The sequence below is a fragment of the Streptomyces sp. NBC_00328 genome, assembly GCF_036139655.1.
Lineage (GTDB): Bacteria > Actinomycetota > Actinomycetes > Streptomycetales > Streptomycetaceae > Streptomyces.
This window is the reverse complement of record NZ_CP108013.1, coordinates 4,367,612-4,425,282: the sequence shown is the minus strand read 5'-3', so window position 1 is coordinate 4,425,282 and position 57,671 is coordinate 4,367,612. Positions and strand designations below refer to the sequence as shown.

Below are 57,671 nucleotides of genomic sequence, written 5' to 3'. Positions count from 1 at the left end.
CTGGTCACCGCGCCATCGTAGGGAACAGGTCTGTGGGAGTCCCGTGCATGGGCCCCTTCCGGTCGGATGAGCTTGTCGGGCCGCGCCCCTGCGAGGATGGGACCGTGACAGGAATCCTTGTGTTGGCAGGCACTCCCATCGGCGACATCTCCGACGCGCCGCCACGGCTCGCCACGGAACTGACCGGGGCCGATGTCGTCGCCGCCGAGGACACGCGCAGGCTGCGCCGCCTCACCCAGTCCCTCGGTGTCCAGCCGACGGGGCGGATCGTGTCGTACTTCGAGGGGAACGAGGCCGCCCGGACCCCGGAACTCGTCGAGGCGCTCGTCGGCGGGGCGCGGGTCCTGCTCGTGACCGACGCCGGGATGCCCTCCGTGTCGGATCCCGGTTACCGCCTGGTCGCGGCCGCGGTCGAGAAGGACATCAAGGTCACCGCCGTCCCCGGCCCCTCCGCCGTGCTCACCGCACTCGCGCTGTCCGGCCTGCCCGTCGACCGCTTCTGCTTCGAGGGCTTCCTGCCCAGGAAGGCCGGCGAGCGCCTGTCCCGGCTGCGGGAGGTCGCCGAGGAACGCCGCACGCTCGTCTACTTCGAGGCGCCCCACCGGCTCGACGACACCCTCGCCGCCATGGCGGAGGTCTTCGGCACCCAGCGGCGCGCCGCCGTCTGCCGCGAACTGACCAAGACGTACGAGGAGGTCAAGCGCGGCCCGGTCGGCGAGCTGGCCGCCTGGGCCGCCGAGGGCGTCCGCGGCGAGATCACCGTCGTCGTCGAGGGCGCCCCCGAGAAGGCCGAGGAACTGGACGCCGCCGAGCTGGTGCGCAGGGTGCGGGTGCGCGAGGAGGCGGGGGAGCGGCGCAAGGAGGCCATCGCCGCCGTCGCCGCCGAAGCGGGAATTCCCAAGCGGGACGTCTTCGATGCCGTCGTGGCGGCAAAGAACGCCGAACGAACCGGCCCATAGAAGGGCAAAGGACTATCGTGAAAAGCAAAGATCAGGCCGGGTGACAGGAGCCTTCCGACAAGGAAGGGCCAAATCGACTCCAACACTCGACAGGCCGGATGCGTTCGCGCCGGGAGAAGCGTCCACTGGACGAAGGGACGCACCCGTCCCTCGCCTCCGGCGACTCGACGGAATCCAGGGGGAAATCCGTCGACGGAGGTGCTTGTCCAGCGGACAAGAGGAGCTGGCATGAGTGAGACCACAGGACGCACCGGCAGTACCGCCGCCGGTCAGGTCACCGAACAGAACAGGCATCGCGGCACGGCGACGGCCGTCGTCCACGAATCGTATTCCTTCGCCTGCATGCGCTGCGGGCACGGCTGGGAACAGTCGTACGAGATCGAGCACCACCGCGACGCGGAAGGCAGCGAGTTCGTGGTGTACGTGGCGAACGGCGAGGTCGTGCCGTCGCCGCTCAGCCGGCCCACCTGCCTGAACTGCGACAGCCACGTGGTGCGCATCATGCGCGCCGGCCAGGTGTCCTTCGTCCACGACTCCATGCACTCCATGACGCACCGCCACCGCCGGCCGGTACCGCACCAGCCCGAGGACGGCCCGGAGGGAGCAGCGCAGGCCGGGGCCTCCGACGCCCCGAAGGAGCCGCACCACTGGCATCTGTCGGACCTGCTGCACCCCTTCCAGCACCGCCGGTCGGGCTGACCTCCCCGGGCGGGACCCGCGCACGGACCGCCCGCCGGCTCCCCGCGAGGTGAGGCCGGGCATGCCCCCTTCGTAGGATCGGGGCATGCCTTCCTCCGCCTCCGCCGCCGACAAGAACGCCGCACCGCCGCTCCCCGAGCCCCTGCGCGTTCCCGTGGCCGACTCGCACACCCATCTCGACATGCAGTCCGGCACGGTCGAGGACGCTCTCGCCAAGGCCGCCTCGGTCGGAGTGACGACGGTCGTACAGGTCGGCTGCGACGTGAAGAGCTCGCGCTGGGCGGCCGAGACGGCGGCCACGCACGACGCCGTCCACGCCACCGTCGCCCTGCACCCCAACGAGGCGCCCCGTATCGTGCTCGGCGATCCCGACGGCTGGTCCCGGCAGGGCGCCCGCAGGCCGGGTGGCGAGGCCGCACTGGACGAGGCGCTCGCGGAGATCGACCGGCTCGCCGCACTCCCGCACGTCAAGGGCGTCGGCGAGACCGGCCTCGACCACTTCCGCACCGGGCCCGAGGGCAAGGAGGCGCAGGAGCGCTCCTTCCGCGCCCACATCGAGATCGCCAAGCGGCACGGCAAGGCCCTGGTCATCCATGACCGCGACGCCCACGCGGACGTCCTGCGCGTCCTGGCGGAAGAGGGCGCCCCGGAGCGGACCGTCTTCCACTGCTACTCGGGCGACGCCGACATGGCCGCGGTCTGCGCCCGCGCCGGCTACTTCATGTCCTTCGCCGGGAACATGACCTTCAAGAACGCCCAGCCGCTGCGCGACGCGCTCGCCGTGGCCCCGCTCGAACTCGTCCTCGTCGAGACCGACGCGCCCTTCCTGACCCCCGCGCCGTACCGCGGACGGCCCAACGCGCCGTATCTCATTCCGGTCACGGTGCGCGCCATGGCCGCGGTGCGGGGGATCGACGAGGACACGCTGGCGACCTCGATCTCCGCCAACACGGCGCGAGCGTTCGATTACTGACCCGTAACGGCCCCGGGGGCTCTTCCCGGTTCGGCCGGGGTCTTCGGCGGGGAAAGTGCCGCGACACAGCGTAGCCGCGTTGCTTGGGAGAGTGACGACTGCTCAGCTAGGTTCTGGTCGCCCGATCCGGACCCTGGAGCGTGTCGTCGTGAGCAGCTCGCGGTACGAGCCGTACGAGCCGTACGAGACGTACGGCCCGACCGGTGGCCCCGAGGCCACCACCGTCGTCATCGGCGTCACCGGCGCCGCAGCCGGCCCGCCCCCCGCGGCGGACCCGCTCGGCACGGCCGGGCCGCCCGGCGCGTTCGGCGCGCCCGCCGGGCCCGGCCTCGCCGGTGCGACGCGGGCCGACCACGAGGGGTACCGCGGTCACGGGGAGTACCGGGGCGAGGAGACGTGGGCGGACTCCGGTCACCAGCCTCACCCCGGTCATCAGGCGTACGCAGGTCACGAGGCCTACCGCGGGCACGAGCCGCCGACGGACCCCGGTCACCAGGCGCAGTCAGGTCACCAGGCGTACGCCGGGCACGAGGTGCCGACGGACTCCGGGCACGAGGCGTACGCCGGGTACGAGGCGTACAACGGGCACGACGCGTACGCCGGGCACGAGAGCGACCCCCGGCGCGAGCCCTTCTCCGGGCAGGAGGCGTACTCCGGTCTCGCGGGGTACGGGCCGTACGGCGGAGTCTCCCCGGTTTCCTGGACCCCGGTTTCCTGGACCCCGGCCTACGGGACCCGTGCCGCCGGGCCCGCGGCACCGGAAGCGCCGCGAGCCCCCCTGTACGGCGTGCAGGGCGCGTCCGGCACACGGGGTGGGCGCACGGTGCCGGTGGCGCCCGACGCGCCGACCGAGCCCCGCCTGCCGCGTCTGCAGCGGGGCAACCCGGCCGCCACCACGAGCCCCGTGGACGGCGTGGACGGCGTGGACGGCGTACGGGGCCGGGACGGCGCGAGGGGAACGGGCGGCCGGGCCGAGGCGCGTCGCGCGGCCCGGCGCAAGCGGATCCCCGAGCGCCCCGATTCCCTGCGGCGGCTGCTCCCGCAAGCCCTGGTCGTGGCCTTCCTGGCCGGCGGCACCTCCGCGTTCGTCGCCAACGACAAGGCGATCGAGCTCAGTGTCGACGGCAGACCGCGCACCCTGCACACCTTCGCGGACGACGTGTCGGAACTGCTGGCCGACGAAGGCGTGAAGGTGGGCGCGCACGACATGGTCGCACCGCCCCCCGGCACCGCCCTCGCCAGCGGGGACGAGGTCGCGGTGCGCTACGGGCGCCCGATGCACCTCACCATCGACGGGGAGCGGCGCAGGGTGTGGACGACGGCGCACACCGTGGACGGGGCGCTCGGCCAGATGGGGGTGCGCGCCGAGGGTGCCCACCTGTCGGCCTCGCGCTCCCGGCGCATCGGGCCCGAAGGACTGGCGCTCGACGTACGGACCGAACGCGCCGTCACGATCATGGCCGACGGCCGGGCCCGGACGATCCGCACCAACGCGGCGAGCGTCGCGGAGGCCGTGCGGGAGGCCGGGATCACCCTGCACGGACAGGACATGACCTCCGTACCGGGCGGGAACTTCCCGCGGGACGGACAGACGGTCACCGTGCTGCGCGTCACCGGGACCAGGGAGGTCCGCGAGGAACGGATTCCGTTCGAGGTGCGGCGGGCCGACGACGACTCGCTGTTCGAGGGCGTCGAGGTCGTCGAGAACCCGGGCCGGTACGGGGCTTGGCGCCTCACCTACAGCCTGCGCACCGTCAACGGCGTCAAGCAGCGGCCCCGGCTCGAACGGTCCGAGGTGGTGCGGCACCCGCAGGACCGGCTGGTCAGGGTCGGCACGAAGCCGCATCCACCGTTCCGCGGCGGCGCCGACCACCTGAACTGGAAGAGCCTCGCCGCCTGCGAGTCCGGTGGCCGGCCCGGCGCCGTCGATCCGTCCGGGACGTACGGCGGCCTCTATCAGTTCGACACCCGCACCTGGCACACCCTCGGTGGCACCGGGCGCCCTCAGGACGCCTCCGCCGCGGAACAGACGCGCAGGGCCAAGAAGCTGTACATGCGCCGCGGGACGACTCCCTGGCCGCACTGCGGGCCGCGGCTGCACAGCTGACATGGCCCCACCGGGCCTGGGCCGCACGGCCGGCATCGCCCCAGCGGGCCGGGGCCGCACGGCTGACAGCGGCCCCACCGGGCCGCGGCTGCACGGCCGGGGCCCGGCCCCCCGTACCCTTGGCTCGTGACCAGCCCCACCTCCGACGCCCTCCTGGGCCCCGCCGAGATCCGCGAACTCGCGGCAGTCCTCGGCGTACGGCCCACCAAGCAGCGCGGCCAGAACTTTGTGATCGACGCCAACACGGTGCGCCGCATCGTGCGGACCGCGGAGGTGCGGCCCGACGACGTGGTCGTGGAGGTGGGCCCCGGCCTCGGCTCGCTGACGCTCGGTCTGCTGGAGACGGCGGACCGGGTCGTCGCCGTGGAGATCGACGACGTCCTCGCGAGCGCGCTCCCCGCGACGGTCGCGGCCCGCATGCCGCAGCGGGCCGACCGGTTCTCGCTGGTGCACTCGGACGCCATGCAGGTCCGGGAACTGCCGGGCCCGCCCCCGACCGCGCTGGTCGCGAACCTCCCGTACAACGTGGCCGTGCCCGTCCTGCTGCACATGCTCGACACCTTCCCGACGATCGAGCGCACCCTCGTGATGGTCCAGGCGGAGGTCGCCGACCGGCTCGCCGCCCCGCCCGGCTCGAAGGTGTACGGCGTGCCGTCCGTGAAGGCGAACTGGTACGCCGACGTGAAGCGGGCCGGTTCCATCGGGCGCAACGTGTTCTGGCCGGCGCCCAACGTCGACAGCGGTCTCGTGTCGCTCACCCGGCGTGCCGAGCCGATCTCCACGACCGTCCGGAAGAGCGACGTGTTCGCGGCCGTGGACGCGGCCTTCGCGCAGCGCCGCAAGACCCTGCGCGCCGCCCTCGCCGGATGGGCCGGTTCGGCCGCCGCCGCCGAGGCCGCGCTCGTCGCCGCCGGTGTCTCTCCGCAGGCCCGCGGCGAGTCCCTGACGGTCGAGGAGTTCGTCCGGATCGCGGAGAACCGCGGCGAGGCGAGCGGCGCGGACACCAGGAACGCACGCCGCTACCGCCCCGAGACCGCCGAGAACACCGAGAGCGCCGCCGAGAACGAGGAGTCGACCCAGCCGTGACGGAGACGGTGACGGTACGCGTCCCTGCCAAGGTCAACGTCCAGCTCGCGGTCGGCGGCGCACGCCCCGACGGCTTCCACGACCTGGCCAACGTCTTCCTCGCGGTCGGCCTGTACGACGAGGTGACGGTCACCCCGGCGGACGAACTGCGCGTCACCTGCGCGGGCCCGGACGCCGCCCAGGTGCCCCTCGACCGCACGAACCTCGCGGCCCGCGCCGCCCTGGAACTCGCCCGCCGGTACGGCATCGACCCCGCCGTCCATCTCCACATCGCCAAGGACATCCCCGTCGCCGGCGGCATGGCCGGAGGCAGCGCGGACGGGGCGGGCGCGCTGCTCGCCTGCGACACCCTGTGGGGAACGAACGCCTCGCGCGACGAACTCCTCGACATCTGTGCCGAATTGGGCAGCGATGTGCCGTTCTCCCTGGTGGGCGGGGCGGCGCTCGGTACCGGTCGGGGCGAGCGACTGCGACTGCTGGAGGTCGGCGGGACCTTCCACTGGGTGTTCGCGATGGCCGAGCGCGGACTGTCGACCCCGGCGGTCTTCCGGGAGTTCGACCGGATGAACGAGGGCGTACGCGTCCCGGAGCCGGTCGCCTCGCAGGAACTGCTGGACGCGCTGGCGAAGGGGGACGCCGGAGCCCTCGCCCGCACCGTCTCCAACGACCTCCAGCCCGCGGCCCTCTCCCTCTTCCCCGCCCTCGCCGACACCCTCGCGGCGGGCCGCGCGGCCGGCGCCCTCGCCGCGCTCGTCTCCGGGTCGGGCCCGACCACGGCGTTCCTCGCGCCGGACGCGGAGTCCGCGCGGTCCATCGGCCAGGTGCTTCTCGCCTCGGGCACCTGCCGGACGGTCCGCGTCACGCGGTCCCCGGCGCCCGGAGCGACCGTGCTCGACTGACCGGAGCGACCGTGCTCGACCGAGGGGACGGGGAACGCGCGGCGGGGGACGTCCGCCGCGCGGACTACCCTTGAGGGTCGATCGTCCCCCTTGTTCAGGAGAGAAATGGCCGTCAACCTGGTCAATGTCGAGTCCGTCAGCAAGGTGTACGGCACCCGTGCCCTGCTCGACGGAGTCTCCCTCGGCGTCAGCGAGGGCGACCGGATCGGCGTGGTCGGCCGGAACGGGGACGGCAAGACGACCCTGATCCGCATGCTGGCCCGGCTGGAGGAGCCCGACACCGGCCGCGTCACGCACTCCGGCGGCCTGAACGTCGGCGTGCTCACCCAGCACGACTCGCTCGACCCCGCGGCCACCGTGCGTCACGAGGTCATCCGGGACATGGCCGACCACGAGTGGGCGGGCAACGCCAAGATCAGGGACGTACTGACGGGCCTCTTCGGCGGTCTCGACCTGCCCGGCTTCCCGCAGGGTCTCGACACCGTGATCGGCCCGCTCTCCGGTGGCGAGCGCCGCCGTATCGCCCTCGCGAAGCTGCTCATCGACGAGCAGGACCTGATCGTCCTCGACGAGCCCACCAACCACCTGGACGTCGAGGGCATCGCCTGGCTCGCCGGGCACCTGCGCGAGCGCCGCTCCGCCCTGGTCTGCGTGACGCACGACCGGTGGTTCCTCGACCAGGTCTGCACCCGGATGTGGGACGTACAGAAGGGCGCGGTCTACGAGTACGAGGGCGGCTACTCCGACTACGTGTTCGCCCGCGCCGAGCGTGAGCGCATCGCCGCGACCGAGGAGGTCAAGCGGCAGAACCTGGTCCGCAAGGAGCTGGCCTGGCTGCGCCGCGGTGCCCCGGCCCGTACCTCCAAGCCGCGCTTCCGCGTCGAGGCCGCCAACGAACTGATCGCCGACGTGCCGCCGCCCCGCGACAAGAGCGAGCTGATGCGGTTCGCCAACTCCCGGCTCGGCAAGACCGTCTTCGAGCTGGAGGACGTCACCGTGCAGGCCGGGCCCAAGGTGCTGCTCAAGCACCTGACCTGGCAGCTCGGACCGGGTGACCGCGTCGGCCTCGTCGGCGTGAACGGCGCGGGCAAGACCTCGCTGCTGCGCGCCCTGGCCGAGGCCGCCCGCAGCGACGGCGAGAAGCAGCCCGCCGCCGGCCGGATCGTCACCGGCAAGACCGTCAAGCTCGCCTACCTCTCCCAGGAGGTCGCCGAGCTCGACCCCACCTGGCGGGTCCTCCAGGCCGTCCAGGCCGTCCGCGACCGCGTCGACCTCGGCAAGGGCCGCGAGATGACCGCGGGGCAGCTCTGCGAGACGTTCGGCTTCAACAAGGAGAAGCAGTGGACGCCGGTCGGGGACCTCAGCGGTGGTGAGCGCCGCCGGCTGCAGATCCTGCGCCTGCTGATGGACGAGCCCAACGTCCTCTTCCTCGACGAGCCGACGAACGACCTCGACATCGAGACCCTCACCCAGCTCGAGGACCTCCTCGACGGCTGGCCCGGCTCCATGATCGTGATCTCCCACGACCGCTTCTTCATCGAGCGCACCACGGACAACGTGTTCGCGCTCCTCGGCGACAGCACCCTGCGGATGCTTCCGCGCGGGATCGACGAGTACCTGGAGCGGCGCCAGAAGATGGAGGAGGTGGCCGCGGCGGCCGTGCTCGCCGCCGCTCCCGCCCCCGTCAAGGCCGCTTCCGCCGCCGACGCCCGCGCCGCCAAGAAGGAACTCCAGAAGATCGAGCGCCAGCTGGACAAGATCTCCGAGAAGGAGACCAAGCTGCACGCCCAGATCGCCGACAACGCCACCGACTTCGGGAAGGTCGCCCGGCTCGACTCCGAGCTGCGCGAGCTGGCGGGCGAGCGGGAGGAGCTGGAGATGCGCTGGCTGGAGCTGGCGGAAGACGCCTGACACAGAGGGCAACCGCCCCCTGCCCGATCCGCGGTGCCTCCTGACGTGCGGTGTCTCCTGAGCCGGAGGCGCCGCGCGCCCGGCTCGCCCGCCCCGCGCGACCGGCCCGGCGCGCACGGCTTGCCCGAAGGGCGCGCAAGTGCCGTCGGGCGCCCCCGAGTTGCCGATGACGCCCCCCGTCACGGCGGTCCGGGGGCGGTGAACCCACCTTGGGTGCCCGGCGTGAAGAGCACGTGAGGCGCGTAACGGCGGCATCACAGCCCGGTCCTCCCTTGGGAACAGGGCGCGCACCGGCCCCCTGCCCGCGCCCCCCGGAGTGATAGAAAGAGCGGTCTGAGAACAGTCTGAGATCCACCGGGCGAGGCGCGAACCCGGCGCCGCCGGTGAGGGGTCACATCAGTGAAGAGGGGGACGCGCTGATGAGTCAGCCGCCGAGTCAGCCGCCGCAGGGCGGTTTCGGAGCACCGCAGGACCAGTCGCCGACAGGTGGTGCCGACGCCTCGCCGGACCCGCGGTCGCAGGGTGGTTTCGGAGCACCGCAGGGCACGCCGCAGGGCACGCCGCAGGACCCGCGTTCGCAGGGCACGTCCCCGAACACGCCCCCGGCGCCCCACGGCACGCCCCCTCCTCCCGCGCAGCCGCCCCAGGCGCCCGCGCCCCAGAACACCCCGCCCGCCGGGCCCCCGCAGCCCGGCTACGGATACCCGCAGCAGCCCGTCCCCTACGCCCAGCCGGGCCCGTACGGACAGCCGCAGCAGCCGGGCCCCTACGGCGGGCCCGGACCCTACGGATACGGGCAGCAGCCGGGGTACGGGTATCCGCCCCAGGCGCCGTACCCGGGCGCGCCCCAGCAGCCCGGCGGTCCCGGCGGTGGCTCGAAGAACCCGTTCAAGGGGAAGCCCGCGCTCGTCATAGCCGCCGCGGTGGCGGGTCTGCTCGTCGTCGGCGGCACCGTATGGGCCGTCGCCGGCGGTGGTGACGACAAGAAGCCCGTCGCGGAGCACAGCCCGAGCGGCAGCCCGTCCGCATCGGCGTCCGCGTCGGACGATCCGGTCAACCCCGGCGACGGCAGCGGTGACGGCGGCGAGGAGGACGGCGACCTGAACGCCGGCCGCAAGGCGGGCGAGGCGAAGGTCCTCTGGTACAAGTCGGCACCCGACGCGCCCGGTTCGGGCGCCGACGCCTCCGGGATGTGGATCACCGGCAAGGCGGCGGTGAAGACGGCGTACAAGCAGCTCTTCGCGTTCAACGTCGCGGACGGCAAGCCCACTTGGCCCGCGCTGACCTTCCCGCAGAAGATCTGCGCGGTCACCCCGCAGAAGACCGCCGACGACAAGGTCGTCATCGCCTACATGAGCAGCGCCGCCAGCAGCGCCAAGTGCAACCAGCTCCAGCAGGTCGACCTGAACACCGGCGCCAAGGGCTGGAGCGGGAAGGTCGCGGACGGCACCCTGTTCGACAGCACGCTCTCGGTCGAACTGTCCGTCACGGGGAACACGCTGGTGGTCGGCCGCTCGATGTCGGGCACGGCCTACGACGTCACCAGCGGCAAGAAGCTGTGGGACAAGCAGAAGTACGGCTCCGGCTGCTACCCGGCGGGATTCGCGGGCGGCCCCAAGCTGCTGGCCGTCTCGTCCTGCGGGGCCGGCAGCAGCACCGAGCACGACGAGGTGCAGGAACTGGACCCGGCCACCGGCAAGGTCCGATGGACGAAGAAGTTCCCCAAGGGCTGGCGGGTCGGGCGCGCCTACTCCGTGGACCCGGTCGTGCTCTACCTGACCAACGACGCGAAGAAGACGGTGAACATCACCGTGCTGACGGGCAGCGGTGACGAGCGCTCGCAGCTCAAGAGCGACGACGGCCTCGCGCCCGAGTGCGGCTTCGCGATCCTCGACCGCGACCTGACGGGCTGCTTCGGTGCCGTCGCCGACGCCGACACGCTCTATCTGCCGACCGAGGCGAAGAGCGGCCCCAACGAGATCGTCGCGTTCAGCCTCGCGACCGGCAAGGAGAAGTGGCGCGTCAAGTCCCCGACGGACGCGACGATGATGCCGATGAAGACAGACGGCACCGGGCTCATCGCCTATGTCGAGGCGTCCTACGACGGCGGCGGCCGCGTCGTGTCGATCCCGACGGGCGGCACCGTCCACACGCCCGCGACGCTGCTCCAGAACCCGCGGGGCACCGCGGACATCGAGTCCGGCTTCTACTCGAAGGCCGTCGACTACGCGGACGGACGCTTCTACATCTCCACGACCCGGCTGACGGGCAATGACGAGGCGAAGGAGAAGCTGATGCTGGCCTTCGGCAAGTGATCACGCCCCTGCCCGTTCCGTCGCGCCCGTACGCGCGCACAGGCCCGCCGTCCCGACGCATTCCGAGGTAATCACGTCATGAGCCAGCCGCCCCCGCCGCCGAACGAACCCCCGAAGGGTTTCGGGGCACCGCAGGAACCCGCTCCGGGCACTCCGCAGAGTCCGAGCGCCGGAGACCCCGAGCCCACCGGTCCCGGCGCTCCCCAGGACGCGCCGCCCCCGCAGGGTTTCGGTGCTCCGCAGGACCCGCCCGCGGGCGGATTCGGCCCGCCGACCCCGCCGCCGGCCGCCGCCGGCCCGGGCTACGGCTATCCCCAGACGCCCCCGCCCGCGGCCCCGCAGCAGCCGTACGGCTATCCGCAGACGCCGCCCCCGGGCCAGCCGGGCTACGGCTACCCGGGCCAGCCGCAGGCCCCGTACGGCGCCCCCGGCCAGCCGCAGGCTCCGTACGGCTACGGCTACCCGCAGCCGCCGACCATGCCGATGCAGCCGCAGGCTCAGCAGGCAGGCGGCGGGCGCAAGGTCAACAGCCAGCTGCTCATCATCGTGGCGGCCGTGGTGGCCGTCGCGCTGATCGTCGGCGGCGGCTTCCTGTACTCGCAGCGCTCCGGCAAGGACGACACGCACAACACCGGGGCGACGAGCGGCGCCACCGGCGGCAAGGGCGGTGACGACAAGGGCGGCAACGGCGGGGAGAAGGTGCCGGCGAACACCAACTCCACGCTGCTGTTCCAGCTCCCCGCGCCGGCCGTGCCCAAGGGCATCACGAGCGTGCAGACGGTCGGCTCCTGGCTCACCGACAAGGTGTACGCCAAGACCGGCAACGCCGAGATCAACGGTTACGACCCGGACACCGGCGCCAAGACCTGGACGCTCAAGCTCCCCGGCCCGGTGTGCCAGGCCAGCCGGCACACCTCGGAGCGCAACCGCTCGGCGATCATCTACGAGCCGGCCATGCCCACCAAGACGCAGCCCTCGCACGGATGCACCCAGCTCGCCGCCGTCGACCTCGACGCGGGCGCGAAACTCTGGACCCGGACGATCAAGTCCGGTGACCAGTCGATCAACCTCGACAACGTGACGATCAGCGGGAACACGGTCGCCGCGGGCAGCACGGGCGGCGGCGGAGCGTTCGACATCTCCACCGGCAAGCCGCTGTGGGCGCCGAAGACGGGTGACACCTGCTACGACTCCGGCTACGGCGGCGGCGAGAAGCTGGTCGCGGTCCGCAAGTGCGGCGAGTACGGCAGTACGCGCCAGCTGCACATCCAGACCCTCGACCCGAAGTCCGGGACGGTGGTCTCCGAGTACAAGATGTCGCCCGGCATCGAGTACGCCAGCGTCGTCTCCACCGACCCGCTGGTCGTGGCGGCCGACGTCGGCGACACCGCCGGTGACGGCAGCGGTATCTCGGACTTCTTCTCCATCGACAACAAGACCGGCAAGCTGCGGGCGAAGATCTCGGCACCCGGCGAGACGTACGCGGCCAAGTGCGACGGCATCACCCGGATCGAGTTCTGCAAGTCGCTCGCCGTCGGCAACGACAAGCTGTACGTCCCGACGGAGGAGCACGAGGGCTCCGGCGACTACAGCCGGACCAACGAGATCGTCGCGTTCGACCTGGCCACCGGGAAGCAGACGGGTCAGCGCGCCGACGCGGGCGACGGCTACAGCATCACCCCGCTGCGCATGGACGGCACCAGCCTCATCGCGTACAAGCGGCCGCCGTACGACAAGGGCGGGCAGATCGTCTCCATCGACGGAACCTCCTTCAAGGAGACGAAGCTGATGGAGAACCCGGCCACCCAGTCGACGCGTGACGCGGAGTCGAGCATGCTCCCGGACTACGCCGAGATCCTCTACGGCGACGGCCGGCTGTACATGTCCCAGACCTACGCGTCCAAGCCGACCTCCGCGACGGACAAGGCGTACCTGACGATCGCCTTCGGAACGAAGTAACCGTCACCTTTCGGGTGAAGCAAAGTGATCATCTTCGAAAGAATGCGGTGATCGTTTCTCCGGATTGATTTGTCCGGGCCGAAACACCGTGTGCGGCCCCGTCCCTGTTCAGGGGCGGGGCCGCACACGTACTCCGCATCACTTGCTATTGGGTGGGATTTCGATATTCCGGGGCACTTCTCTCCAGTAGGGGAAGCGCAACGTCGAACAAGCGTGTAGCTTCCGGGGGATGGAGAGCCGGGGGGCTCCAAATCCACGGGGAACCAGTGGGGATGCTAGGGGGGACTGGGGGGTTGCCTGATGGGAGTCCGGCTCATGGTGGTCGATGACCACCGACTGCTCGCCGAGGCGTTGGCCTCGGCACTGAAGCTGCGCGGGCACCGGGTGCTCGCCGCGGCGGCGCCCGCCGCAGGGGCGGCGGAGCTGGTGATCACACGGGCACCCGAGGTGTGCCTGATGGGCACGGCGACACCCGCCGAGCCGGGGATCTTCGACCCGGTGGTGCGGATCAAACGGGAGCGCCCGCAGGTGGCGGTCCTGGTGCTCGGACCGGTGCCGAACCCGCGGGGGATCGCCGCGGCGTTCGCCGCCGGCGCCTCCGGCTACGTACGCCATGACGAGCGCATCGAGGGTGTCGAGCGCGCGATCATGAAGGCCAGGGCGGGCGAGGCGGCCGTGGCCCCGCAACTGCTCCAGGGCGCTTTCAGCGAACTGCTCAACCCCGCCGCCCAGCCCGACGACGAGGGCCAGCGGCTGCTCCAGATGCTCACACCCCGCGAGGTGGAGGTCCTGGTGCGGGTCGCCGACGGCGAGGACACCCGGCTCATCGCGGCCGGTATGGGCATCGCCCCGTCCACGGCCCGCACCCATGTCCAGCGGGTCCTGATGAAACTGGGCGTGGGCTCGCGCCTCGAAGCGGCGGCGCTCGCGGCCCGCACGGGCCTGCTGGACCGGGCGGGCCCGATCCCGGCCCAGACACAGCACGGGAACATGGACGACGCCCGCTGAGGCGGACGGGTCCACGGGCCGAAGGGTTCACGACCCGACGGGTCTACGGGTCTACGGGTCTACGGGTCTACGGGTCTACGAGGAGGGGGGCTTCCCCTCCTCGAAGCTCGCGAAGTACGCGGCGGCCATGTCCTCGTCCCCGTGGCCGAGCGCGCCGGCACGGCCGAACCGTTCGGCCACGGCCTCGGCCACGTCCAGCCGCACGCCGTGCCGCTGCCCCGCCCGCACGATCAGGCGGGCGTCCTTCTCGGCGGTCGTGACCGCGAAGCTGGCCGGGGACAGCCGGTCCTCCAGGACGAGGGCGGCCTTGGCGCGCAGATAGCCCATGTCGAGCGGGCCGTCCGCGATGAGGCCGAAGAAGTCCTCCGGGTCCACGCCGAGGCCCTTGGCCAGGGCGAGCACCTCCCCGGTCGCGGCCGTGGCGGCGAGGACCCAGCTGTTGGCGACGAGCTTGAGCCGGGTGGCGCTGCCCGCCGCGCCGTCCTCGCCGGTCCACACCGTACGGGCGCCGACGGCGTCGAACACGGGCGTCACGGTGTCGCGGGCGGCGCTCGGACCGGCGGCGAGCACGGTGAGCTGACCGGCCTCGGCGGGCGCGCGGGTTCCGAGGACGGGCGCGTCGAAGAAGACGAGCCCGTGCGCGCCGGCGAACTCGGCGAGCTCGCCGAGTGCCTCTGTCCCGGCGGTCGTGGACTGCACCCACACGGCCCCCGCCTGCAGCCCGGGTGCCGCCCGGCGCATGACGTCGAGGGCGGCCGGGCCGTCGTGGAGCATGGTCAGGACGACATCGGCGCCCCGTACGGCCTCCTCCGGGGTGTCCGCGACGTGCGCGCCGTCGGCGGCCAGCGGCTCGGCCTTGGCACGGCTGCGGTTCCAGACACGGACGCCGTGCCTGGCCCGGGCGAGGTTACGGGCCATGGCGGCCCCCATGATCCCGGTGCCGAGGACACTGACGGTGAGTTTGTCGGTCATACAGCTCAGCCTTCCCCGTCGCCCGCACTTCTCTCGCGCGCTTCTCTCGCGCGAGGTGAAGGCCCGACAGAAGGCGTCCCGCCGCATGCCAAACGGCAGGCCCTAGGGGCGGAGCATCTCCGTCATGGGCGACTCCGGCGGGATCAGACCCGGCAGCAGCCAGGGCTGGAAGAGGCTCAGCACCGCGAGTACGAGGAAGGCGGCCCCGACGACCTGCGCGAAGACGGGGCCCAGCCGCCAGAGCTTCTCCACGAAGATCACCACGGCCACCGCGGCCATCGCCAGGACGTTCATGACGCCCAGCGGGACGAGCACGACCATCAGCCCCCAGCAGCAGCCCACGCAGTACGCCCCGTGGTGCGCCCCGACCCGCAGATCGCGAGCCCGGGGCCGGAAGCCCGCGTAGCGCACGAGCTGGCCCATCGGGCTCCGGCAGTGCCGCAGGCAGAGATCCTTCCACGGGCCGAACTGGTACAGCCCCGCGACCAGAAAGGCCCCGGCGCCGATCCAGCGCCCGGCGCCCGGGTGCTCGTCCACCAGGGCCCCGGTCCAGGCGAGGAGCCCGTAGGCGAACAGGCCGAAGGCCGTCCAGGCCAGCAGGTACCCGCCGACGAACTGGGCGGTACGAGCCACCCGCACGACTCTCGTGGGCGACTGGCGCCCGATGGCCCGCGCCCAGGTGAGGGCCACCGGGGCCACCGACGGGAACATCATGGCGATCATCATGACCAGCCACAGCAACAGGAACAGCGGGACGCCCATACCCATGCTTCCCGGCTCGACCCCCATGTCACGGGCCTGGTCGACCACCAGCAGCCAGGCGAGGAGGGCGAGTGCCGCCATCACGGACCAGGCGAACGCGAGCTGCCGGGCCGACGTCAGATTCGCCGGACGCAGAGGGGGTGACAGGGCCTTCCGGTCGAGGCGCACACCTCCAGCACATCACGGCGGACCTGCGCGTGCGCGAGGGAACGCGTGTACGCGGAAACGTCTCCTCCGGGTGACCCCTGCGGTGGGACAATGGGATGGATACCCGTACGACCCGGGCGTGGGCCGGCGATGGCTCCCAGGGGCTCTGCCGTCCTCCCGAGACCGACGCCCCGGCACGGTCACGAGGAGGCAGGGAGATGTCCGAGACGACGGCGACCGTTCCCCGGTGGCACGCGGCGGGTGACTGGTTCGACACCTGCAAGTGCAACGTGCCCTGCCCCTGCTCGTTCGCACAGCTGCCCACCCACGGTGACTGCGACGGCATCCTGGCCTGGCACATCCGCGAGGGCCGTTACGGTGACGTACGGCTGGACGGCCTGAACGTGCTGATGCTCGCCTCGTTCGTCGGCAACATCTGGGCCGAGCACACGGACACGTACGCCGCGGTCTTCGTCGACGAGCGCGCCGACGACTCCCAGCGCGAGGCGCTTCAGATGATCTTCGGTGGGCAGGCGGGCAGTTGGCCCGCGGGAATGGTGAGCATGATGGGCGCCGAGATGCGCGGCATGGAGTTCGCCCCCATCGAGATCGAGGTCGCCGACGACCTCGCGAGCTGGCGGGCCGTGGTACCGGGCCGGGTCGAGGCGAGCGCGGTCGCGCTCACGGGACCCACGACCCCGGAGGGTGCGCGCGTCCAGTCGACCAACCTGCCGGGTGCGGAGACCGGACCGGGCCAGGTCGCGACCTGGGGCCGCTCGACGGCGGACCGCGCCGATGCCCACGGCTTCCTCTGGAGCCGCGAAGGCCGGTCCAGCAAGCACATCACCTTCGACTGGACCGGGCCCGACTAGCCGGCGCGAAGTCGATCACGCGGGTGTGCCCTCGTGGAACCCGGTCTTTATCCGGCGCAGCAAGTGGGCGACGGCACCGGCGGTGGTCGAGAGACGGAGGGCGGGGCTGTCGCTCTCACGAAGGTGCACGGAGCCGGGGGTGGTGGCGATTTCGACGCAGTCGTTGCCTTCACCGCCGCCGGAGAAGGAGGACTTCTGCCAGTCGGCGGGGATGGTGGCAAGTTCGAGGCAGTTGTTGCCGTCGCCGCTTCCGGAGAAGGACGACTTCTGCCAGTTGAGGGGGGTGTTCATAGAGCGTCTCATAGCTCCTTGGCCAGCCTGTGGATGAAGTCGCGCGAACGAATGGGTTCGAGCGATACAGCCTCCACCATATGGAAGAGCGTTCGAAAGGTGCCCAGTTGGGGCGCGGAGTCGATGAAACCCACTCCGTGAGGTGCGTCGCGTACCGCGGTGTCCAGCTTGGGCACGGCACCGCCCACATACATCATCGCGTTCGTGGCTCCGGCGAAGCTGTCGAGGTCGAAGGGGATGACGCGCACCGTGACGTGGTCCGCTTCGGAGAGCTCCAGAATGCGTGTGAGCTGAGTCCGGGCGGCAGCCCGATCGCCGACTCTGATGCGCAGGGCCGCCTCGTGGATCACGGCCTTGAAGGCGACAGCGGATTCAGCGACGACCGCCTTGCGTTCCATCCGATGGCGGACCCGCAACTCCAGCTCGTTGTCCGGCAGTCGGGGTACTCGGTGCGAGAAGACGGCGCGCGCGTAGTCCTCCGTCTGGAAGAGGCCGGGGACGTGCAGGAACTCCACATCGAGCCGGTAGGTGGCGTGGTGCTCCAGCTCGGCCAGGTCCAGGAACGGCGCGGGCAGCAGCCCTCGGTACTCCTCCCACCAGCCACGCGTCCGGTCGGTCGCCATCGCGACCAGGGCCTCGACCAACTCCTCGTCCGTACAGGAGTAGTGAGCGGCGAGACTGCGCACCCGCTCTTCGCTCACGCCCGCGATGCCGGACTCCATCTGGCTGATCTGGGCGGAGTCGGATCCGACCAGCGCGGCAGCCTCACGTGCCTTGAGTCCTGCGGTCTCACGCAGTTTCCGCAGCTCGATGCCCAGGCGCTCCTGGCGTGCGGTTGGCTGCCGTCTGCGCGGCATGACTTCCTCCCTCGCCCCAACTGCCTGGGGGCCGTGACTCCTTCGAGGGGAAGATTACGGCAGCGGCTTGCGCAGGCCCAAATTTTACCCATACCGTCGGTGACGCGACGCACACGCTGCGGAACCCCGGGGACCCGGAAGCGCACCACTCCGTCCTGCCACGGCGGCTGTGACACTGCCACCGCCCGCGCCCTCAGCGAACTCTCGACTCCCCACACCTGAACCGGAGTTCACGCATGCCCGCATCCGAGTCCTGGAACTACACCCTGCGCATCCCGCAGGACGACCGGGCGGTGACCGTCTGCCGCCGCACCGTCCGCCTGATCCTTACCCTGCACGGGCTGATCCGCCTCGTGGACGTCGCCGAGCTGATGGCGGCGGAGCTGGTCTCCAACGCCGTACGGCATACGCAGGGTCCGGCTGCCCTGCGGCTGCACTGGCGGGACGGGGTGCTGCGGATCGGCGCCTGGGACGCGAGCCCGGTGCCGCCGCCGTACGACCTGCCGGTCGCGGCCGAAGCGGAGGAGGCGGGCCGGGGTCTGTTCCTCGTCCGGGCCTGCGCCGACGACTGGGGCTGGCATCCGCTGCGCCAGGGCGGCGGCATCGGCAAGTACGTGTGGTGCGACCTCGCTGCCGCCTAGCTCGTTGATCACGTCGGCGTCTGGCGGATTCCCAGGCGAAGGAGATTTGGAGGGACCTGATGGCTCCGGTGAACTACTTCTTCCAGAATCCGGTCGCTGATCAGCTGAGGGACGAAGGGCGCATCGAGGATCGCATCGAGATGATCCTGAGGATCCTGGAGTTGCGTGGCATCGAGGTGTCCGGCTCCGTCCGGCTTCGCGTACGGGCGTGCTCCGATCTGGAGCAGCTCAAGACCTGGTCGGAGCGGGCCGTCCACGTGAACGACCCGGCCGACCTGTTCACCCCCGAGCAGCCCGAGCCCGAGTAGCCCCAGTAGCCGCCAAGGGCCGGAGTCCCATGAGGAACCCCGGCCCCGGGTACGGGTGTTACTCCGCCGTCGGCGGAGACTGTTCCTCGGCCGGTGGCTCCGTCACCGGCAGCGGCCGTAGCCACAGCCAGGCCAGGAAGAACAGGCCCAGGGCGAGCATGCCCAGGCCGGTCCAGAGGTTGATGTTGATGCCGTCGGCCTTGTCGAGGTCGGCGTCGGAGGCCGTGATGCCGGCGATGGTGACGATGACGCCGTAGACCACGAACAGGCCGCCGATGATGCGACGGATGTCGAACAGGCGAGCCGCGGTCGCGGACTTCTTCTCGAGGTCCGAGACCTCGCGCTGCGCGTCGCTTTCCGAATAGTCGGACATGGTTTCTCTATTCTCCCTCGTCGGAGTGGGCCAGGACTCGTCGGAACGGGATCAGAACGAGAACGGGATGTAGCAGGCGGCCGCCAGGATCAGCGCGCCCCAGCCCAGCAGGGCGGGCCTGCGGTACCAGGCGTCGTCGCCGGGGGCCGGCGGCTCTGCCATGCCGGGGGACACCGTGCCGTAGACCAGGCCCTGCAGTTCCTCCGCCGGCTTCGGGGCGGTGAAGAGCGAGACCCCCACCATCACCACGCCACCGGCCACGAAGGCGACGATCGCGGAGACGAAGTTGGCGCCCTGGTCGGAGGGGAAGCCGATGACGTCCTGCTTGTAGAGGACGAAGTAGTTCACCATCGCTGCCGTCGTGCCGGCCAGCAGGCCCCAGAAGCCCGACTTCACCGACGCCCGCTTCCAGAACATGCCGACGATGAACACCGCGAACATCGGCACGTTGAAGAAGGAGAACAGCGTCTGGAGGTAGCTCATGATGTTGGAGAAGGACGAGGCCAGGAAGGCCGTTCCGATCGACGCCAGGACACCGATCACCGTGATGAGACGGCCGAAGCGGACGTAGTAGGAGTCCTCACGGTCCTTCACCACGTACCTTGCCCAGATGTCCGCGGTGAACACCGTGTTGAAGGACGAGACGTTGGCCGCCATGCCCGCCATGAACGCGGCCAGCAGACCGGTCACCGCGATGCCGAGGACACCGTTGGGCAGCAGCTCCTGCATCAGATACGGGATCGCGTCGTTGTACTGGAGATCCGAACCGCTCGTGCCGATCTTCGGGACGAGGACGGCCGCCACCAGACCCGGGATCATCACCAGGAAGACGATGAAGATCTTCGGGTAGGCGGCGATCAGCGGGGTGCGCTGGGCCGCGGAGAGGTTCTTCGCCGACAGAGCGCGCTGCACCTCGGCGAAGTTCGTCGTCCAGTAGCCGAAGGACAGCACGAAGCCGAGACCGAGCACGATCGTCAGCCAGTTGGCGCCGAGCGGGTTGGCGCTGCCGATGCCCGTGCCGCCCCAGGCCGTCGTGAAGTCGGCGCCGTGGGTCTTGTCGAGGGAGTCCGTCAGACCGCCCCAGCCGCCCACCCGGTTCAGGCCGAGCACGGTGATCGGGATCAGTGCCGCGAGGATCACGAAGAACTGGAGCACCTCGTTGTAGATCGCGGAGGAGAGACCGCCCAGGGTGATGTAGGCGAGGACGAAGAACCCGGCGACCACGATCGCCACCCACTGCGGCCAGCCGAGCAGTGCCTCGACCACGATCGCGAGCGAGTAGAGGTTGACGCCCGCGATCAGGACCGCGGCGAAGGCGAACAGGACCGAACTCAGCAGATGCGCCCATTTGTCGAAGCGCAGCAGCAGGAACTCGGGCACCGAGCGGACCTTGGAGCCGTAGTAGAACGGCATCATCACCAGGCCCAGGAAGACCATCGCCGGGATGGCGCCGATCCAGTACCAGTGCACGGTGTAGACGCCGTACTGGGCGCTGTTGGCGGCCATGCCGAGGATCTCGGTGGCGCCCAGGTTGGCCGAGATGAAGGCCAGGCCGGTGATCCACGCGGGCAGCGAGCGCCCGGACAGGAAGAAGTCGAGGCTCGTCCTCACCGAGCGGCGGGCCGCGAACCCGATGCCGAGGACGACCACGAAGTAGATGCCGAGGATTGTGTAGTCGAGTGCGTTCGTGGGGAGACGCAGCTCGGCGGCGAGCAGGATGCCCGGTTGGGGCGGATGTGTGGGGGACTGCATCAGAACTCGCTTCGTCGCATGAACCTATCGGACCGGAACTTATGCCTCCGCATTCAACGGATGCGCCCTTCGGGTGGTGTCCTTTGTTTGATTGTGACGTTGACTGTGGTGGTGGCTTGTGGTTTGTTGTGTTCGGTTATGTTTGAAGGTTTGATCGGGTGCTGATGGGGAGTCCGACTGTGAAGAAGACCTCGACCCGGCTCGCCGACGGTCGTGAGCTCATCTACTACGACGCGGGCGACGACCAGGTGCGCGACGCGGTGGACCGGCGCCCGCTCGACCCGACCGTCACCACCTCGGAGGTGCGCCGCGACCCGCTGCTCGGCGACTCGGTGGCGATCGCCTCGCACCGCCAGGGGCGCATCTACCACCCCCCGGCGAACGAGTGCCCGCTGTGCCCGTCCTCGGGCGACCGGCTGAGCGAGATCCCCGACTCCTCGTACGACGTCGTGGTGTTCGAGAACCGCTTCCCCTCGCTGGCGGGGGACTCCGGCCGCTGCGAGGTCGTCTGCTTCACCTCCGACCACGACGCCTCCTTCGCGGATCTGACGGAGGCGCAGGCGGCCCTCGTCCTGGAGGCCTGGACGGACCGCACCGCCGAACTGTCCCATCTGCCCTCCGTCCAACAGGTCTTCTGCTTCGAGAACCGCGGCGCCGAGATCGGCGTGACACTCGGTCACCCGCACGGGCAGATCTACGGCTACCCCTTCACCACCCCTCGTACCGCGCTGATGCTGCGCTCGCTCGCCGCGCACAAGGAGGCGACCGGCGGGGAGAATCTGTTCGACGAGGTCGTCGCGCGCGAGCTGGCGGACGGTTCACGGGTCGTCCTGTCGAGTGACCACTGGGTCGCCTTCGTCCCGTACGCCGCCCACTGGCCGTACGAGGTCCACCTCTACCCGCGCCGCCGCGTGCCCGACCTGCTCGGCCTCGACGAGGACGCGCGCACAGAATTCCCCCAGGTCTATCTGGAACTCTTGAGGCGCTTCGACCGGATCTTCGACGGACCGGACGGTGGGAAGGAAGGGGCGAAAGGGGCGGGCGAGGCGCAGACGCCGTACATCTCGGCGTGGCACCAGGCTCCCTTCGGCCCGCTGGAGGAGTTCGAAGGCGTCAACCGGGACGACTTCGCGCTCCACCTCGAGCTTTTCACCATTCGCCGCACTTCCGGCAAGCTGAAGTTTCTCGCGGGTTCCGAGTCCGGCATGAACGTGTTCATCAACGACGTGCCGCCGGAGACCGCGGCTCAGCGACTGCGAGAGGTAGCGAGTACATGAGTGGGAAGTATCTGGTCACGGGTGGAGCGGGCTATGTGGGCAGCGTGGTCGCGCGCCACCTGCTCGAGGCGGGCCACGAGGTCACCGTCCTCGACAACCTCTCGACGGGCTTCCGCGAAGGCGTGCCCGCCGGTGCCGCGTTCATCGAGGGCGACATCCGCGATGCCGCCAAGTGGCTGGACTCCTCGTACGGCGCCGTCCTGCACTTCGCCGCGTTCTCGCAGGTCGGCGAGTCCGTGGTGAAGCCCGAGAAGTACTGGGACAACAACGTCGGCGGCACCATGGCGCTGCTCGCCGCGATGCGCGAAGCCGGCGTGCGCACGCTGGTCTTCTCCTCCACCGCCGCGACGTACGGCGAGCCCGAGACCACCCCGATCGTGGAGTCCGCGCCGACCCGGCCCACCAACCCCTACGGCGCCTCCAAGCTCGCCGTCGACCACATGATCACCGGCGAGGCGGCGGCCCACGGACTCGGCGCCGTCTCCCTGCGCTACTTCAACGTGGCCGGTGCCTACGGCGAGAGCGGCGAGCGGCACGACCCCGAGTCGCACCTCATCCCGCTGGTCCTCCAGGTCGCGCAGGGCCGCCGCGACGCGATCTCCGTCTTCGGCGACGACTACCCGACGCCGGACGGCACCTGCATCCGCGACTACATCCATGTCGCCGACCTCGCCGAGGCGCACCTGCTGGCCCTCAAGGCCGCGGCCCCCGGCGAGCACCTGATCTGCAACCTCGGCAACGGCAACGGCTTCTCCGTCCGCGAGGTCATCGAAACCGTGCGTCAGGTGACCGGGCACCCGATCCCCGAGGCCGTGGCCCCGCGCCGCGGCGGTGACCCGGCGGTCCTGGTCGCCTCGGCCGAGACCGCCCGGGAGCGGCTCGGCTGGAACCCGTCCCGCGCGGATCTCGCGGGCATCGTCGCGGACGCGTGGGAGTTCGCACAGAACACAGCGAAGGGATAGCGGGTGGAGCAGGTGGGGGTACGTGAGGGCTTCGAGGAGCTGTACGGCGCCGCGCCCGAGGGCGTCTGGGCGGCGCCCGGCCGGGTCAACCTGATCGGCGAGTACACGGACTTCAACGAGGGGTTCGTGATGCCGCTCGCGCTGCCGCACACGGCGGTCGCGGCGGTGTCCCGCCGGTCCGACGGGGTGCTGCGGCTGCACTCGGCGGACATCGACGGCCCGGTCGTCGAACTGCGCGTCGACGAACTGACGCCCCGGTCGGACAGCGGCTGGGCCGCCTATCCGGCGGGTGTGGTGTGGGCGCTGCGCGAGGCGGGCCACGCCGTCGGCGGCGCGGACATCCATCTGGCCTCCACGGTCCCCACCGGCGCCGGGCTGTCCTCCTCGGCGGCCCTGGAGGTCGTCACCGCCCTCGCCCTCGACGAGCTGTACCGGCTCGGGCTCACCCGGCCCGAGCTGGCACGGCTCGCCCAGCGCGCCGAGAACGACTTCGTCGGCGTGCCCTGCGGTGTCATGGACCAGACGGCGTCGGCGTGCTGCACCGAGGGCCACGCCCTGCACCTCGACTGCCGCGACCTGTCCATCCGCCAGGTCCCCTTCGACCTCGCCTCCCAGGGCCTCGAACTCCTCGTCGTCGACACCCGGGTGAAGCACGCGCTCGGCGACGGGGCGTACGCGGAGCGGCGCGCGGGCTGTGAGGAGGGGGCACGCCTGCTGGGCGTGTCCCATCTGCGCGATGTCGCGTACGAGGACCTCGACACGGCCCTCGCCCGGCTCTCCGACGAGCGCGTGCGCCGCTACGTCCGGCACGTCGTCTCCGACGACCACCGGGTGGACCGGGTCATCTCCCTGCTGGACGCGGGTGACGTCCGCGCGATCGGGCCGGTCCTGACGGACGGTCACGCCTCGCTCCGCGACGATCTGCGGATCTCGTGTCCCGAGCTGGACCTCGCGGTTTCGGCGGCCAACGCCGCGGGGGCGCTTGGTGCGCGGATGACGGGGGGCGGGTTCGGGGGGTCCGCTGTCGTGCTGGTGGAGTCTGCCGACGTGGACAGTGTCACCAAGGCGGTGACGGAGGCGTTCGCCGCGGCGGGCTTCACCGCGCCCCGGGTGTTCCCGGCGGTCCCTTCGGCGGGGGCCCGCCGTATCGGCTGACCCGGGCTTGTTTCGCCCCCTCCGCCCCTGCCCGTCCCGTGCTCAGGGGGCTCCGCCCCCCCGAACCCCCCGCTCCTCAAACGCCGGAGGGGCTGGAAGGTGCGCCGCAGGGGCTGAATTTCCAGACGCCGGATGGGCTGGGACTTGCGCCGGAGGGGCTGAAATTTTCCCGGGCGCCGCAGGGGCTGGGGGCTCAGTCGGATTTCCAGCGCTTCGTCAGGGTGTACTCCGTGATCCCCGGCGGGTAGTCGGGGATCACGCACACCACCTCGTACCCCTGTTTCCGGTAGAAGTCCGGGGCCTGGAAGTCCCAGGTCTCCAGGCGGGCGGCGTGGCAGCCCCGTTCCTCGCGTGCGACGCGCTCGGCCTCCGCCAGGAGCCGGCTGCCCAGGCCCGTGCCCCGGGTGCGGTCGTCGACCCACAGGTACGTCACGTGCAGCCAGGTCGTCCAGGTGTGGCCCGCCAGACCGCCGGCCAGGGCGCCGTCCTCGTCCAAGGCCCAGACGTGAAGCGGAGATTCACGTTCGCCTGGGGTTCCGCGCAGCGCGCGCAGCACCGGGGAGGCCGCCGTGTTCGTGTCCAGCAGCCGTCTGCGGAGCAGATCCCGACGCTCCTTGTCGTCTCCTGTCTCGATACGAAACATACGGCTCACCATAAACGCGCTGGCCAACCAGTTCTGCAAATCACCTTCCGCTCCTCGCCCCCGGCCGTACTCTGATGAACAGTGCCGGTGGGGGCCGGTGCTGATCAGGGGGCGAGACAGTCGGGTACGACGCCCGAAGTGGGGGTAGCACTTCCAGCACGGCGGCGGCCGTGCGGCGGAGGCACCTCGTTTTCCGGGTCGCAAGCGGGCCCGGGATCACCTCGGGCGCCGTACCCGTACGGATCGTCCCCCGACAGTGGGGGTTTCTGTGGTTCGCATCCGAGTACTGGTCGTCGACGACCATCGCATCTTCGCCGAGTCGCTCGCCGCCGCGCTCGCGGCCGAGCCCGATGTCGACGTGTCCGCGGCCGGCAGCGGTCCGGCCGCGCTGCGCTGCCTCGAGCGCGCGGCGGCCGAGGGCCGCCGCTTCGACGTGCTGCTCGTCGACGCCGACCTGGGCGGCAATCTGCCCGGCATGCGTCCGGCGGTGCCCGTCCAGGAGAGCAACGAGGACGGCCTGGTCGACGGCATATCGCTGGTCGCCGGCGTGCGCTCCGGGCAGCCGGGCGTACGGACCGTCGTGCTGGCCGAGAAGGACGACCCGCGCCGGGCCGCGCTCGCCCTCCAGGCCGGGGCCTCGGGATGGGTCGCCAAGGACTGCTCGCTGTCGCGGCTGCTCACGGTCATACGGGGTGTGCTGCGCGACGAGACCCATCTGCCGCCCGCCCTGCTCACCGGGGTGCTGCGGGAGCTGACCGCCGCGCGCAAGCACCGCACCGAGAGCGAGCGGCTCGTCGAGTCGCTGACGCCCCGTGAGCGCGAGGTGCTGCGGTGCATGGTCGCCGGGCTCGGGCGCAAGGCGGTGGCGGAGCGGCTGTTCCTGTCGCCGCACACCGTCCGCACCCATATGCAGAACGTCCTCGGGAAGCTCGGTGTGCACTCCACCCTCGCCGCCGTGGCCCTGGCCCGGCGCGCGGGAGTCGGACCCGTCGACCTAACCGGGGATGTTGTCGAACGGGGCGGTCAACTGGCGTAGCAGCCCGGCCAGTTCACCGCGCTGTGCCCGGCTCAGCTCGGCGAGGATCGCCCGCTCCTGGTCGAGCAGACCGGCCAGCGCCTGGTCGGCGCGGTCGCATCCCTCGTCCGTGAGGCGTACGAGCACGCCCCTGCGGTCGCTCGGGTCCGGGAGGCGTTCGACCAGACCCTTCTTGGTCAGACGGTCGATGCGGTTCGTCATCGTGCCGGAGGTGACGAGTGTCTGCGTCAGCAGCTGGCCGGGGGAGAGCTGATACGGGGATCCCGCGCGCCGCAGCGCCGTCAGGACGTCGAACTCCCAGGGCTCCAGGCTGTGCTCGGCGAAAGCGAGCCGGCGCGCACGGTCCAGATGCCGGGCCAGCCTGCTCACGCGGCTGAGCACCTCGAGCGGTTCCACGTCGAGGTCAGGGCGCTCACGGCGCCACGCAGCGACCAGCCGATCGACCTCGTCCTCCATGACGATCAGTGTAGTGGTTGTGTCGACATGAAGTCTCTTGATATGGAGTTTCTCGATGACGAGTCTCTTGACGTCGAGATAGTTTTCCTGTGAGGCTGGAGACCCGAACGGTCCGGTCACCGCCGCTCCTTCAGCGGTCCACGACCTCAGCGCGACTTCGAGGAGGCCACCCATGGCTGTCACCCCCACCTGGGACCCGGGTCAGTACCTGCGCCACTCCCGGCACCGGGCCCGCCCCTTCGCCGACCTCCTCGCCCAGGTTCCCGAGCTTCCGGCCGATCCCGCCCGCATCGCCGACCTCGGCTGCGGCCCCGGCAACGTCACCGTCCAGCTCGCCGCCCGCTGGCCCACCGCCCGCATCACCGGCTACGACAACTCCGCCGACATGCTGGCCCGGTCCGAGGAGTACGCGGGCCCCACGGCCGGCGGCGGGCGGCTCGACTTCGCCCACGCCGACCTCACCGACTGGACGCCCGCCGGGACGTACGACCTGATCACCTCGAACGCCGCGCTCCACTGGGTGCCGGGACACCTGGAGTCGCTCCCCGGCTGGCTCGACGCGCTCGCGCCCGGCGGCACCTTCGCCTTCCAGGTCCCCAACAACACCGACGCCCCGCTGCACGTCCTCCTGCGCGAACTGGCCGCCTCCCCGCGCTGGAAAGGCCTGCTCGGCGACTCCCCGCGCCCCGCGGACTCGGTCCACGACCCGCTCGTCTACCTGGACCGGCTGGAGAGCGCGGGCTGCCGGACGGACGTCTGGGAGACCACGTACATGCAACTGCTGACCGGTCCCGACCCCGTGCTCGACTGGGCGAAGGGGACCGCGCTGCGGCCCGTGCTGACCGCCCTCGCGGACGACCCCGAGGCCACGGACGGCTTCCTCGCCGCCTACCGGGACCTGCTGCGCGAGGCCTACCCCGCCCGGCCCTACGGCACGGTCCTGCCGTTTCGCCGGCTCTTCGCCGTGGCCCGGAAGGAGGCCTGATGCTCACCGCGCCCGGCCATGTCCAGCTCGCCGCCCCACAGGGCTCCGAGGACCCCGTCGGCGACCGCCCCGAATTCCTGGAGCCGCTCCCGGCCCGCGACTGAACCGGGAGCGCACTCGGCCCGGCCCCGTCTCAGGCCTTGCGATGCCCTATCAGCCGCGGCTTCGGCTCCAGCCCGTCCAGGCCGTGCCACGCCAGATTCACCAGATGCGCGGCCACCTCCGCCTTGCGCGGCTTGCGGACGTCCAGCCACCACTGGCCCGTCAGCGCGACCATGCCGACCAGGGCCTGGGCGTACAGCGGCGCCAGCTTCGAGTCGAAGCCGCGGCTCTTGAACTCACGGCCCAGGATGTCCTCCACCTGGGTGGCGATGTCCGAGATCAACGACGCGAACGAACCCGTCGACTGCGGGATGGGGGAGTCACGGACCAGGATGCGGAAACCGTCCGTGTACTCCTCGATGTAGTCCAGAAGGGCGAACGCCGCCTGCTCGCACAGCTCGCGCGGATGGCCCGCAGTCAGCGAACCGGTCACCATGTCCAGCAGCCGCCGCATCTCACGGTCCACCACCACCGCGTACAGGCCCTCCTTGCCGCCGAAGTGCTCGTAGACCACCGGCTTGGAGACACCGGCCTTGGCCGCGATCTCCTCCACCGACGTGCCCTCGAACCCCTTGGCCGCGAACAGGGTGCGGCCGATCTCCAGCAGCTGCTGACGGCGCTCGGCGCCGGTCATACGAGTGCGACGCGCGCGCCGCGGCTTGTCGTTGCTGCTCGGGGTGCTGCTGGAGTCGGTCGCCACGCCGTCAATCATGCCGCTTCAGCGGTTTCCGTCTTGCGTCGGGAGCTGTTCCCGTCGTCGCTGCGGCGGGAATCGATACGCGAGCGTGACGGCCAGCGCACGTCATGGGCCCATCCGAGCTGCTCGCACCAGCGGATGATCCGCGCCGACGAGTCGAGCTGGCCGCGGTCCACGCCGTGGCGGGCGGACGTCGGGTCCGAGTGGTGGAGGTTGTGCCAGGACTCGCCGCACGAGAGCACCGCCAGCCACCACACGTTGCCCGAACGGTCACGCGACTTGAACGGGCGCTTGCCGACCGCGTGACAGATCGAGTTGATCGACCAGGTCACATGGTGCAGCAGGGCCACCCGGACGAGAGACCCCCAGAAGAACCCGGTGAACGCGCCCCACCAGGACATCGTCACCAGACCGCCGATCAGGGCCGGCAGGGCCAGCGAGAGCAGCGTCCAGAGGAGGAACTGACGCGAGATCGCCCGGATCACCGGGTCCTTGACCAGATCCGGCGCGTACTTCTCCTGCGAGGTCCGCTCCTCGTCGAACATCCATCCGATGTGCGCCCACCATAGGCCCTTCATCAGCGCAGGGACCGTTTCCCCGAAACGCCACGGCGAGTGCGGGTCACCCTCGGCGTCGGAGAACTTGTGGTGCTTGCGGTGGTCGGCGACCCACCGCACGAGCGGGCCCTCGACCGCCATGGATCCCGCGATGGCGATCGCGATCCGCAGGGGTTGCTTCGCCTTGAAGGAGCCATGCGTGAAGTAGCGGTGGTAACCGATCGTGACGCCGTGGCAGCCCAGGTAGTAGAAGAAGACCAGCAGGCCCGCGTCCAGCCAGCTCAGCCCCCATCCCCAGGCCAGCGGCACCGCGGCAAGCAGCGCCAGGAACGGAACGGCGATGAAGAAGAGAAGGGTGATCTGTTCGAGTGACCCCTTCTTCTCACCGCCGAGGGTCGCGGCGGGGAGCGAGGTGTCGTCGTTGTCCGCCCGCGGGGCGTCGTCGATCACATCGGAACTCGTGGTCATGGGCGTCCCCTGTGGGGTTCGAGGGTGAGGAGCGGCGGGGAAGGGTGTCCGGGTGCGAACCCAGGGTCCTCCCGTCGTCCTACGGGAATACCTACGGGTCCGTAACCTACGGCGTCGTAAGTATGTCAGCGCGTAGCCCGGCGGCAAGAGCCCGTGAGCCTGCGCGTCCGAGGGGACACCTATCCTTGGTATCGGTCGGACAGCGCGGTCCGTTCTGATTTCTTCCCGGATGCCACCTCCTTAAGCGGCACCCGCCGCGCGCGGTCGTCACCCGGGTTCCCTCCCAGACGAGCTTCAGACGAGATTCCCCACTCTTCAGACGAGCTTCACCACTGCAAGGAGCCGCACCTGTGAGCAGTGCCGACGACCAGACCACGACCACCAGCAGCGAACTGCGCGCCGACATCCGCCGCCTGGGCGACCTGCTCGGCGAGACCCTCGTACGGCAGGAGGGCCCCGAGCTCCTGGAACTGGTCGAGAAGGTCCGCCGCCTGACCCGTGAGGACGGCGAGGCCGCCGCCGACCTGCTGCGCGGCACCGAGCTGGAGACCGCCGCCAAGCTGGTCCGCGCCTTCTCGACCTACTTCCACCTCGCCAACGTCACCGAGCAGGTGCACCGCGGACGCGAGCTGCGCGCCAAGCGCGCCGCCGAGGGCGGCCTCCTCGCCCGGACGGCCGACCGGCTCAAGGACGCCGACCCCGAGCACCTGCGCCAGACGGTCAAGAACCTCAACGTCCGCCCGGTGTTCACCGCCCACCCCACGGAGGCGGCCCGGCGCTCGGTCCTCAACAAGCTGCGGCGCATCGCCGCGCTCCTGGAGACCCCGGTCATCGAGGCCGACCGCCGCCGCCACGACACCCGCCTCGCCGAGAACATCGACCTGGTGTGGCAGACGGACGAGCTCCGCGTCGTGCGCCCCGAGCCCGCCGACGAGGCCCGCAACGCCATCTACTACCTGGACGAGCTGCACGCCGGCGCCGTCGGTGACGTCCTGGAGGACCTCACCGCCGAACTCGAGCGCGTCGGCGTCGCCCTCCCGGACGACACGCGCCCCCTCACCTTCGGCACCTGGATCGGCGGCGACCGCGACGGCAACCCGAACGTCACCCCCGACGTCACCTGGGACGTCCTGATCCTCCAGCACGAGCACGGCATCAACGACGCCCTGGTGCTCATCGACGAACTCCGCGGCTTCCTGTCGAACTCCATCCGCTACACCGGCGCGACCGAGGACCTCCTGGAGTCCCTCCAGAGCGACCTGGAGCGCCTGCCGGAGATCAGCCCCCGCTACAAGCGCCTCAACGCCGAGGAGCCCTACCGCCTCAAGGCCACCTGCATCCGGCAGAAGCTGGAGAACACCAAGCAGCGCCTGGCCAAGGGCACCGCACACGAGGACGGCCGCGACTACCTCGGCACCGCCGAACTCCTGCGCGACCTCATCCTCGTCCAGACCTCGCTGCGCGAGCACCGCGGCGGCCTGATCGCCGACGGCCGGATGAACCGCACCATCCGCACGCTCGCCGCGTTCGGCCTCCAGCTCGCCACCATGGACGTACGCGAGCACGCGGACGCCCACCACCACGCCCTCGGCCAGCTCTTCGACCGGCTCGGCGAGGAGTCCTGGCGCTACGTGGACATGCCGCGCGAATACCGCGCCAAGCTCCTCGCCAAGGAACTGCGCTCCCGGCGCCCGCTCGCCCCGACCCCCGCGCCGCTCGACGCCGCCGGCCAGAAGACCCTCGGCGTCTTCGAGACCGTCAAGAAGGCCCTGAAGATCTTCGGGCCCGAGGTCATCGAGTCGTACATCATCTCGATGTGCCAGGGCGCCGACGACGTCTTCGCCGCCGCCGTCCTGGCCCGCGAGGCCGGACTGCTCGACCTGCACGCCGGCTGGGCGAAGATCGGCATCGTGCCGCTCCTGGAGACCACCGACGAGCTCAAGGCCGCGGACACCATCCTGGAGGACATGCTCTCCGACCCCTCGTACCGCCGTCTGGTGGCACTGCGCGGGGACGTCCAGGAGGTCATGCTCGGCTACTCCGACTCCTCCAAGTTCGGCGGCATCACCACCTCGCAGTGGGAGATCCACCGCGCCCAGCGCCGACTGCGCGACGTCGCCCACCGCTACGGCGTACGCCTGCGCCTCTTCCACGGCCGCGGCGGCACCGTCGGCCGCGGCGGCGGCCCCTCGCACGACGCGATCCTCGCGCAGCCCTGGGGCACCCTGGAGGGCGAGATCAAGGTGACCGAGCAGGGCGAGGTCATCTCCGACAAGTACCTGGTCCCCTCGCTCGCCCGCGAGAACCTCGAACTGACGGTCGCCGCGACGCTCCAGGCGTCCGCCCTGCACACCGCGCCCCGCCAGTCCGACGAGGCGCTGGCCCGCTGGGACGCGGCGATGGACGTCGTCTCCGACGCCGCCCACTCCGCCTACCGCAGGCTCGTCGAGGACCCCGACCTGCCGACGTACTTCCTCGCCTCCACGCCGGTCGACCAGCTCGCCGACCTGCACCTGGGCTCGCGGCCCTCCCGCCGCCCCGGCTCGGGCGTCTCGCTCGACGGACTGCGCGCCATCCCGTGGGTCTTCGGCTGGACCCAGTCCCGGCAGATCGTGCCCGGCTGGTTCGGCGTCGGCTCCGGCCTCAAGGCACTGCGCGAGGCCGGCCTGGACACCGTGCTCGACGAGATGCACGAGCAGTGGCACTTCTTCCGGAACTTCCTCTCGAACGTCGAGATGACCCTCGCGAAGACCGACCTGCGGATCGCCCGTCACTACGTCGACACCCTCGTACCCGACGAGCTCAAGCACGTGTTCGACGTCATCGAGGCCGAACACGAGCTGACCGTGCGCGAGGTGCTGCGCATCACCGGCGGGGAGACCCTGCTCGACACCCACCCGGTGCTCCAGCAGACCTTCGCCATCCGCGACGCCTACCTGGACCCGATCTCCTACCTCCAGGTCGCCCTCCTCAAGCGCCAGCGCGACGAGGCCGCGGCCGGCCAGGCGCCCGACCCGCTGCTCTCGCGGGCCCTGCTCCTGACGGTCAACGGTGTGGCTGCGGGCCTGCGCAACACCGGCTGAGCGAACGGACCCGCCGGGCCGGTGACACCCCGGACACCGGCGGGGCCGACGCGAAGGCGCCCTCCGCGCTCGTACCCGTACGAGCGCGGAGGGCGCCTTTCATGTGTCAGGCGGAGGGCGCCTTCATGTTCCGTGCGGCCGCCTGCCCCCTGCCTGCGCGCGTGGTGCCCGCGTGCGTCCGCGGGCCCCTGCACGATCCCTACACGACCAGGAACGTGGCCGTCAGCAGGGCGATCCCCGTGCCCGCCATCACCCAGGCCAGGCGGGTCAGCCGCAGACCGCCCGCGACCACCACCGAGGCGAGCAGCAGGGCCCCCGCGAGCGGGATCCAGGCGTAGAGCAGTCCGGCCGGCCCGCTGCGGACGACCTCGTCGCTGCCGGGCTTCACCGTGACCGTGTACGTCCGGCCCTTCTCCACGGCCACCGACTGGTCGATGACGACGCGGGACCGCGCCCGTGAACCGGGCGACACCGGCGTGTACGACCCCGTGCAGACGTCGCCCGAGCACGACCGCACGGCGATCGTGCCCTGCTCCCGGCCCTTGCTCAGCATCACGTGCTGCGCGGTGCCCCAGGAGGCCCAGACGCCTGCGATCAGGATGAGCCCGGTGACCACGCCCATCGCCGTGAGCTGTCCGATTCGCAGCGCCGTGTACGCGCTCTGACGTGAGGTGACGGCACGCATGGCGGGGATCATTGGCCATGGCCGCGCGCTCGGTCAACTCCCGAGGGGGACAAGTCGGCAGTTGTGCGCGTACGTCGGCCACCCTGCCGCCGGCCGTGCGGCCGTCCCGCGGTTCCCGGGGCCTCCCGGGCCGTCCCTCAGGAGCCGTACGGGCGGTTCCTCAGGAGTTGTACGTGCCCTGGGCCCGCTCCAGGCCCTCGATCACCAGGCACTCCACCGCGTCCGCCGCCCGGTCCACGAAGTAGTCCAGCTCCTTGCGCTCGGCCGGGGAGAAGTCCTTGAGGACGAAGTCCGCGACCTGCATACGGCCCGGAGGGCGCCCGATGCCGAACCGCACCCGGTGGTAGTCCGCGCCCATCGCCTTCGTCATGGACTTGAGGCCGTTGTGGCCGTTGTCGCCGCCGCCCAGCTTCAGCCGCAGCACGCCGTGGTCGATGTCGAGCTCGTCGTGGACGGCCACGATGTTCGCCGTCGGCACCTTGTAGAAGTCCCGCAGCGCGGTCACCGGGCCGCCCGACAGGTTCATGTACGACATCGGCTTGGCCAGGATCACCCGGCGGTTCGCCGGACCGGGCGGCCCGATCCGCCCCTCGATCACCTGGGCCTGCGCCTTGCCCGCCCGCTTGAACTTCCCGCCGATCCGCCCGGCCAGCAGATCGGCCACCATGAAGCCCACGTTGTGCCGGTTCATGGCGTACTCGGGGCCCGGATTGCCGAGGCCCACGATCAGCCAGGGCGCGTTGGCGTCGGTCGTCACGTCCGTGTCTCCCATGTGTCCGTGATACGCGGCAGCCGCCGCTCCCGACAGGAGCGGCGGCTGACACGGATGAAGATTTCCGGGGGGATCAGGCCTCGGCGGCCGCGTCGCCGGACTCGCCCTCGGCGGCCGGCTCCTCGGCCTGCGCCGACAGGACCTGGATGACGACCGCGTCCTCGTCGATCGCCAGCGTGGTGCCCTTGGGGAGCTTGATGTCCTTGGCGTGGATGGAGGCACCGGCCTCCAGGCCCGCGATGGAGACGGTGACCGACTCCGGGATGTGGGTGGCCTCGGCCTCGACCGTCAGGGTGTTCAGCACGTTCTCGACGAGGAAGCTGCCCGGGGCCAGCTCGCCCTCGGTGTGCACGAAGACCTCGACGGTGACCTTCTCGCCGCTCTTCACGAGGAGCAGGTCGACGTGGTCGAGGCTGCCCTTGATGGCGTCACGCTGGACGGCCTTCGGGATCGCCAGCTGGGTCTTGCCCTCGAGCTCCAGGGTGAGCAGGACGTTCGCGGTACGCAGGGCGAGCTGCAGCTCGTGGCCCGGGAGCGCGATGTGGAGCGGCTCGGTGCCGTGACCGTAGACGACGGCGGGGACCTTGGCCTCGCGGCGGATGCGGCGGGCGGCGCCCTTGCCGAACTCGGTGCGGGTCTCGGCGGCGAGCTTGACCTCGGACATGTTCACTCCTCGTAGAACGTGGGGAAAGTGGTCACCCGGCCAAACATCGGCCTGCTACGAAGAGCGCGTCGATAACGGACCGCCGCACACAAAAGTGCGGCCTCCCTCGCCGAGCAACTGTGACAGCTTACGGGGCGGGGAGGCCGTACAAGAAATCGATCTAGGCGACCGACGGGAGAGGGGCCTACTGCTCCTCGAACAGGCTCGTCACCGAGCCGTCCTGGAAGACCTCACGCACCGCGTCCGCGATGGTCGGCGCGATCGAGAGCACCGTGATCTTGTCGAGCTCCAGCTCGCCCGGGGTCGGCAGGGTGTCCGTGAAGATGAACTCGCTGACCTTGGAGTTCTTCAGACGGTCGGCCGCCGGGCCGGAGAGGACACCGTGCGTGGCCGTCACGATGACGTCCTCCGCGCCGTGCGCGAACAGCGCGTCGGCGGCGGCGCAGATGGTGCCACCGGTGTCGATCATGTCGTCGACGAGGACGCAGACGCGGCCCTTCACGTCACCGACCACCTCGTGGACGGTGACCTGGTTGGCGACGTCCTTGTCGCGGCGCTTGTGCACGATGGCCAGCGGAGCGTCCAGGCGGTCGCACCAGCGGTCGGCCACGCGCACCCGGCCGGCGTCCGGCGAGACGACGGTGAGCTTGGACCTGTCGACCTTGGCGCCCACGTAGTCGGCGAGGATCGGCAGCGCGAACAGGTGGTCCACCGGGCCGTCGAAGAAGCCCTGGATCTGGTCCGTGTGCAGATCGACCGTGAGGATGCGGTCCGCACCGGCCGTCGCCATCAGGTCCGCGACCAGACGCGCCGAGATCGGTTCACGTCCACGGTGCTTCTTGTCCTGACGGGCGTAACCGTAGAAGGGCACGATCACCGTGATGCTCCTGGCGGAGGCCCGCTTCAGAGCGTCGATCATGATCAGCTGTTCCATGATCCACTTGTTGATGGGGGCCGTGTGGCTCTGCATCAGGAAGCAGTCGGCGCCGCGCGCGGACTCCTGGTAGCGGATGTAGATCTCGCCGTTCGCGAAGTCGAAGGCCTTGGTCGGGACGACCCCGACACCCAGCTTGTGGGCGACCTCCTGGGCAAGCTCGGGGTGGGCGCGGCCGGAGAAGAACATCATCTTCTTCTCGCCGGTCGTCGTCTTGATCCCGGTCACAGCACTGTCTCCTCAGAGGTCATCTCAGTGGGCGTGGGAGGCCGTCTCGGCTGGGTTGCGAGAGGGCTTCTCAGCAGGGGTGCATTTATCACGGTACGCCGTCCCGGACGTGCCGTTTTCCGGTCAGCCTTCGCCTTCCGGTTCCCGGGAGGCGGTCTCCGCGGCCTTCGCCGCGGCGCTTCCGGGACGCTTGCGAGCCACCCAGCCCTCGATATTGCGCTGCTGACCGCGGGCCACGGCCAGCGAACCGGGCGGCACGTCCTTGGTGATGACGGAGCCCGCCGCGGTGTACGCGCCGTCCCCGATCGTGACAGGAGCCACAAACATGTTGTCCGAACCCGTACGGCAGTGCGAGCCGATCGTGGTGTGGTGCTTGTCCTGCCCGTCGTAGTTCACGAACACGCTCGCGGCACCGATGTTCGAGTACTCGCCGATCGTCGCGTCCCCCACGTACGACAGGTGCGGGATCTTCGTCCCCTCGCCGATCGTGGCGTTCTTCGTCTCGACGTACGTACCGACCTTGGCCTTCAGGCCGATCCGCGTGCCGGGACGCAGGTAGGCGAACGGGCCGACCTTGGCCTGCGGACCCACCTCGGCGGTGTCGGCCACGGTGTTGTCGACGCGCGCGCCGGCGCCCACCCGGGTGTCCTTCAGGCGGCAGTTGGGCCCGACCTCGGCGCCCTCGGCGAGATGCGTGGCGCCCTGGAGCTGCGTCCCGGGGTGCACGATCGCGTCCTGCTCGAAGGTGACCGTCACGTCGACCCAGGTCGTCGCGGGGTCGAGGACGCTGACGCCGGCCAGCATGGCCTCCGTGAGCAGCCGGTCGTTCAGGATGCGGCGGGCCTCGGCGAGCTGGACGCGGTTGTTGATGCCGGCGATCTCGCGGTGGTCGGCGGCGACGGCCGCGCCCACCCGGTGCCCGGCCTCGCGCAGGATCCCGAGGACGTCGGTCAGGTACTCCTCGCCCTGGCTGTTGTCCGTCCGCACCTTGCCGAGCGCGTCGGCGAGCAGACGGCCGTCGAAGGCGAAGACGCCCGAGTTGATCTCGCGGATCGCGCGCTGCGAGTCGCTCGCGTCCTTGTGCTCGACGATCGCGGTGACCGCGCCGCCGGCGCCGTCCCGCACGATGCGGCCGTAGCCGGTGGCGTCGGGGACCTCGGCGGTGAGCACGGTGACGGCGTTGCCGTCGGCGCTGTGGGCCGAGGCAAGTGTGAGCAGGGTCTCGCCGCTGAGCAGGGGGGTATCGCCGCAGACCACGACGACGGTGCCGTCCACGTCCCCGCCGAGCTCTTCGAGCGCCATCCGTACCGCGTGCCCGGTGCCGTTCTGCTCGGCCTGCACCGCGGTGCGTACGTCCGGGTCGATCTCCGCGAGGTGCCCGACGACCTTCTCGCGTGCGTGCCCGACGACGACGATCAGGTTCTCGGGGTCCAACTCGCTTGCGGCGGCCAGGACATGACCGACGAGGGAGCGTCCGCAGATGTCGTGCAGAACCTTGGGTGTGGCCGATTTCATACGGGTGCCCTCACCCGCTGCGAGTACAACGACGGCTGCCGGGCGACTGGAGCTCACGGGACTGCCCTTCGGCTTCGGATGACTGGGGGGAGTGGACATCCGCAGGATACCGGGGCGAAACAGGAGGCATGTGGGAGAGGGCCCTGGGAGCACTGTCAGGGGCCGGGTCGACCGAGGCTCCCCCGCCAGGACTCGAACCCGGACAGATGGCACCAAAAGCCACAGTGCTGCCAATTACACCACGGGGGAATGAACTCGATCGAACCGGACATGTGGTCGGCCCGTCGAGTCGGCACCCAACACTATGCCGTACCGGGTGCCCTCCGTGCGACGGTACAACTCGGCGCTTCCCGCGCGGCAGATGACCGGGCGGTCCCGCCGGATGCCCGAGGCGTTCGTGCCGGTCCGGTGTTTGCGTTCCTGTGCTTGCGCGACCGGGACCGGCCCGGGGCGGCGGCGTCCCGGAGGCCGTCGAAGCCCGGCGGGGTGTGGTGTAGGCCAGTAGCCAAAACTCACCGGAAATGGTTCGGGGTGCAACCGTAGGCTGGAGCCATGACCACGACGGGGGAAGCACACACCGCGGCCGGGACCGGGCCGTGGTGGTGGGTCGGATGGCGCGGTGCGGTGCTGGACGCGGGGCTCGCTCTGGCGTCGGCGTTCGAGTGCGGAGGTGAGGGGGTCCGCTTCGCGCACGACGCGGGACTGCCCGCTCCGGTGGGCGTCGTGTTCGGAGCGGTGGCGGGGTCCGTACTCCTGGTGCGGCGGAAATGGCCGATCGCGGTCGTCCTGGTGTCCATCGCGATCACGCCCGCCCAGATGGGGTTCCTGATGGGACTCGTCGGGCTCTACACGCTCGCCGCGTCCGAGCTGCCGCGGCGCATCACCGGGGCGCTGGCCGGGATGTCCTTCGCCGGCATGCTGATCGTGACGTTCGTGCGGGCGCACCAGAGCGTGGTGCGCGGGGACGTGCCGATGGGGAACTGGCTGGTCCCCTTCGCCTCCATCACGACGGCGATCGGGATGACCGCGCCGCCCGTGCTGCTCGGGCTGTACATGGGGGCCAGGCGGCGGCTGATGGAGAGCCTGCGGGAGCGGGCGGACTCGCTGGAGCGGGAGCTCCAGCTGCTCGCGGAGCGGGCCGAGGAACGGGCGGAGTGGGCGCGCAACGAGGAGCGCACCCGGATCGCGCGGGAGATGCACGACGTGGTCGCGCACCGGGTCTCCCTGATGGTCGTGCACGCGGCGGCGCTCCAGGCGGTCGCCCGGAAGGATCCCGAGAAGGCCGTGAAGAACGCCGCCCTGGTGGGGGACATGGGGCGGCAGGCGCTCACGGAACTGAGAGAGATGCTCGGCGTACTGCGTACGGGGGACGGGCTGGACACGCGGGTGCCGTCGGTGCCGCTGGCGGCGGTGGGGGCCGCGGCGGCCGCGGCCGCGTCGCGGGCCGCGGGTGAGTCCGGGGCCGGGGAGGGGCCGAGCCTGGCCGAGATCGACGAGCTGATCGGGCAGTCGGCGGCGGCCGGGATGGTCGTGGCCCTGTCGGTCGAGGGGGATCTGCGGGCGTACGCCCGTGAGATCGAGCAGACCGCCTACCGGGTGGTGCAGGAGGCGTTGACGAACGTCCACAAGCACGCGGCGGGGGCGAAGACGTACGTCCGGCTGGCGCATCGGGTGTCCGAGATCGCGATGCAGGTGGAGAACGAGTGCCCGCCGGAGGCGGGGGTGGGGTCGTCCGTCGCGCTGCCCAGCGGGGGGAACGGGCTGCTGGGGATGAAGGAGCGGGTGGCCGCGCTCGGGGGTGTGTTCGTGTCGGGGCCCACGGACGCGGGCGGGTACCGGGTGTCGGCGGTGATCCCCGCGTAGCCCTCCGGGCGGTTCGCGGTTCGCGGTGCGCGGTTCCGGCCGGTGGGTGGGTCGGGGCCGTGCCGGTGCGTCAGCCCGTCGCCGTTGGATGAGGCGTGGCCGTCGGTGGCGACGGGCATCGACGTACCGGCACGGCCCCTTCCGCGCGCTCCCGGCTGCGGGTGCGTCGTGGTGACCATTCCAGCCCTGGCCGGGGAAAGTTTCAGCCCCTCCGGCGTTTGAGGAGCGGGGTCCGGGGCGGAGGGGGCGAAAGAAGGCCTGGCGGGTCAGGTCGTGGTGAGCCGGGGTGGGGCGGTGCCGGTGAGGAGGTTGGTGAGGGCCGCGTCGATGTGCGGACCGAGGTACCAGTCGCCGGTGTGGTCGAGGGCGTAGACGCGGCCCTCGGCGTCGATGGCGAGCAGGGCGTGGGAGTCGGACTCCTCGCCCAGGGGGCAGACCTCGGTGTCGAGCGCCCGGCCGAGGTCGCCGAGGGTACGGGCCATGTGCAGCCCGTGCAGGGGATCGAGATGCAGCAGGGCGGGGGCGAGCTGGCGCCCGGGTCCCGTGGCGCCCACGTGCAGCCCCCCGAACTCCGCCCAGGCCTCGACCGCCGCCGGGAACACGGAGTGCCGGTGCCCGGCCGGCGACGCGTGTCCGCGCAGCTCGTCGGCCCAGTACTCGGCCTGCTTTATGTCCCAGCGTCCCGGCTGCCATCCCGCCGAGCGCAGTACGGCGGCCACGGGCTCGGGGAAACGTGACGAGGATCCCCCTTGCCCGGCAGGGGAGAAGAGGCTGGAGGAGGAGCGTTCGGAGTGCATCTGCCCTTCGTTCGTCGAGGGATGGGACATCGGCGTCGCGGGACGCCGTCATACGTACGTATGCGGGGAGAGGGGAGTTCAGGCGTCCGGTTCCGCCGGGTCGACGATGCGTACGCCGAAGTGGCCGCTGAGCGCTGTGCAGGAGCGGCAGGGCGCGGCGAAGCTCCCGTGCAGCGGGTCGCCGTCCTCGCGGATGCGGCGCGCGGTGAGTTTGGCCCCCTTGAGGGCCTTTCGGGCCTCGCCGCCGGTCATCGGCTTGCGGCCGGCGCGCTTGCTGCGTTCGGCGTCGGCGGCGGCGATCTGCCGGGAGATCAGGATGGCCTCGGCGCAGCGGCCGGTGAAGCGGTCGCGCTGGGCGTTCGTGAGGGTGTCGAGGAAGTCCTGGACCAGCGGGTGAAGAGCGGGTGGCTGGTCGCCGCGGGCGGCCGTGCCGGTGAGGGTGGTGCCGCGGACGGAGAGGGCGGCGGCGACGGTGGGAAGTATGCCGTCGCGGCGGTACAGCAGGACGGGCGCGTGCAGTGCTTCGGCGCTGCTCCAGCCGACCCGAGGGTCCCCGGACGTGCTCGTATGCGTCGCATTCATGATCGTCTTTCCCTCCCGTGCATCCCCCGGTGCGGAGACAGACTGCCAAATGCCGCGGCGGGAGCGGTAGCTGGGGCGCCGCGACACGCCAGGTCTTCGGCGTACGGTCACGGCGGGGTGACGGCTGGTCACGGAACCGGAGGCCCGGTGACCGGTGTCGTACAACCGAATAGGCTGTCGACATCCGCGCTCCATCCAGCTACTGAAGACGCCGCAGGGGGCAACCGTCATGACGACAGGCCGGCTCGGGCAACAAGCCGCGCCGCCGAACGCGGCCTACGCCGGGCAAGTCGTGCACTTCCCGGATCCGGTCCGGGCGGCGCGCCATCCCAGAGGTGTACGGATCGACGAGCGCGGTTATCCCGACTTCTCGCTCTACGCGCGTGCCGCGGCGGAGATCGCCGAGCCCCCGGAGGGCTTCGGCGTCGACGAGTTGAAACTGACGGACTACGTCTCCGCGAACGCCGCGCTCGCCGCGTCCGGGCACGATCTGTGGGACACGATTCCCGCGGTGGCGACTCCGCACGGCTGGACGTGGCATCACGTGGCGGGCACCCGGCGGCTGGAGCTGGTGCCGGTCGAGGTGAAGGCCCTGCTGCGGCACCACGGCGGTGTCGCGACCGCGGCCGTCGACCATTCCAAGCGGGGGACGCGGCCGTTGCAGGAGACGCGGCCCGCGCACTTCGGGCTGCCGAAGTCGTCGGTCGCGGTGACCGAGCAGCAGGTGCTGGCCGTCGAGGAGGACCTCGGTTACCGGCTGCCCGGCGCCTACCGGTCGTTCCTGAAGGCGGCGGGCGGGTGCGCGCCGGTCGGTGCCGCGCTCGACGCCGAGCTCGGACTGCTGGTGGACCAGCCGCTGTTCACCGTGCGCGACGAGGCCGCGGTCAACGACCTGGTGTACGTCAACAAGTGTCTGCGCGACCATCTGACCAAGGACTACCTGGGTGTCGGGTTCGTGCAGGGCGGCCTGCTGGCCGTGAAGGTGAAGGGCGACCGGATCGGTTCCGTCTGGTTCTGCGCGTTCGACGACGCCCGTGACCAGGACGCGTGGCCGGCGGCCGAGCGGGTGCAGCGGCTGCTGCTGCCGTGCGGTGGCGACTTCGACCAGTTCCTGTCCCGGCTCGCGGGCAATCCGCCGGAGCTGGAGACGGTGGCGAATCTGATGGTGGACGGCGGCTTCGCGTACGCCGTGCCCGTCTCTTCGGTGGGGGAGTGACGTTGCGATGGTGACCTTCGCACAGGCGCAGGAGCGCGCGGAAGAGTGGATCAACGGGGACGTGGCCGGGTACCAGCACCGCGAGGTGCGGGTACGCGAGTTCGAACTCGGTTTCGTCGTATGGGCGGAGGACCGCGCCGAGGGGCCGCGTTCCGACGGGGGCGCGCAGCGGCTCGTCATCGCGCGGGACAGCGGGGAGGCCACGCTGTGGCCCGCGCTGCCGGTGGGTGAGGTCATCCGCCGCTACGAGGAGGAGTACGGGGTGCCGGCCGGGGCCCCCGATCCGGCGCCGGCGCCCGCGGCGCGGGTCGACCTGAACCAGACGTCGTTCCTGCTCAGCCCCCCGGAATGGCTTCAGGAGGCCGCGGACAGGATGGGGATCCCGGACCGGCGTGCCGGGTCGGGCCGGTCCGGCTCCGACGGGGCGGGGTCCCGCCCGGCCGCCGCCTCCGCGGCGGGCGGTTCCGCGAACGGGTCCGTCGGGAGCGGGAGTTCGCTTTCCGGTGCGCCGGGACAGTCCGGGGAGCATGGAGTCGCGGCCGCGCCGGGCGTGCACGCCCCTTCCCCGGCCGTCGCGCCGGGTGCGCCTTCCTCGCCGGGCTCCGCCGCTCCGGTAGCGGGTGTGCCGCCGGTTCCCGCGGGGGCCACGCCGTGGCCGGACGCCGCGACCGACGACGAGGTCCCCGGTCCGAGGGGCGCGAGTCCGGCCGTTCCCGCCGACGCGACCCCGTGGGCGGGGACGGACACCAATGCCGATCCCGGGGACGACCGTTCCGTACCGCTGCCGGCGACCGTGTTCGCGCCGCCGCTGACGGACATCGACGACTCGCGCACGCCGCCGCCGGCCGCCGCGCTCGATCAGACCGCCATGATGTCCGGGGGCAGCCAGCTCCCGCGCACCACGATGGCGCCCGTGGCCGGTGACCCGAACTCTCCCGCGCCGTCCGGTACTCCGTCGGGCCATGGTCTGCCGGGTGCCTCGGCCTACGGCTATCCGCAGGGCCCTGGCGCGGGTCAGGGCACTCCGCCGCCCGGCGCCCCGGCTGCTCCCGGTGCCCCTGGTACGCCGCCGCCGGCCGTGCCGTCGCGGCCGCTGCCCCCGAACGCGGGTGACATCGCCGACGCCGCGACCAGCAAGGCGCAGCCGCCCCGAGCGGCGCGCGGTGGCGGGGCGGGCACTCCGCCTCCGCCGAGCGCCCCGGGTGTGCCGGGCGCGCGGCCGGGCAGTACGCCTCCGCCGTCCGGACCGGGCGCCCCGGGTGCCCCCGCGGGCGGCTATGTGCCGACGCAGCTCGTCTCCCAGCTCGGGCCGGACGGGCCCGAGGGGGCGCCCGGCGCGCCCCAGCCGCCCGGCGCCACGCCTCCTCCGGGCGGTGTCCACCATGCCGCGACGATGCTGGCGGGGCCCGCGGTGGGCGGCCCCGGCGCGCCGCAGCCGCCCGGTGCCCCCGGTGCGCCGGGGGCACCCTGGCAGCAGGCCGCTCCCGGTGTGCCGGCCCCGCCGGGCGCCACGCCCCCGGGTGGGGCGCACCACGCCGCGACGATGCTGGCCGGGCCCCCGGCGGGGCCGGGCGCGCCGCAGCCGCCGGGTGCGCCCGGTGTTCCGGGGGGTACGCCCTCCGGTGAGGTGCACCACGCGGCGACGATGTTCGCCCCTCCGGCCGGAGGCCCCGGTGCGCCGCAGCCTCCGCAGGCTCCCGGCATGATGCCGAGCGCCCCTCAGCCGCTGCCCGGACAGCAGTCCATGCCGGGACAGCCCATGCCGGGACAGCAGCCGGCGTACGGCTATCCGCAGGCGGGGCAGCCGACCGTCGGGCCCGGCTATCAGGCCGTGCTGCGGTATCGGGCGCACGACGGGTCGGAGCAGCAGCTGATCCGGCGGTCCGCGCCGGGTACACCGCATCCGGAGTGGCAGATCCTGCACGAGCTGCGCGCGATGAACGTGCCGCCGCAGCAAGTGCTGGAGCTGCACACGGAACTGGAGTCCTGTGAGCTGCCGGGCGCGTACTGCGCGCGGATGATCAGGGAGACCTTCCCGCAGGTGCGGATCACGAGCATCGCGCCGTACGGCACGGATCACGCGAGCCGGCAGCAGGGAATGCACCAACTCCTCGCGCATCAGGGCGAGTTGCACCAGGTCGCGGACGGGCCGGCGCGTCCGGCACCGGTGCGGGCGCCGATTCCGCCGGTGCAGCCCGCGCCGCCGATCCCGCCGGAGGCGATCGCGCAGGAGCTGGCGGCGGCGTTCGGGCCGGGGGTCTTCCGGTTCGACCACGCGGCCGTGTCGCGGCAGGGCGTGCCGCCGATCGTGGCGCACACCCTGGTCGTGGCCGGGCTGCCGGTCGACATGGGCCCGTTCTTCTGGGCGCAGGCCCAGCCGGGCCGTCCGGTGCCGACCCTCGCCGAACTGGCGCAGGAGCGCGGGGTGGCGGCGTCCCCGGACGCGGGCTCGTACCTCGTCATGGGCAGCGACTTCGGCAAGGCGATCTGTGTCCAGTACGGCACGGCGAACATCGTCGCCGTGCCGGTGGAGGCCGGTCCCGGGGGTGCTCCGGTGCCGCCGCAGTTCGTGAACACCGGTCTGCCCGAGTTCGCGCGCTGTCTGGCGCTGCTCGGCCGGATGTGGCGGCTGCGGTTCGGCCTCAACCAGGAGCAGGCGGGCCGCTGGACGGTCGACTTCCAGGCCCAGCTCGCCGCGCTCGACCCGGCGGCCCTGGCCTCCCCGGAGAGCTGGTGGTCGGTCCTGCTGGAGGAGATGTGGGACGGGCTGCTCTAGAGGCGGCCCCCCGGAACACGGCGGGACGGGCAGGACCGGCGGGACTCGCAGGATCGGCGGGACTCGCAGGACAGGCAGGACAGGCAGGACAACGGCGGTAAGGACGAGGCGCTCGGCCCGGGTCACGGGTCGGGCGCCTCGTTCGTTCGCGGCTGTCGGGCGCCGCTGACCTCAAATGACACGCCTGTGAACCATCTCAGGCCGAATGGGCGGGCGGAGTGTCGCGTTATGAACACTTCCGTGTGATCCATCAAGATGTGCGCGAAATCGTCTTTTCGTGTGTGTCGGGCGGAGAGGGGTCCAAGGATGAGCAGCACACCGGTGTCGCCGTACGGCTTCGTGGCCGTACGGGGACGCGGCTACCGTCCCGAACAGGTCGACGCGTACGCCGCGGCGCTCTCCCGGGACCGGGACGCCGCCTGGGAACGGGCCGCCCGGCTGACCGTGCTGGCGAAGGACATGGAGGCCGAGGCGGAACGGCTGAGGGAGGCCGTGACGCGGCTCGCCCCGCAGACGTACGAGGAACTCGGCGAGCGGGCGCGGCGGATCTTCGAGCTCGGCGGGCAGGAGGCCGAGGCCCTGCGGGGGGAGGCACGCCAGGAGGCCCGGTCGGAGGCCGAGGTGGCCGAGGCGGTGGGGCGCGATGTGCGGGAGGCGGCGCAGGCGTACGCCGACGAGGTGCGCGACGCGGCGGAGGCGTGGGCCCTGCGGCGGCTGGCCGACGCCCGTGCCGAGGCCGACGAGGTACGTGTCTCCGCGCGGCGGGACATCAAGGAGCACCGGGGAGAGGTGCTCACGGCGCTGCGCGAGGTGCGGCGGCGGACGGAGGACCTCGTCACCGGGCAGGAAGCGGAGCACGCGGCGCGGTGGGCGGATGACGAGCGGGCCGCCGCCGAGCGCGAGGCCGAGACCGAGGCCGGGCTGCTCGACCGCGAGGCCCGTGCCGCCGAGTCGCTCGCCCGGGCCGAACGGGTCCTCGCGGAGGCGGAGGAGTGGGACCGGCACCAGCAGGAGGACGCGGCGGCGCGCGCGGCCGGGCTGGTCGCCGAGGCCCGGGTCAGTGAGGAGCGGATCGCCCGGGAGACCGATCGGGTGCTGCGGGAGCACGCGGAGCGGTGGGATCACGTACGGGCCCATATGGACCACGTACGGAGCAGTCTCACGTCTCTCACCGGGCACGCCCCGGCGGAGTAGCCGGCCTCGGCGGGAAGCCCCGCTCCGCGGTGCTCCTTCGACCGCTCCGCGCTCCGGGGCCCTCCACCGCTCCGCGGTCCGGGCTTCCACCGCTCCGCGGTGCCTTTCCCATCCACCCACCTGTCTCGCCCGGTTTCCACCGGGCCGTTGTCTCGGTCGGCGTTCACCGGGTCGTCGTCTCGGCCCGTTTCATCGGCCCCTCCGTATCGCCCCCGCCAGGATCCAGCCCTCCACCGCCTCGTACTGCTTGCGCTGTTCCCCCGCCTTGCGGCGGCCCGAGGCCACTGTTCCGATCCACCCGTAGGCGAAACCCAGCGGGATCGACACGATGCCGGTCGTGGTGAACGGGAACCAGTTGAAGTCGGCGTTCGGGAACGCGGCGGTGGGTGAGCCGGAGACGAGGTTCGTGCCGGGCATGAGGACGAGGACGGTGAGGGTGCCGCCGATGAGGGTGGCGAGGAGGCCCGCGCGGGTGTAGCGGCGCCAGAAGAGGCCGTAGACCAGTGCGGGCGCGATCGCGGAGGCGCCCAGACAGAAGGACAGGGTGACCAGGGGCTGAAGGCTGTGATGCTGGACGAGGGTGGCGAGCAGGATGGCCGGTGCCCCCACCGCCAGCGCGGAGATGCGGGCGAGGAGCATCTCGCGGCGCGGGGAGAGCTGGTCGTCGCGGCGGCGGCCGCGGAAGAGCCGGCTGTGGGCGAACACGTCGTGGGCGAGGGAGTTGGCGCAGGCCAGGATCATCCCGGCGACGGACGCGAGCAGCGTGAGGAAGATCGCTGTCGTCACGGTGGTGAACAGGAGGGTCTCGGCCGCGGAGACAGTGGTGCCGAAGGCCGCCTGGGAACCCAGCAGATAGGCCGTGTTGCCCTGTGGATCGGCCGTGGCGATCACATCGCGGCCGATCAGGGCAGTGGCGCCGAAGCCGATGACGCTGACGATCAGGACGAACAGGGCCACGCACGGCACCGCCCAGGACAGCGACCTGCGCACCTGGCGGGCGCTGTTCGCCGTGTACATGCGCATGGTGATGTGGGGGAGGCAGGCGCCGCCGAGGACGACCGTCAGCTCCGAGGTGATCATGTCGAGGCGGGGGCTGGCACCGCCGGCGAACTGGAGGCCGGAGTGGAGGTAGGCGTCGCCCACTCCGCTGTTGCCGGCGGCGGCGGCCAGCAGCGTGCCGGGGTTCCAGTCGAAGCGCTGGAGGACGAGTACGGCGATCACCGTGCCCGAGCCGAGCAGCATCACGATCTTCAGGATCTGGATGAGGGCGGTGCCCTTCATGCCGCCGATCGCCGCGTAGCTGATCATCAGCGCGCCGAGGCCGACGACGCAGCCGGTCTTCAGGGAGTCGGCGGAGAAGCCGAGGATGAAGGCCAGCAGGTCTCCCGCGCCCGCCAGTTGGACCAGCATCAGCGGCAGCAGCGCCACGACGGTCACCGCGCAGGCCGTGTTGCGGACGGCACGGCCCGGCATGCGGCGTGCGAGCGCGTCGCCCATGGTGAACCGGCCCGCGTTGCGCAGCGGTTCGGCCAGCAGGAACATCAGCAGCACCAGGGACAGGGCCGTGCTCAGGGCGAGGACCACGCCGTCGTAGCCGGCCAGCGCGATGACACCGCCGGTGCCGAGCACGCTCGCGGCGGAGATGTAGTCCCCGGCGATGGCGAGGCCGTTGCGCATCGGGGAGAGCGATCCGTAGCCGGTGTAGAACTCGTCGAGGTCGTCGCGGTCCGGGCCGGTCATCACGCACAGCAGCAGGGTGATCGTGGCGACGGCCGTGAACGCCACGAGCGACATGGTCTGTGCGGAACTGGTGAACCCCGTCATCGTGCCGCCTCCCGCTTCGCGTCCAGTTCGCTCTGTCTGCGGATCCGGTCCGCGATCGGGTCGAGGCGCCGCCGCGCGGAGTGCTCGTACAGAGCGATGGCCAGGCAGGTGACGGGGACCTGGAGCAGGCCGAGCAGGAGGCCGGTCGACAGTCCGCCGGACACCGTGCTCGTCATCAGCGAGGGCGCGAAGGCCGACAGGATGAGGAAGAGGGTGAAGTAGCCGAGGGCGGTGAGGGTCGCGACCCGGCGCTGACGGCGGTAGGCGCCGCGCAGGCGTCTGATGTCGCTGTGCTGTCCGAGGGGCTGGTGGCGCGGCATCCGCGGCCGCTGGGGCTCGGGAGGCCGGGGCCGGGGCTGCCAGGGGTAGGTCAGCCGGCCGGGGTCGGGCGCGTGGCCGGGTTCTTGTGGAGGGTATCCGGGGTGGCCGGGGTCCTCCGGGTAGGGCGGGTACGGCTGGTACAGGGGTGCCCGCGGGGGCGGGGGCGGTGAGTAGGGGCGTTGGTGCGGTTGTTGCCGGCGTGGCCGGGGGTGCTCGGGGGACGAGAACGCGTCGGGCATCCCGGTTCTCCTTGCGTGGCTCGGGTCCGGGGCGGGACCGCAGGGAGCGGGGGGTGAGCAGCGCGCACGCTACTCGTAGGTAGCGGGGCCGCGCGACCGTTTCGCCGAACTGGGCGGTCGGTACGCGCTTACTTCGGTGACCTGGGGTGTTACCCGCGTTTACCTGTGGAGTTCTTCTGGAGCCACCCTGGAGATTCCTCGGTTTTCACGTGCGGAAGCGGGTGTTCCGCCGTGACGGCCGGGGTCAGTCCGTGGGGTCGTCGAGGACCGGGAAGCGGCGCGGTGCGACGAACAGCAGGACCAGGAAGGCGAGGGCGGCTGCACCGGCGGCGCCCAGATAGACGGCGTGGACCGCGTCGGCGACCGCGCTCCGCAACTGTCCGTCCGGAGTACCCGAGTTCAGTGCCCGGGTCACCGCGTCGAGATCGCCGGCGCCGCCGAGCCGCGCGGCCAGCACCCCGTTGGCGACGGCGCCGAACAGGGCGGCTCCGAGGGTCTGTCCGGTCTGCCGGCAGAACAGGACGGAGGCGGTGGTCGTCCCGCGTTCGGCCCATCCGACGGTGGACTGGACGCCGATGAGCAGAGGGAGCTGGAAGAGTCCGAGCGCGCCGCCCAGCAGCAGCATCAGCAGGACGGGCTGCCACGCCTCGCCCGGGTAGGGCAGGAAGGGGAAGGCGAGCAGGAGCAGGCCCGCCGCGCCGATGCCGAGCACGGCCGTGTCGCGGAAGCCGATGCGGCGGTAGACGTGCTGGCTCAGCGCCGCCGACACCGGCCAGCTCAACGTCCATACGGAGAGCACGAATCCGGCGGCGACCGGGGCGAGGCCGAGGACCGCCTGCGCGTAGGTGGGCAGGAAGACCGTGGGCGCGACCATGAGCAGGCCCAGTGCCCCGAGCGCCAGGTTGACCGCGGCGATCGTCCGGCGGCGCCACACCCAGCCCGGGATGATGGGTTCGGCGGCCCGCCGCTCGACGGCCACGACGACCCCGACCAGGCCGAGGCCCGTTCCGAACAGGGCGATCGAGGGGGCCGAGAGCCAGCCCCAGGCGACACCGCCCTGCACCAGCGCGGTCAGCAGGACACCGCCGCAGGCGAACACGGCGAGGGCGCCCGCCCAGTCGATCCGCGGCCGCCGGGCCGGGGCGGCCCGCTGCGGTTCGCGCAGATGACGGGTGATCAGCCACAGGGCGAGGGCGCCGACCGGCAGGTTGATGAGAAAGATCCACCGCCAGTCGGCGTACGTCGCGAGGACTCCGCCCAGGGCGGGACCCGCGACGGCCGAGGTCGCCCACACGGTGGACAGCTTGGCCTGGATCTTCGGGCGTTCCCCGAGCGGGTACAGATCGGCGGCGAGTGTCTGCACGGTGCCCTGGAGGGCGCCGCCGCCCAGGCCCTGGACGACGCGGAAGGCGATGAGCGCGGCCATGTTCCAGGCGCCGGCGCAGAGCAGCGATCCGAGCAGGAAGAGCGAGGCGCCCGCCACGAGGACCGGTTTGCGGCCGAAGGTGTCGGAGAGCTTTCCGTAGACGGGGAGCGTGACCGTGACGGCCAGCAGGTAGCCCGAGAACAGCCAGGAGAAGACCGAGAAGCCACCGAGGTCGCCGACGATCTGCGGGACGGCGGTGGACACGACGGTGGAGTCGAGCGCGGCGAGCCCCATCGCCAGCATGAGCGCCGCGACGACGGCGCGCCGCCGCCGGGTCTCGGCCCGGTCCGCGCGGACGGCGTGCTCCCGTACGACCGGTGTCCCGGTGTTTCCCTCGCCCACGGGATTCCTTCCCCCTGCATGTATCTGCCGGTGCCAGCTTCCCACTTGAGCCTCACGTGGGGGGAGGGTGGAGGCTGAGTGGGCCTGGGGGTGGACCCGACCCCGAGGTCTTGTCCACCGGAGGGTGGAGAACCCCTAGGGGGACCTCCGCACCAGGGCTCGGGGAGGGTTCGTCCCGTCGGAGGACGAGACGGGCCGAAGCCGTTCTTAACCTGGTCTTACGTCGTCGGGGGCGCCCTCCGGTCGTGCGGACCGCACCCACGGGGGTGGGGTTTTCCCCAGCAGAAGAGGGGGCCGTGCACCAGCGCGGCCGACCCCCTCACGACAGCAGACTTGACGACGTGACCGGCGCAGCGCGTCCGAACAGCGTGGACGTCCGTGGCCCGTCGCACCCGCTCGCAGACTTTCGCAGCCCAGCAGGTCCCCCTGCTGGCCGACTTAGGAGACATACCGTGACATCGGCTGTAAGCATTCCCAGGCACGAGGGCACTGGAGGGCGTACGGCCGTCGCCGCGCGGGCGCGACAGGTCGTCAAGGCGTACGGGTCCGGGGAGACCCGCGTCGTCGCCCTCGACCAGGTCGACGTGGACATCGCGCGGGGCCGGTTCACCGCGATCATGGGCCCCTCGGGGTCCGGCAAGTCCACTCTGATGCACTGCCTCGCCGGACTCGACACCGTCACCTCCGGTCAGATCTTCCTCGACGAGACCGAGATCACCGGGCTCAAGGACAAGAAGCTGACGCAGCTGCGCCGGGACCGGATCGGCTTCATCTTCCAGGCCTTCAACCTGCTGCCGACGCTGAACGCCCTGGAGAACATCACGCTCCCGATGGACATCGCGGGCCGCAAGCCCGACCGGGCCTGGCTGAACCAGGTCGTGGACACCGTCGGGCTCAAGGACCGGCTCAAGCACCGCCCGACCCAGCTCTCCGGCGGCCAGCAGCAGCGCGTCGCGGTGGCGCGGGCGCTGGCGGCCCGCCCCGAGATCATCTTCGGCGACGAGCCGACCGGAAACCTCGACTCCCGGGCCGGCGCCGAGGTGCTGGGCTTCCTGCGGCGCTCGGTCGACGACCTGGGCCAGACCATCGTGATGGTCACGCACGACCCGGTGGCGGCCTCGTACGCGGACCGTGTGCTGTATCTCGCGGACGGCAGGATCGTCGACGAGATGCACCAGCCGACGGCCGATCAGGTCCTGGACCGCATGAAGGACTTCGACTCCCGCGGGCGGACGTCATGACCGTCCTCAAGACCTCCATGCGCAACTTCTTCGCGCACAAGGGACGCATGGCCCTGTCGGCCGTCGCCGTCCTGCTGTCGGTGGCCTTCGTCTGCGGCACCCTGGTGTTCAGCGACACGATGAACACGACGTTCGACAAACTCTTCGCGGCCACCTCCTCCGATGTCACCGTGAGCGCGAAGAGCGCCTCGGACACCGGCGAGACGACGTCCGGCAACGGCAGGCCCCCGTTCATGCCCGCCTCCGTGCTCGACCAGGTGCGTACGGCGCCGGGCGTGAAGTCGGCCGAGGGTGCCGTCTTCTCCAGCGCCGTGACCGTCGTCGACGCCGACAAGGACAACCTGTCGCCCTCCAGCGGCGCGCCCACCATCGTCGGCAGCTGGAACGCCAACGAAGCGCGCACCATGAAGATCACCTCCGGCGCGGCGCCGAAGGGCTCCGGCCAGGTGATGGTCGACGAGGACACCGCCGACAAGCACCACCTGAAGCTCGGTGACGAGATCGGCGTGATCAGCGCCGTCGGCACGCACACCGCGAAGATCTCCGGCATCGCGCACTTCACCGTCACCAACCCCGGCGCGGCCATCTTCTACCTGGACACGCCGACCGCCCAGAAGACGCTCGTCGGGCGGACCGGCGTCTACACCAACGTCAACGTCACCGCCGCCGCCGGAGTCGGCGACGCCCGGCTGAAGCAGGACGTGACGGCCGCGACCGGCGGCCACTACAAGGTGCAGACCGCCAAGGAGACCGCCGACGCCAACAGCCAGGACGTGGGCGGCTTCCTGGACGTCATGAAGTACGCGATGCTCGGCTTCGCCGGGATCGCCTTCCTGGTCGGCATCTTCCTGATCATCAACACCTTCTCGATGCTCGTCGCCCAGCGCACCCGCGAGATCGGTCTGATGCGGGCCATCGGATCCAGCCGCAAGCAGGTCAACCGCTCGGTCCTGGTCGAGGCACTGCTCCTCGGCACGTTCGGCTCCGTCCTCGGTGTCGGCGCGGGCATCGGCATCGCCGTCGGCCTGATGAAGCTCATGGGCATGACCGGCATGAACCTGTCCACCGACGATCTGACGGTGGCCTGGACGACCCCGGTGATCGGCATGGTGCTGGGCATCGTCGTCACGGTCCTGGCGGCCTATCTGCCCGCCCGCCGGGCCGGCAAGGTCTCCCCGATGGCCGCCCTGCGCGACGCCGGCGCCCCGGCCGACGCGAAGGCCGGAGTCGTACGGGCCGTGCTCGGCCTGCTCCTCACCGGCGCCGGCGGCTTCGGCCTCTACCTCGCCGCCGACGCCACCAAGGCGAGCGAGGGCTCGATGTGGCTCGGCCTCGGCGTGGTGCTCAGCCTGCTCGGGTTCGTCATCATCGGCCCGCTGCTCGCGAGCGGTGTGGTGCGCGTCCTGGGCGCGGTCCTGCTGCGGGCGTTCGGCCCGGTGGGACGCCTGGCCGAGCGCAACGCCCTGCGCAACCCGCGCCGCACCGGCGCCACCGGCGCCGCCCTCATGATCGGCCTCGCCCTGGTTGCCTGCCTGTCGGTGGTCGGCTCCTCCATGGTCGCCTCCGCGACCGACGAGCTCGACAAAACCGTCGGCACCGACTTCATCATCCAGAACGACGGCGGCCAGCCGATCACCCCGCAGGCCGCGCAGGCGGTGAAGAAGACGCCGGGGCTGTCCCGGGTCACCGAGTACCGGATCACCGAGGGCGACTACACCACCCCCGACGGCAAGACGCTCAAGAACACCGACATCACGGCGGCCGACCCGTCGTACGCCACCGACCTGCGGACCAAGACCGTCGCCGGCGACCTGAAGGACGCCTACCTGCCCGACTCGATGTCGGTGCACGACAAGTTCGCCAAGGACCACGGCATCCACCTCGGGTCGAAGATCAAGGTCGCCTTCAAGGACGGCGCCACCGCGAACCTGACGGTCCGCGCCATCACCAGCAGCGACGCCGTCATCGACAAGGGCTCGAAGTACATCTCCATCGCCACGCTCGCCAAGTACGTGCCGGCCGACAAGATGCCGCTGGACGAGATGGTCTTCGCCTCGGCCAAGGACGGGCAGCAGGACAGCGCGTACAAGGCCCTGAAGTCCTCGCTGCACGACTACCCGCAGTACCAGGTCCGCGACCAGACCGACTACAAGCAGGCCATGAAGGACCAGATCGGCCAGATGCTGAACCTGATCTACGGCCTGCTGGCCCTCGCGATCATCGTCGCGGTCCTCGGTGTGGTGAACACCCTCGCCCTGTCCGTGGTCGAGCGCACCAGGGAGATCGGTCTGATGCGGGCCATCGGCCTCTCGCGCCGCCAGCTGCGCCGCATGATCCGTATGGAGTCGGTGGTCATCGCCCTCTTCGGCGCGCTGCTCGGCCTCGGCCTGGGCATGGGCTGGGGCGCCACCGCCCAGCAGCTCCTCGCCCTGGAGGGACTGAAGGTCCTGGAGATCCCCTGGCCGACCATCATCGGGGTCTTCGTCGGATCGGCCTTCGTGGGCCTGTTCGCCGCCCTGATCCCGGCGTTCCGGGCGGGCCGGATGAACGTACTGAACGCGATCGCCACCGACTAGGACCTGTCCGGTCGGGGGGCGGTCGAACGGGCCACCGCGTACGGGGGTCGCGGTGGCCGGGCCCGGGCCCGGGGAGTCACTTCCCCGGTCCCGGGCCCACGGCGCGTCCGGGCCTCGGGCCCGCGGCGCGTCCTGCTCCGGGGCCACAGCGTGTCCGGGCCGGGGGCCTCCGCGGACGGTCACGCGCGGGCGGGCGCGGAGTCGTAGGCTGGAGGCCCCCGGCCCGTCCCACGTGTCGGGCGTCTCGCGTTGCCCACTCCCCGGGATGGAAGCCTTTCATGAGCCTGCACGGTCTGCTCGACGCCGTCGTCAAGGACGCCGCCCTCACGGAGGCGGTGAAGGCCGCCGCCGACGGAAACCGGATGCATGTCGACCTGGTCGGCCCACCGGCGGCACGCCCGTTCGCCGTCGCCGCGCTCGCCCGCGAGACCGGCCGCACGGTACTGGCGGTGACGGCCACGGGCCGTGAGGCCGAGGACCTGGCCGCGGCCCTGCGCTCCCTGCTTCCGCCGGACGGCGTCGCGGAGTACCCCTCGTGGGAGACGCTGCCCCACGAGCGGCTCTCGCCCCGCTCGGACACCGTCGGCCGGCGCCTCGCCGTCCTGCGGCGCCTTTCCCACCCGCGCCCCGACGACCCCGAGACCGGCCCGGTGTCCGTCGTCGTGGCCCCCATCCGCTCGGTCCTCCAGCCGCAGGTCAAGGGTCTGGGCGACCTGGAACCCGTCGTCCTGCGCACCGGCGTGAGTGCCGACCTGGGCGAGACCGTCGAGGCGCTCGCGGCGGCCGCGTACTCCCGCGTCGAACTCGTGGAGAAGCGCGGCGAGTTCGCCGTCCGCGGCGGCATCCTGGACGTCTTCCCGCCCACCGAGGAGCACCCGCTGCGGGTGGAGTTCTGGGGCGACGACGTCGAGGAGATCCGCTACTTCAAGATCGCGGACCAGCGCTCGCTCGAAGTCGCCGAGCACGGCCTGTGGGCCCCGCCCTGCCGCGAACTGCTGCTCACGGAGGATGTCCGGGCGCGGGCCGAGGCCCTCGCCGAGGCCCACCCGGAGCTGGGTGAACTCCTCGGCAAGATCGCCGAGGGCATCGCCGTCGAAGGCATGGAATCGCTCGCCCCGGTCCTCGTCGACGACATGGAACTGCTGCTGGACGTCCTGCCCGAGGGCGCGATGACCGTCGTGTGCGATCCGGAGCGGGTACGGACCCGGGCCTCGGACCTGGTCGCGACCTCGCAGGAGTTCCTCCAGGCGTCCTGGGCGGCGACGGCCGGGGGCGGCGAGGCGCCGATCGACGTCGGCGCGGCCTCCCTGTGGTCCATCGCGGACGTACGGGACCGGGCCCGCGAGCTGGACATGATGTGGTGGTCGGTGTCGCCGTTCGCCGCCGACGGGGAGCTCACGGACGCCTTCGCCGGCGGGGTGGGGGACACCCTCAAGCTGGGCATGCACGCCCCCGAGACCTACCGCGGCGACACCGCCCGCGCGCTCGCCGACACCAAGGGCTGGCTGGCCGAGGGCTGGCACACGGTCTACGTCACCGAGGCGCACGGCCCGGCGGCCCGCACCGTCGAGGTGCTGGGCGGCGAGGGCATCGCCGCCCGCCTGGACACCGACCTCACCGGACTCGGCCCCTCCGTCGTGCACGTGGCGTGCGGCTCCATCGACTACGGCTTCGTCGACCCGGCGCTGCGGCTCGCCGTCCTGACCGAGACCGACCTCTCCGGCCAGAAGGCGGCGGGCAAGGACGGCGCCCGGATGCCGGCCCGCCGCCGCAAGACGATCGACCCGCTGACCCTGGAGACCGGCGACTACATCGTCCACGAACAGCACGGCGTCGGCCGCTACATCGAGATGGTGCAGCGCACCGTCCAGACCGCGACCCGTGAGTACCTGGTCGTCGAGTACGCCCCCGCCAAGCGAGGCCAGCCGGGCGACCGCCTCTACATCCCCACCGACCAGCTGGAGCAGATCACCAAGTACGTCGGCGGCGAGGCCCCGACGATGCACCGCCTGGGCGGCGCCGACTGGACCAAGACCAAGGCGCGCGCCAAGAAGGCGGTCAAGGAGATCGCCGCGGACCTGATCAAGCTGTACTCGGCGCGGATGGCGGCCCCGGGCCACGCGTTCGGCGCCGACACACCCTGGCAGCGCGAGCTGGAGGACGCCTTCCCGTACGCGGAGACGCCCGACCAGCTCACGACGATCGCCGAGGTCAAGGAGGACATGGAGAAGACGGTCCCGATGGACCGCCTGATCTGCGGCGACGTCGGCTACGGCAAGACGGAGATCGCGGTCCGTGCCGCGTTCAAGGCGGTGCAGGACGGCAAACAGGTCGCGGTCCTGGTCCCCACGACCCTGCTGGTGCAGCAGCACTTCGGCACGTTCTCCGAGCGCTACTCGCAGTTCCCCGTGAACGTCCGCGCCCTGTCCCGCTTCCAGACGGACACCGAGGCCAAAGCGGTCCTGGAGGGCCTGCGCGAGGGCTCGGTCGACCTCGTCATCGGCACCCACCGCCTGTTCTCCGCCGAGACCAAGTTCAAGGACCTGGGCCTGGTCATCGTCGACGAGGAGCAGCGCTTCGGCGTCGAGCACAAGGAGCAGCTGAAGAAGCTCCGCGCCAACGTCGACGTCCTGACGATGTCCGCCACCCCCATCCCCCGAACGCTCGAAATGGCGGTCACCGGCATCCGCGAGATGTCCACGATCACCACCCCGCCGGAGGAGCGGCACCCGGTGCTGACCTTCGTCGGCCCGTACGAGGAGAAGCAGATCGGCGCCGCGATCCGCCGTGAACTGCTGCGCGAGGGCCAGGTCTTCTACATCCACAACCGGGTCGAGTCCATCGACCGGGCGGCCACCCGCCTCAGGGAGATCGTCCCGGAGGCGCGGATCGCCACCGCCCACGGCCAGATGGGGGAGCAGGCGCTGGAACAGGTGGTCGTGGACTTCTGGGAGAAGAAGTTCGACGTGCTGGTCTCCACGACGATCGTCGAGTCGGGCATCGACATCTCGAACGCGAACACGCTGATCGTGGAACGCGGCGACAACTTCGGCCTCTCGCAGCTGCACCAGCTGCGTGGCCGGGTCGGCCGCGGCCGGGAACGCGGCTACGCCTACTTCCTGTATCCGCCGGAGAAGCCCCTCACGGAGACGGCCCACGAGCGGCTCGCGACGATCGCCCAGCACACGGAGATGGGCGCGGGCATGTACGTGGCGATGAAGGACCTGGAGATCCGCGGCGCGGGCAACCTGCTCGGCGGCGAACAGTCGGGTCACATCGCCGGCGTCGGCTTCGACCTGTACGTCCGCATGGTGGGCGAGGCGGTCGCGGACTACCGCGCCTCCCTGGAGGGCGGTGTGGAGGAGGAGCCGCCGCTGGAGGTCAAGATCGAACTGCCGGTCGACGCGCATGTCCCGCACGAGTACGCGCCGGGCGAGCGGCTGCGCCTCGCCGCGTACCGGTCCATCGCCTCCGCGAACACGGAGGAGGACGTCACGGCCGTACGCGAGGAACTCGTCGACCGCTACGGCAAGCTCCCGGAGCCGGTCGAGAACCTGCTCCTGGTGGCGGGCCTGCGGATGCTCGCGCGTGCCTGCGGGGTCGGCGAGATCGTCCTCCAGGGCAACAACGTCCGCTTCGCGCCGGTGGAGTTGAGGGAGTCCCAGGAGCTGCGCCTGCAGCGCCTGTATCCGGGAACCGTCATCAAGTCGACGGCCCACCAGATCCTCGTCCCGCGCCCGAAGACCGCGAAGGTCGGCGGAAGGCCGCTGGTGGGACGGGAACTGCTCGGCTGGACCGGGGAGTTCCTGGCCTCGATCCTGGGGTCGTAGGGGCCGGAGGCTCTTCCGCTCCTCGCCGCGGCCGGGGAGCGGGCAGGTCTGCGCGGATCAGGGACGCGTGGCTCAGGCCTGAGCGGATCAGGGCTCGCGGATCAGGGACGCGTGGCTCAGGGCCGCTCGGGGCGGAACAGCATGCCCGTCAGCGCGTGGAAGACCTCTTCGGCGTCCTGCCCGCCCACCTGGCCGTCCAGGTTGTGGCTGATCAGGAGGGTGGCGAAGCCGTGGGCCAGGGACCAGGCCGCGATGCCGGCGAGGCGGGTGTCGGGGCCGCGGCCCTCCGAGGGGAGCGCGGACACGGCGGCCCGCAGCCGCCCGCCGGCGAGCG

General features: G+C 71.4%; 48 protein-coding genes and 1 tRNA gene (2 of these 49 running past the window's edge). 26 read left to right on the top strand and 23 right to left on the bottom strand.

Annotated elements, in window-relative coordinates; genetic code table 11:
• On the bottom strand, positions 1-8 hold the beginning of the coding sequence (locus tag OG485_RS19280) for a dolichyl-phosphate-mannose--protein mannosyltransferase (RefSeq protein ID WP_328669567.1). Its footprint begins 1,732 nt before the window's first position; only the first 8 of its 1,740 coding nucleotides appear in the window; its start codon is at positions 6-8; its stop codon lies off the left edge, out of view.
• Positions 9-104: 96 nt separating this feature from the next.
• Here OG485_RS19280 and rsmI point away from each other — a divergent pair, with 96 nt between their 5' ends.
• The 10 genes from rsmI (at position 105) to OG485_RS19230 (ending at position 13,916) form a co-directional block, all read left to right on the top strand.
• On the top strand, positions 105-959 hold the full coding sequence (gene rsmI, locus OG485_RS19275; protein ID WP_328669566.1) for a 16S rRNA (cytidine(1402)-2'-O)-methyltransferase: 855 nt from the start codon (positions 105-107) through the stop codon (positions 957-959).
• 228 nt (positions 960-1,187) lie between these two features.
• Positions 1,188-1,658 carry a hypothetical protein gene (locus OG485_RS19270; protein WP_328669565.1) on the top strand — a complete coding sequence of 157 codons (471 nt, stop codon included), beginning with the start codon at positions 1,188-1,190 and terminating at the stop codon, positions 1,656-1,658.
• A gap of 85 nt (positions 1,659-1,743) precedes the next feature.
• The gene (locus tag OG485_RS19265; protein WP_328669564.1) at positions 1,744-2,631 is read left to right on the top strand and encodes a TatD family hydrolase; all 888 of its coding nucleotides are present in this window, start codon (positions 1,744-1,746) and stop codon (positions 2,629-2,631) included.
• A gap of 532 nt (positions 2,632-3,163) precedes the next feature.
• On the top strand, positions 3,164-4,738 hold the full coding sequence (locus OG485_RS19260) for a ubiquitin-like domain-containing protein (protein ID WP_328674562.1): 1,575 nt from the start codon (positions 3,164-3,166) through the stop codon (positions 4,736-4,738).
• A 126-nt stretch (positions 4,739-4,864) separates the two neighbouring features.
• Complete coding sequence (rsmA, locus tag OG485_RS19255; RefSeq protein WP_328669563.1) at positions 4,865-5,824, top strand: 16S rRNA (adenine(1518)-N(6)/adenine(1519)-N(6))-dimethyltransferase RsmA; 960 nt, start codon at positions 4,865-4,867, stop codon at positions 5,822-5,824.
• On the top strand, positions 5,821-6,723 hold the full coding sequence (locus tag OG485_RS19250; protein ID WP_328669562.1) for a 4-(cytidine 5'-diphospho)-2-C-methyl-D-erythritol kinase: 903 nt from the start codon (positions 5,821-5,823) through the stop codon (positions 6,721-6,723). Before rsmA ends, OG485_RS19250 begins: the two co-directional genes overlap by 4 nt.
• 105 nt (positions 6,724-6,828) lie before the next feature.
• Positions 6,829-8,634 (top strand): ABC-F family ATP-binding cassette domain-containing protein, encoded by a 1,806-nt coding sequence (locus OG485_RS19245; protein ID WP_328669561.1) that lies wholly within the window; start codon positions 6,829-6,831, stop codon positions 8,632-8,634.
• A gap of 419 nt (positions 8,635-9,053) precedes the next feature.
• Positions 9,054-10,949: an outer membrane protein assembly factor BamB family protein gene (locus OG485_RS19240; protein ID WP_328669560.1), complete on the top strand. Its 1,896-nt coding sequence runs from the start codon at positions 9,054-9,056 to the stop codon at positions 10,947-10,949.
• Positions 10,950-11,027: 78 nt separating this feature from the next.
• On the top strand, positions 11,028-12,908 hold the full coding sequence (locus tag OG485_RS19235) for an outer membrane protein assembly factor BamB family protein (RefSeq protein ID WP_328669559.1): 1,881 nt from the start codon (positions 11,028-11,030) through the stop codon (positions 12,906-12,908).
• Positions 12,909-13,208: 300 nt separating this feature from the next.
• A complete protein-coding gene (locus OG485_RS19230) occupies positions 13,209-13,916 on the top strand; it encodes a helix-turn-helix transcriptional regulator (RefSeq protein ID WP_328669558.1) in 708 nt (235 codons plus the stop codon).
• A 75-nt stretch (positions 13,917-13,991) separates the two neighbouring features.
• Here OG485_RS19230 and OG485_RS19225 read toward each other — a convergent pair whose 3' ends face one another.
• Both OG485_RS19225 and OG485_RS19220 read right to left on the bottom strand, forming a co-directional pair.
• The gene (locus OG485_RS19225; RefSeq protein WP_443048728.1) at positions 13,992-14,888 is read right to left on the bottom strand and encodes an NAD(P)-dependent oxidoreductase; all 897 of its coding nucleotides are present in this window, start codon (positions 14,886-14,888) and stop codon (positions 13,992-13,994) included.
• Positions 14,889-14,990: 102 nt separating this feature from the next.
• A complete protein-coding gene (locus OG485_RS19220) occupies positions 14,991-15,818 on the bottom strand; it encodes a DUF2182 domain-containing protein (RefSeq protein ID WP_328669556.1) in 828 nt (275 codons plus the stop codon).
• A gap of 197 nt (positions 15,819-16,015) precedes the next feature.
• Here OG485_RS19220 and OG485_RS19215 point away from each other — a divergent pair, with 197 nt between their 5' ends.
• Positions 16,016-16,669 carry a DUF1326 domain-containing protein gene (locus OG485_RS19215; protein ID WP_328669555.1) on the top strand — a complete coding sequence of 218 codons (654 nt, stop codon included), beginning with the start codon at positions 16,016-16,018 and terminating at the stop codon, positions 16,667-16,669.
• 15 nt (positions 16,670-16,684) lie between these two features.
• Here OG485_RS19215 and OG485_RS19210 read toward each other — a convergent pair whose 3' ends face one another.
• Together OG485_RS19210 and OG485_RS19205 are read right to left on the bottom strand one after the other, a co-directional pair.
• Positions 16,685-16,960 (bottom strand): DUF397 domain-containing protein, encoded by a 276-nt coding sequence (locus OG485_RS19210; RefSeq protein ID WP_328669554.1) that lies wholly within the window; start codon positions 16,958-16,960, stop codon positions 16,685-16,687.
• 8 nt (positions 16,961-16,968) lie between these two features.
• A complete protein-coding gene (locus OG485_RS19205; RefSeq protein WP_328669553.1) occupies positions 16,969-17,817 on the bottom strand; it encodes a helix-turn-helix domain-containing protein in 849 nt (282 codons plus the stop codon).
• Between the two features lie 236 nt (positions 17,818-18,053).
• Between OG485_RS19205 and OG485_RS19200 the strand changes: the two genes are divergently transcribed.
• Positions 18,054-18,458, top strand: coding sequence for an ATP-binding protein (locus OG485_RS19200; RefSeq protein WP_328669552.1), 405 nt, complete (start codon positions 18,054-18,056; stop codon positions 18,456-18,458).
• Positions 18,459-18,517: 59 nt separating this feature from the next.
• On the top strand, positions 18,518-18,766 hold the full coding sequence (locus OG485_RS19195) for a hypothetical protein (RefSeq protein WP_328669551.1): 249 nt from the start codon (positions 18,518-18,520) through the stop codon (positions 18,764-18,766).
• Positions 18,767-18,824: 58 nt separating this feature from the next.
• On the opposite strand, the gene OG485_RS19190 is transcribed toward OG485_RS19195, so the two are convergent.
• Positions 18,825-19,139: a hypothetical protein gene (locus tag OG485_RS19190; protein ID WP_328669550.1), complete on the bottom strand. Its 315-nt coding sequence runs from the start codon at positions 19,137-19,139 to the stop codon at positions 18,825-18,827.
• A 51-nt stretch (positions 19,140-19,190) separates the two neighbouring features.
• Positions 19,191-20,891, bottom strand: a complete 1,701-nt coding sequence (locus OG485_RS19185; protein WP_328669549.1) for a sodium:solute symporter family protein — start codon at positions 20,889-20,891, stop codon at positions 19,191-19,193.
• Between the two features lie 179 nt (positions 20,892-21,070).
• Between OG485_RS19185 and galT the strand changes: the two genes are divergently transcribed.
• From galT to galK, 3 genes are read left to right on the top strand one after another with little or no spacing between them, the layout of a single operon-like run.
• Positions 21,071-22,168 (top strand): galactose-1-phosphate uridylyltransferase, encoded by a 1,098-nt coding sequence (gene galT / locus OG485_RS19180; protein WP_328669548.1) that lies wholly within the window; start codon positions 21,071-21,073, stop codon positions 22,166-22,168.
• A complete protein-coding gene (gene galE / locus OG485_RS19175) occupies positions 22,165-23,130 on the top strand; it encodes a UDP-glucose 4-epimerase GalE (RefSeq protein WP_328669547.1) in 966 nt (321 codons plus the stop codon). The genes galT and galE overlap by 4 nt, the downstream gene beginning before the upstream one ends.
• A gap of 12 nt (positions 23,131-23,142) precedes the next feature.
• Positions 23,143-24,285 carry a galactokinase gene (gene galK / locus OG485_RS19170; RefSeq protein WP_328674559.1) on the top strand — a complete coding sequence of 381 codons (1,143 nt, stop codon included), beginning with the start codon at positions 23,143-23,145 and terminating at the stop codon, positions 24,283-24,285.
• Positions 24,286-24,478: 193 nt separating this feature from the next.
• On the opposite strand, the gene OG485_RS19165 is transcribed toward galK, so the two are convergent.
• Complete coding sequence (locus tag OG485_RS19165; RefSeq protein ID WP_328674557.1) at positions 24,479-24,940, bottom strand: GNAT family N-acetyltransferase; 462 nt, start codon at positions 24,938-24,940, stop codon at positions 24,479-24,481.
• 256 nt (positions 24,941-25,196) lie between these two features.
• Here OG485_RS19165 and OG485_RS19160 point away from each other — a divergent pair, with 256 nt between their 5' ends.
• Positions 25,197-25,964, top strand: coding sequence for a response regulator transcription factor (locus OG485_RS19160; RefSeq protein ID WP_326787288.1), 768 nt, complete (start codon positions 25,197-25,199; stop codon positions 25,962-25,964).
• Here OG485_RS19160 and OG485_RS19155 read toward each other — a convergent pair.
• The gene (locus tag OG485_RS19155; RefSeq protein ID WP_261703948.1) at positions 25,923-26,420 is read right to left on the bottom strand and encodes a MarR family winged helix-turn-helix transcriptional regulator; all 498 of its coding nucleotides are present in this window, start codon (positions 26,418-26,420) and stop codon (positions 25,923-25,925) included. The two genes, OG485_RS19160 and OG485_RS19155, sit on opposite strands and share 42 nt — an antisense overlap.
• A 172-nt stretch (positions 26,421-26,592) precedes the next feature.
• Between OG485_RS19155 and OG485_RS19150 the strand changes: the two genes are divergently transcribed.
• Positions 26,593-27,405 (top strand): trans-aconitate 2-methyltransferase, encoded by an 813-nt coding sequence (locus tag OG485_RS19150; protein ID WP_328669546.1) that lies wholly within the window; start codon positions 26,593-26,595, stop codon positions 27,403-27,405.
• 133 nt (positions 27,406-27,538) lie between these two features.
• On the opposite strand, the gene OG485_RS19145 is transcribed toward OG485_RS19150, so the two are convergent.
• Positions 27,539-28,219 carry a TetR/AcrR family transcriptional regulator gene (locus tag OG485_RS19145; RefSeq protein ID WP_326787291.1) on the bottom strand — a complete coding sequence of 227 codons (681 nt, stop codon included), beginning with the start codon at positions 28,217-28,219 and terminating at the stop codon, positions 27,539-27,541.
• Complete coding sequence (locus OG485_RS19140; protein WP_328669545.1) at positions 28,216-29,229, bottom strand: acyl-CoA desaturase; 1,014 nt, start codon at positions 29,227-29,229, stop codon at positions 28,216-28,218. The genes OG485_RS19145 and OG485_RS19140 overlap by 4 nt, the downstream gene beginning before the upstream one ends.
• A gap of 350 nt (positions 29,230-29,579) precedes the next feature.
• Between OG485_RS19140 and ppc the strand changes: the two genes are divergently transcribed.
• Complete coding sequence (gene ppc / locus OG485_RS19135; RefSeq protein WP_328669544.1) at positions 29,580-32,312, top strand: phosphoenolpyruvate carboxylase; 2,733 nt, start codon at positions 29,580-29,582, stop codon at positions 32,310-32,312.
• A gap of 199 nt (positions 32,313-32,511) precedes the next feature.
• Here the strand turns inward: ppc and OG485_RS19130 are convergent, their stop codons facing one another.
• The 6 genes from OG485_RS19130 to OG485_RS19105 form a co-directional block, all read right to left on the bottom strand.
• Positions 32,512-33,009 (bottom strand): hypothetical protein, encoded by a 498-nt coding sequence (locus tag OG485_RS19130; protein ID WP_328669543.1) that lies wholly within the window; start codon positions 33,007-33,009, stop codon positions 32,512-32,514.
• Positions 33,010-33,157: 148 nt separating this feature from the next.
• Positions 33,158-33,769 carry an aminoacyl-tRNA hydrolase gene (gene pth, locus OG485_RS19125; protein ID WP_328669542.1) on the bottom strand — a complete coding sequence of 204 codons (612 nt, stop codon included), beginning with the start codon at positions 33,767-33,769 and terminating at the stop codon, positions 33,158-33,160.
• Positions 33,770-33,842: 73 nt separating this feature from the next.
• Entirely contained in the window at positions 33,843-34,433 is a 591-nt protein-coding gene (locus OG485_RS19120) for a 50S ribosomal protein L25/general stress protein Ctc (protein ID WP_328669541.1), read from the bottom strand.
• Positions 34,434-34,617: 184 nt separating this feature from the next.
• Complete coding sequence (locus OG485_RS19115) at positions 34,618-35,595, bottom strand: ribose-phosphate diphosphokinase (protein ID WP_328451620.1); 978 nt, start codon at positions 35,593-35,595, stop codon at positions 34,618-34,620.
• A gap of 123 nt (positions 35,596-35,718) precedes the next feature.
• Positions 35,719-37,167: a bifunctional UDP-N-acetylglucosamine diphosphorylase/glucosamine-1-phosphate N-acetyltransferase GlmU gene (gene glmU, locus OG485_RS19110; RefSeq protein ID WP_328669540.1), complete on the bottom strand. Its 1,449-nt coding sequence runs from the start codon at positions 37,165-37,167 to the stop codon at positions 35,719-35,721.
• 120 nt (positions 37,168-37,287) lie between these two features.
• Positions 37,288-37,359, bottom strand: a tRNA-Gln gene (locus OG485_RS19105).
• Positions 37,360-37,662: 303 nt separating this feature from the next.
• On the opposite strand from OG485_RS19105, the gene OG485_RS19100 reads away from it, so the two are divergent.
• Entirely contained in the window at positions 37,663-38,973 is a 1,311-nt protein-coding gene (locus OG485_RS19100; protein ID WP_328669539.1) for a sensor histidine kinase, read from the top strand.
• 266 nt (positions 38,974-39,239) lie between these two features.
• Here the strand turns inward: OG485_RS19100 and OG485_RS19095 are convergent, their stop codons facing one another.
• Together OG485_RS19095 and OG485_RS19090 are read right to left on the bottom strand one after the other, a co-directional pair.
• On the bottom strand, positions 39,240-39,770 hold the full coding sequence (locus OG485_RS19095; protein WP_328669538.1) for an SUKH-3 domain-containing protein: 531 nt from the start codon (positions 39,768-39,770) through the stop codon (positions 39,240-39,242).
• Positions 39,771-39,848: 78 nt separating this feature from the next.
• Entirely contained in the window at positions 39,849-40,352 is a 504-nt protein-coding gene (locus OG485_RS19090) for a YwqJ-related putative deaminase (RefSeq protein ID WP_328669537.1), read from the bottom strand.
• A 229-nt stretch (positions 40,353-40,581) separates the two neighbouring features.
• Between OG485_RS19090 and OG485_RS19085 the strand changes: the two genes are divergently transcribed.
• The 3 genes from OG485_RS19085 (at position 40,582) to OG485_RS19075 (ending at position 45,538) form a co-directional block, all read left to right on the top strand.
• Positions 40,582-41,568, top strand: coding sequence for an SMI1/KNR4 family protein (locus tag OG485_RS19085; RefSeq protein ID WP_328669536.1), 987 nt, complete (start codon positions 40,582-40,584; stop codon positions 41,566-41,568).
• Between the two features lie 7 nt (positions 41,569-41,575).
• Positions 41,576-44,344, top strand: a complete 2,769-nt coding sequence (locus tag OG485_RS19080; RefSeq protein ID WP_328669535.1) for an SUKH-4 family immunity protein — start codon at positions 41,576-41,578, stop codon at positions 44,342-44,344.
• Between the two features lie 306 nt (positions 44,345-44,650).
• Positions 44,651-45,538, top strand: a complete 888-nt coding sequence (locus OG485_RS19075) for a cellulose-binding protein (protein ID WP_328669534.1) — start codon at positions 44,651-44,653, stop codon at positions 45,536-45,538.
• A 189-nt stretch (positions 45,539-45,727) separates the two neighbouring features.
• On the opposite strand, the gene OG485_RS19070 is transcribed toward OG485_RS19075, so the two are convergent.
• The 3 genes from OG485_RS19070 to OG485_RS19060 form a co-directional block, all read right to left on the bottom strand.
• A complete protein-coding gene (locus OG485_RS19070) occupies positions 45,728-47,362 on the bottom strand; it encodes a sodium/solute symporter (protein ID WP_328669533.1) in 1,635 nt (544 codons plus the stop codon).
• Positions 47,359-47,922, bottom strand: a complete 564-nt coding sequence (locus tag OG485_RS19065; RefSeq protein WP_443048727.1) for a DUF485 domain-containing protein — start codon at positions 47,920-47,922, stop codon at positions 47,359-47,361. Before OG485_RS19065 ends, OG485_RS19070 begins: the two co-directional genes overlap by 4 nt.
• A gap of 244 nt (positions 47,923-48,166) precedes the next feature.
• Positions 48,167-49,690 carry an MFS transporter gene (locus tag OG485_RS19060; protein WP_328669532.1) on the bottom strand — a complete coding sequence of 508 codons (1,524 nt, stop codon included), beginning with the start codon at positions 49,688-49,690 and terminating at the stop codon, positions 48,167-48,169.
• 452 nt (positions 49,691-50,142) lie between these two features.
• Between OG485_RS19060 and OG485_RS19055 the strand changes: the two genes are divergently transcribed.
• The 3 genes from OG485_RS19055 (at position 50,143) to mfd (ending at position 57,337) form a co-directional block, all read left to right on the top strand.
• Positions 50,143-50,931, top strand: coding sequence for an ABC transporter ATP-binding protein (locus tag OG485_RS19055; protein ID WP_326787307.1), 789 nt, complete (start codon positions 50,143-50,145; stop codon positions 50,929-50,931).
• Positions 50,928-53,507, top strand: coding sequence for an ABC transporter permease (locus OG485_RS19050; RefSeq protein WP_328669531.1), 2,580 nt, complete (start codon positions 50,928-50,930; stop codon positions 53,505-53,507). The genes OG485_RS19055 and OG485_RS19050 overlap by 4 nt, the downstream gene beginning before the upstream one ends.
• Positions 53,508-53,785: 278 nt before the next feature.
• Positions 53,786-57,337, top strand: a complete 3,552-nt coding sequence (mfd, locus tag OG485_RS19045; protein ID WP_328669530.1) for a transcription-repair coupling factor — start codon at positions 53,786-53,788, stop codon at positions 57,335-57,337.
• Between the two features lie 116 nt (positions 57,338-57,453).
• Here the strand turns inward: mfd and OG485_RS19040 are convergent, their stop codons facing one another.
• A protein-coding gene (locus OG485_RS19040; RefSeq protein ID WP_328669529.1) for a TetR/AcrR family transcriptional regulator crosses the window boundary here: on the bottom strand, positions 57,454-57,671 show its end. The gene runs 397 nt beyond the window's last position; only the last 218 of its 615 coding nucleotides appear in the window; its start codon lies off the right edge, out of view; the stop codon is at positions 57,454-57,456.

Bases quoted from the DNA above. Each gene is read 5' to 3' on its own strand.
- OG485_RS19215 (WP_328669555.1), top strand. From the start codon at position 16,016: ATGTCCGAGACGACGGCGACCGTTCCCCGGTGGCACGCGGCGGGTGAC.
- mfd (WP_328669530.1), top strand. From the start codon at position 53,786: ATGAGCCTGCACGGTCTGCTCGACGCCGTCGTCAAGGACGCCGCCCTC.
- OG485_RS19140 (WP_328669545.1), bottom strand. From the start codon at position 29,229: ATGACCACGAGTTCCGATGTGATCGACGACGCCCCGCGGGCGGACAAC.
- OG485_RS19130 (WP_328669543.1), bottom strand. From the start codon at position 33,009: ATGATCCCCGCCATGCGTGCCGTCACCTCACGTCAGAGCGCGTACACG.
- OG485_RS19085 (WP_328669536.1), top strand. From the start codon at position 40,582: ATGACGACAGGCCGGCTCGGGCAACAAGCCGCGCCGCCGAACGCGGCC.
- OG485_RS19150 (WP_328669546.1), top strand. From the start codon at position 26,593: ATGGCTGTCACCCCCACCTGGGACCCGGGTCAGTACCTGCGCCACTCC.
- galE (WP_328669547.1), top strand. From the start codon at position 22,165: ATGAGTGGGAAGTATCTGGTCACGGGTGGAGCGGGCTATGTGGGCAGC.
- OG485_RS19235 (WP_328669559.1), top strand. From the start codon at position 11,028: ATGAGCCAGCCGCCCCCGCCGCCGAACGAACCCCCGAAGGGTTTCGGG.
- OG485_RS19190 (WP_328669550.1), bottom strand. From the start codon at position 19,139: ATGTCCGACTATTCGGAAAGCGACGCGCAGCGCGAGGTCTCGGACCTC.
- OG485_RS19265 (WP_328669564.1), top strand. From the start codon at position 1,744: ATGCCTTCCTCCGCCTCCGCCGCCGACAAGAACGCCGCACCGCCGCTC.
- OG485_RS19100 (WP_328669539.1), top strand. From the start codon at position 37,663: ATGACCACGACGGGGGAAGCACACACCGCGGCCGGGACCGGGCCGTGG.
- OG485_RS19120 (WP_328669541.1), bottom strand. From the start codon at position 34,433: ATGTCCGAGGTCAAGCTCGCCGCCGAGACCCGCACCGAGTTCGGCAAG.
- OG485_RS19080 (WP_328669535.1), top strand. From the start codon at position 41,576: ATGGTGACCTTCGCACAGGCGCAGGAGCGCGCGGAAGAGTGGATCAAC.
- OG485_RS19210 (WP_328669554.1), bottom strand. From the start codon at position 16,960: ATGAACACCCCCCTCAACTGGCAGAAGTCGTCCTTCTCCGGAAGCGGC.
- OG485_RS19070 (WP_328669533.1), bottom strand. From the start codon at position 47,362: ATGACGGGGTTCACCAGTTCCGCACAGACCATGTCGCTCGTGGCGTTC.
- OG485_RS19225 (WP_443048728.1), bottom strand. From the start codon at position 14,888: ATGACCGACAAACTCACCGTCAGTGTCCTCGGCACCGGGATCATGGGG.
- OG485_RS19230 (WP_328669558.1), top strand. From the start codon at position 13,209: ATGGGAGTCCGGCTCATGGTGGTCGATGACCACCGACTGCTCGCCGAG.
- OG485_RS19200 (WP_328669552.1), top strand. From the start codon at position 18,054: ATGCCCGCATCCGAGTCCTGGAACTACACCCTGCGCATCCCGCAGGAC.
- OG485_RS19145 (WP_326787291.1), bottom strand. From the start codon at position 28,219: ATGATTGACGGCGTGGCGACCGACTCCAGCAGCACCCCGAGCAGCAAC.
- OG485_RS19050 (WP_328669531.1), top strand. From the start codon at position 50,928: ATGACCGTCCTCAAGACCTCCATGCGCAACTTCTTCGCGCACAAGGGA.
- OG485_RS19205 (WP_328669553.1), bottom strand. From the start codon at position 17,817: ATGCCGCGCAGACGGCAGCCAACCGCACGCCAGGAGCGCCTGGGCATC.
- OG485_RS19240 (WP_328669560.1), top strand. From the start codon at position 9,054: ATGAGTCAGCCGCCGAGTCAGCCGCCGCAGGGCGGTTTCGGAGCACCG.
- pth (WP_328669542.1), bottom strand. From the start codon at position 33,769: ATGGGAGACACGGACGTGACGACCGACGCCAACGCGCCCTGGCTGATC.
- OG485_RS19075 (WP_328669534.1), top strand. From the start codon at position 44,651: ATGAGCAGCACACCGGTGTCGCCGTACGGCTTCGTGGCCGTACGGGGA.
- OG485_RS19245 (WP_328669561.1), top strand. From the start codon at position 6,829: ATGGCCGTCAACCTGGTCAATGTCGAGTCCGTCAGCAAGGTGTACGGC.
- OG485_RS19185 (WP_328669549.1), bottom strand. From the start codon at position 20,891: ATGCAGTCCCCCACACATCCGCCCCAACCGGGCATCCTGCTCGCCGCC.
- OG485_RS19090 (WP_328669537.1), bottom strand. From the start codon at position 40,352: ATGAATGCGACGCATACGAGCACGTCCGGGGACCCTCGGGTCGGCTGG.
- OG485_RS19155 (WP_261703948.1), bottom strand. From the start codon at position 26,420: ATGGAGGACGAGGTCGATCGGCTGGTCGCTGCGTGGCGCCGTGAGCGC.
- OG485_RS19195 (WP_328669551.1), top strand. From the start codon at position 18,518: ATGGCTCCGGTGAACTACTTCTTCCAGAATCCGGTCGCTGATCAGCTG.
- OG485_RS19270 (WP_328669565.1), top strand. From the start codon at position 1,188: ATGAGTGAGACCACAGGACGCACCGGCAGTACCGCCGCCGGTCAGGTC.
- OG485_RS19095 (WP_328669538.1), bottom strand. From the start codon at position 39,770: ATGCACTCCGAACGCTCCTCCTCCAGCCTCTTCTCCCCTGCCGGGCAA.
- OG485_RS19065 (WP_443048727.1), bottom strand. From the start codon at position 47,922: ATGCCCGACGCGTTCTCGTCCCCCGAGCACCCCCGGCCACGCCGGCAA.
- OG485_RS19165 (WP_328674557.1), bottom strand. From the start codon at position 24,940: ATGGTGAGCCGTATGTTTCGTATCGAGACAGGAGACGACAAGGAGCGT.